We start from the raw sequence: 43,620 nt of genomic DNA, 5'->3' as shown, positions 1-43,620 counted from the left end.
AGTAAAAAGCCCATCCTGCCGGATGGGCTTTTTGCGTTTCAGTGGTCCGGCAACCGTGCCGGCATGTCTCCCCGGTGGCGCTGCGCTTACCGGGGCTACGGATTCGCACCCGCCCTGCACGACCTGTTGCCCGGACAAGGTGCGCAGCACCGCCTCCGGGGAGGCCCCTGTCTGCCGATGCCATTCATTAACGTCTGTGTTAAGAAGCAATCCCTACCGATAAACTGCTAATGCCTCTCTAACCAATTCGCAATAAATGTCGCGATCTGTTGAATATTATTTAAATCCAACTGCGGAAGCGAGGTCGCGATGGGCATATCGCTGGCCACGGCGATGGTATGTTCATCAATTATCAGCTCTTCTACACGATGGCCGCTGTTTTGCCGAAAAAGTAGGATCTTCGGCACGGGTTCATGTTTGAACCCCTCCACTAAAACCAGGTCCAGTTTGCTGGCATCCATTCGACTGACAAGCCACGTGAGATCTAATTCCGGCGTCTCTGGCGTCTCCGTCATCAACGCCCAGCGCTGTTCGCTGGCGACAATAGTCTGCGCAGCGCCCGCCTTACGTAATTCATAGCTATCTTTGCCGGGTTTATCGACGTCCATATCATGATGGGTATGTTTTATCAGCCCGGGACGCAGACCTCTGACACAAAGCTCAGGGATAAGACGCTTTAATAATGTTGTTTTTCCGGTACCGCTCCATGCGGCGATCGCCAGTAATGGGGTCATGATGGCTCCTGCATCTGCTGCAAATCTTCAAGCGTATTTACATTGATGAACGCTGATTTCACATCGCTGAAATTCACCGGGCGCCCACCCACTTGTCGCATAAAGACCATCACCCTGCGCTCTCCATGAGCCAGATAAGCCTCCAGTTCCGGAATGATTTGACGATGAACTAATGCAACGGCGGGATGATCCCGTTCGCCGTCATGGGCCCAAACGACCGGTGCGGCCTCTCTCTGCTGGATAAAGCGCTCCACCAAAAAGGACGGAATGAACGGCGTGTCGCAGGGGCAAAAAACAAACCATGGGCTCGCGACCTGCTGCATCACAGCAAGCATTCCGGCCAGCGGCCCCTGATAACCCTCCTGTATGTCTCGAAAGACCGGATATCCGCTGGCACGCCACTGTTCAAGATGACGATTGGCGCTAATGACTAACTCATCTACCTGCGGGGCTAGTGTCTCCGCGACGTGACGCCAGAGAGGGCGACCATTTAGCGCCTGTAATCCTTTATCAATGCCGCCCATTCGCGTGGCTTTGCCGCCTGCCAGCACGACGCCGGTTATCGCCTCGCTTTGCATCTGAATATCGCCTCTTTCATTGTGGGATTGACCCTGTTAACTTGTCCCTATCAAGAGTAAGGAGCATGACCATGAAATGTAAACGTCTGAATGAAGTAATTGAACTCCTCCAGCCTGCCTGGCAGAAAGAGCCTGAACTGAATCTGATGCAATTTTTGCAGAAACTGGCGAAAGAGGCTGGCTATGATGGCGAACTGAGCGATCTTTCCGACGATATTCTGATCTATCACCTGAAGATGCGTGACTCTTCTAAAGATGCCGTCATTCCTGGTATTCAGAAGGATTATGAAGAGGACTTTAAAACCGCGCTGCTGCGCGCCCGCGGGGTAATAAAAGAGTAAAAGGTTGTAAGCGCTGCCGCGTAAAGTGCAATGAGATGATATCCTGAACTATTCGTACGATTATCGGAAGTCAGGATGCACGATAAGGCTTTTACTTTTCAGACGCTTCGCCCGGATACCATTATCGATGGGTTATTCGATCTGGGTATGCGGGTGGACTCCGGTCTCACCCCGCTAAACAGCTATGAGAACCGCGTTTATCAGTTCCAGGACGAAGAGCGCCATCGCTATGTGGTAAAGTTCTATCGTCCTGAGCGCTGGTCCGCAGAACAGATCCTTGAAGAACACCAGTTTGCGCTTCAGCTTGTAGAAGATGAAGTGCCCGTTGCTGCGCCGCTCTTCTTTAACGACAGCACGCTTCATCAGCATCAGGGATTCTACTTTGCCGTTTTCCCAAGCCTTGGCGGTCGTCAGTTCGAAGCGGATAACCTTGATCAGATGGAATGGGTTGGCCGCTATCTGGGGCGCCTGCACCAGACGGGCCGCAAACAGCGCTTTACTGCCCGCCCGGAAATTGGCGTCCAGGAGTACCTGCTGGAACCGCGCCAGGTGTTTGAACAGGCGACGCTGATCCCCTCTGGCCTGAAGGCCGATTTCCTGAAGGCGACCGATAAACTCATTGCTGCCGTCATGGAGCAATGGCACGGCCGCGGGAACACGTTACGCCTGCACGGTGACTGCCATGCCGGTAATATCCTCTGGCGCGACGGGCCACTGTTTGTCGACTTAGACGATGCGCGAACCGGCCCGGCGATTCAGGATCTGTGGATGCTGCTCAACGGTGATAAGGCTGAACAGCGTATGCAGCTGGAGACCATTGTCGAGGCCTATGAGGAATTCAGCCCCTTTAACAGCGATGAAATCGCGCTAATTGAACCTTTACGCGCTATGCGACTGGTTTATTATCTGGCGTGGTTGCTCAGACGCTGGGACGATCCCGCTTTCCCGGTCAATTTCCCCTGGTTAACCGGGGAGGATTACTGGCGGGGGCAGACGTCGACTTTTCTTGAGCAGGTGAAGGTTCTACAGGAACCCCCGCTTCAGTTAACGCCAATGTATTAATGTGATATATCCAGGAGAGAGTAAATCATGAAAAAAGTTTGGCTGGCGCTGGCTGGTATGATTCTGGCTTTTAGTGCATCCGCTGCCCAGATCACCGATGGCAAGCAGTACATTACCCTTGATAAGCCGATTGCTGGCGAGCCGCAGGTGCTCGAGTTCTTCTCATTCTACTGCCCGCACTGCTACCAGTTTGAAGAAGTGCTGCATGTTTCTGACAATGTGCGTCAGAAACTGCCGGAAGGCACCAAAATGACCAAATACCACGTTGAGTTCCTGGGCCCTCTGGGCAAGGATCTGACGCAGGCGTGGGCGGTGGCCATCGCGCTGGGTGTTGAAGATAAAATTACTGCGCCGATGTTCGAAGCCGTGCAGAAAACCCAGACCGTGCAGAGCGTGGCTGACATTCGTAAAGTGTTTGTCGACGCTGGCGTGAAAGAGGAAGACTACGATGCCGCATGGAATAGCTTCGTGGTGAAATCTCTGGTCGCTCAGCAAGAGAAAGCGGCAGCCGATCTGCAGCTGCAGGGGGTACCGGCTATGTATGTTAATGGTAAATACCAGCTGAACCCACAGGGGATGGACACCAGCAATATGGATGTCTTCGTCGCTCAGTATGCGGATACCGTGAAGCAACTGGTAGAGAAGAAATAAAAAAAACGCCGGTCACTGACCGGCGTTACCTTAGCTATTCTGGCAGTGACTACCTTTCTTTGTCCCGCATGATGTCAGTCAACTGACGGTCTTTCTCTTCCCATAGCCCATTGAGCCAGCGCTGGAAGCCGCGCTTAAAGTTCTTATCGTTAACGTAATCGCCGTGCAGCTCTTCACCAATAGGAACCAGATTGATACGTACTACAATGCGCGTCAGGCGGCCGCTTAACATATCGTAAAACGGCTTTGTATTATTCTCCGGGTAGCACAGCGTGACATTCAGTAGTTTATCGAACTGCGAACCGAGCACGTTTAACGCCATGGCGATGCCTGCCGCTTTAGGCGGTAGCAGGTTATCGTAAGGCGAGCGCGTCTCGTGCTTTTTGGCTTCGGTAAAACGCGAGCCTTCCACAAAATTGACGATAGTCGTCGGATGCGCGCGAAATTTTTCACATGAACGGCGGGTGGTTTCGACATCTTTACCGCGGCGTTCCGGGTGTCTAATAAGGTAACTGCGTGAATAGCGGCGCATAAAGGGCATATCCAACGCCCAGCAGGCGAGGCCGATGAAGGGTACCCACGCCAGCTGTTGTTTAAGGAAGTACTTATTCATCGGAATATGCTTGCGGAACAGCACGCACAGCACCACGATATCTGCCCAGCTATGGTGGTTACTGATCAGCAGATACCAGTTCTTTTTATTTAAGCCTTCCAGACCCTCGACGTCCCATTTAAGCCAGGGATTGAGATGCAACAGCAGCGCCAGCCCTTCGCACCAGCAATACATCATAAAATTGCAAAAAACAGATATAGAGCGCCATACCGCTGGAATGGGGACCAGCAGTTTAATCAGCCCGGCGACGATGATCGGTACAGAGCAGATAATGGTGACTAAGATGGTTAAGGCGATACTCAGCGGAAGTGTTATCGCAGCGAGTAATCTCGACATAGTTAGTTTATTCAGAAAGTTAGGCTGACAAAGAGCGCCTTTAAGCTGCGCAAGGGGCTGATTTTACCAGAAAACGCGGCAAATGACGGGTCTTACGAGAACAGAAAAAAACAAGGATCTTCTATCCACATGGAACATTGGGTCATCAAATTGATGCCAGGATCGTCGATCTGTTTTTAATTAACTGATATATAAAGAGTAATAGTATTTGTTCATTTATTTTCAGGGGCGGTAAAGCTGACGCTGTAAAACTATACACAAAGTTATCCACAAGCAAAGTTCTTATGCGATCGCGACGATCGTTGAATCTTTTCCGCGAAATGCGGGAAAAATTCAGGATTTCATGCCCGTCTGTGGCATCCTTTACCCATAATCTGATAAACAGGCACGGAAATTATGGTTCAGATCCCAGAAAACCCTCTCATCCTCGTTGACGGCTCATCCTATCTTTATCGGGCGTATCATGCGTTTCCGCCGCTGACTAACAGCGCAGGGGAGCCGACCGGGGCTATGTACGGCGTACTGAATATGCTGCGCAGTTTGATCCTGCAGTATCAACCGACTCACGCCGTCGTGGTCTTTGATGCGAAAGGGAAAACCTTCCGTGATGAATTGTTCGAACATTACAAGTCCCACCGCCCGCCGATGCCGGACGATCTGCGCGCGCAGATTGAGCCGTTGCATAAGATGGTGAAAGCGATGGGGCTGCCGCTAATGGCAGTTCCGGGTGTTGAAGCCGACGATGTGATTGGCACCCTGGCGCGGGAAGCGGAAAGGGCGGGTCGTCCGGTGCTGATCAGCACCGGTGATAAAGACATGGCTCAGCTGGTGACGCCGGGGATCACCCTAATCAATACCATGACTAACACCATCCTTGGACCGGATGAGGTGGTCTCCAAGTATGGCGTCCCGCCGGAGCTGATTATCGATTTCCTGGCACTGATGGGCGACTCTTCGGATAACATTCCTGGCGTGCCGGGCGTGGGCGAGAAGACCGCCCAGGCGCTGCTGCAAGGCCTTGGCGGCCTTGATACGCTGTATGCGGAACCGGAGAAAATTGCTGCACTGAGCTTCCGCGGCGCGAAAACGATGGCGGCGAAGCTGGAGCAGAACAAGGACGTGGCTTATCTCTCTTATCAGCTGGCGACCATTAAAACCGACGTCGAGCTGGAGCTCACGTGCGAAGAGCTGGAGGTGCAGCCTCCGGCGGCTGACGATCTGCTGGCGCTGTTCAGGCAGTATGAGTTTAAGCGCTGGACAACCGACGTCGAGGCCGGGAAATGGCTGCAAGCGAAGGGCGGCAAACCGGCCGCTAAACCTGCAGAGCCTGCGGCAGCGGCACAGGCAGAAGCAGAGGATGAACCGGCCTCCGCCCTTTCAGCAGAGCACTACGTCACTATCCTTGATGAGGCCACGCTGGTCACCTGGATCGATAAGCTGAAGCAAGCGCCGCTCTTTGCCTTTGATACGGAAACTGACAGCCTGGATAATATCTCTGCCAATATGGTCGGTCTTTCATTCGCGGTTGAGCCTGGCGTGGCCGCCTATGTCCCTGTGGCGCATGATTATCTTGATGCACCGGATCAGATCCCCCGCGAGCGCGTACTGGCGTTGCTTAAACCGCTGCTGGAGGATGAGAAGCTGCTCAAGGTCGGGCAAAATCTCAAATACGATCGCGGTATTTTGGCCAACTATGACATTGAGCTGCGCGGGATTGCATTCGATACCATGCTGGAATCCTACATTCTCGACAGCGTGGCGGGCCGCCACGATATGGACAGTCTTTCCGACCGCTGGCTGAAGCATAAAACCATTACCTTTGAAGAGATCGCTGGTAAAGGTAAGAACCAGCTCACCTTTAACCAGATTGCACTGGAGGAGGCTGGCCGCTACGCGGCGGAAGATGCCGACGTCACGCTCCAGCTGCATCTGAAGATGTGGCCGAAGCTGCAGCAGCATGAAGGTCCGCTGAATATCTTTAAGCATATCGAAATGCCGCTGGTGCCGGTGCTGTCTCGGGTTGAGCGCAATGGTGTGAAAATCGACCCTGCCGTGCTGCATGCGCATTCCCAGGAGATCGCCCAGCGTCTGGTTGAGCTGGAGCAGCGCGCACATGAGATTGCCGGGGAAGCGTTTAATCTCTCCTCCACTAAACAGCTGCAAACGATCCTGTTTGAGAAACAGGGTATCAAGCCGCTGAAGAAAACGCCGGGTGGCGCGCCATCCACGTCTGAAGAGGTCCTGGAGGAGCTGGCGCTGGATTATCCGTTGCCAAAAGTGATTCTGGAGTATCGCGGGCTGGCGAAACTGAAGTCGACCTATACCGATAAACTGCCGCTGATGATTAACCCTAAAACGGGGCGCGTGCATACCTCCTATCATCAGGCGGTCACTGCCACTGGCCGTTTGTCGTCTACCGATCCAAACCTGCAAAATATTCCAGTGCGTAACGAAGAAGGACGGCGCATTCGCCAGGCGTTTATCGCGCCGGAAGATTACGTCATTGTCTCAGCGGACTACTCGCAAATCGAACTGCGTATTATGGCGCACCTGTCGCGGGATAAAGGCCTGCTGACCGCCTTCGCTGAAGGGAAAGATATTCACCGGGCGACGGCGGCTGAAGTGTTTGGCTTACCACTGGACAGCGTCAGCAGCGAACAGCGCCGCAGTGCGAAAGCCATCAACTTCGGTCTGATCTACGGCATGAGCGCCTTCGGCCTGGCCCGCCAGCTGAACATCCCGCGTAAAGAAGCACAGAAGTATATGGATCTTTATTTCGAGCGTTACCCGGGCGTCCTGGAGTATATGGAGCGCACCCGTGCTCAGGCGAAAGAGCAAGGGTATGTTGAAACGCTGGATGGCCGTCGACTCTATCTGCCGGATATTAAATCCAGCAATGGTGCCCGTCGCGCCGGCGCGGAACGTGCGGCGATCAACGCCCCGATGCAGGGGACAGCGGCAGACATTATCAAGCGGGCGATGATTGCTGTTGATGAATGGCTGCGGAAGGAGCAACCTCGCGTGCGGATGATCATGCAGGTTCACGATGAACTGGTCTTTGAAGTGCATAAAGATGAGCTCGATGCCGTGTCGAAAAAAATCCATGAACTGATGGAGAACAGCACTACGCTGGCGGTGCCGCTGCTGGTGGAAGTCGGTAGTGGCGAAAACTGGGATCAAGCGCACTAAGTATACAAAGCGCAAAGCGATTTTCTGTAAGTAAGCAACATAACTTATAGCGTTTTGTGAGGATCATTTGAATTTGCTATGTAAATAGTGAAAAAAAACTACAAAAAATGCTTTATCCGTGAGCGAAAGAAGAGTAGAGTTAATCGCGTAGGGTACAGAGGTAAGATGTTCTATCTTTCAGACCTTTTACTTCACGTAATCGGATTTGGCTGAATATTTTAGCCGCCCCGGTCATTTATGACCGGGGCGTTTTTTATTGCGCGAAAGAAAAGTTTGATGCAGTTAAAAGCGCGTAATATGAACGTCCGGATAGGGCGCTACGCGCCGTTATCCGGAAAAAGCGGGGGTTACTCGGCGTCTTCAACGGCTTCTTGCGGCGGGATTTCGTTAAACCAGCTATCCAGCTTCTGTCGCAGCTTATCCACGCCAGATTTTTTCAGCGAAGAGAAAGGTTCAACCTGAATATCGCCATTGAAGGCCAGTACCGCTTCACGCACCATATTCACTTGCGCTTTACGCGCGCCGCTGGCGAGCTTATCGGCTTTGGTCAACAGCACCAGCACCTGAATATCGCTTTCTACCGCCCACTCGATCATTTGCTGATCGAGATCTTTAAGCGGGTGGCGAATATCCATTAGCACCACCAGGCCCTTCAGGCACAGACGTTTCTCCAGGTACTCTCCCAGCGCGCGCTGCCACTTGATCTTCATCTCTTCAGGTACTTGCGCATAACCATAGCCGGGCAGGTCAACCAGGCGTTTGCCCTCGGCGACTTCGAACAGGTTAATCAGCTGCGTACGTCCAGGAGTTTTGGAGGTACGCGCCAGGCTCTTCTGGTTGGTCAGCGTATTTAGCGCGCTGGATTTTCCCGCGTTGGAGCGGCCGGCGAACGCCACTTCAATGCCGGTATCGGCAGGAAGATGGCGGATATCTGGCGCGCTAGTGACAAAGTGCGTCAGTTGATAATTCCAGTTGGTCAAGACGGTCGTCTCCGTTAAAACAGGCTATGGCAGGGATTATACCTGAACAGCAGAAAAAGGCTGTTTTTACCGCACGCCGTTCCTGTAAGTAAAAACCATATGGTTTGTGAGACATTGACTATTCTTCGTATAGGACATACCTGAGAAAAATAAGACGATACAGATGTAATTAACTGAAAAAAAACAAGTTATAAAAATAGAGAAATCTGAAAATGTTTTTTTAACGGCCTGGCTGGTTGTCGATTTTTGTCAACAGGGTAAAGTAATACACAACGGCGGGGATGCTGAAAGGATTAAGACTCAGGACGAGGGGTCAGGAGGCGAAGACCACAGGATAGTCAGGATGACGCGCGTCTTGGAGACGTTTCAAAGGGAAAAGGAAGAAACAGGGACCGTTGGACGCTAAGGGAAAGACAGGGTAAGTCGTTAGCGAACAGGGAAAGAAGAAGCCCGTTAAGGGTGGTCAGTGAGGAAAAAGGCGACAGAGTAATCTGTCGCCTTTTTTCTTTGCTTGCTTTCTGCTAGATTCCGCCTCAATTCTATACTGAATAATACTGTCTGAAGATTACACACCATGAAAAAACCGACATCCGCCACCCGTGGCAAATCCGGCCGCAAGTCGCGTGAAGAGTTAAATCAGGAAGCTCGCGATCGCAAACGGCAGAAGAAACATCGTGGCCACGCGGCAGGCAGTCGCGCGAACGGCGGCGATGCGGCTTCAGCGGGCAAAAAACAGAGCCAGACGCAAGACCCGCGCGTCGGCAGTAAAAAACCGATCCCGCTGGGCGTGAGCGAAAGCAGCACCCCAGCCCCCAAGCAGCATAAACCAAAGAGCGAGAAACCTATGCTTTCACCGCAGGCTGAGCTGGAATTGCTGGAGAATGATGAGCGCCTGGACGCGCTGCTGGAACGTCTGGAAGAGGGGGGCACCCTGAATGCTGAAGAGCAGAGCTGGGTGGACGCCAAACTGGATCGCATTGATGAGCTGATGCAGCAGCTCGGCCTCTCTTACGATGACGAAGATGAAGAAGAGGAAGAGCGTCAGGAAGATATGATGCGTCTGCTGAAGGGTGGAAACTAACATTTGCATCCCATCGGATTCCCGGTACTGCTTATAACCCTTCTGGTTATATGTTATCTGCTGTGGTTATTCGTTAAACTACGACGGTTGTCGCGGCGTCAGAAATGGCTGCGCAACCGGCTCATGACCCGCGGTGCGGTGGGGCCGGGACGGCGTACCCGTCGGCGGCACCATCGGAAGGAGTGAGCATGTCTGAGCAGATAATCGACTGGGATCTGGCCCTGATCCAGAAATATAACTATTCCGGGCCGCGCTATACCTCGTATCCCACCGCGCTGGAGTTTTCACCGCAATTTGGCGCGGCGGAATTCGATGCCGCTGTGGCCCGTTACCCACAGCGTCCCCTGTCGCTGTACGTGCACATCCCGTTTTGCCATAAGCTGTGTTATTTCTGCGGCTGCAATAAGATAGTCACCCGCCAGCAGCATAAGGCCGATCAATATCTCGATGTCCTTGAACAGGAGATCATCCACCGCGCGCCGCTGTTTGCCAGTCGCCAGGTTAAGCAACTGCACTGGGGTGGCGGTACGCCAACCTATCTCAATAAGGCGCAAATCAGTCGCCTGATGGCTCTGTTGCGCAGCCACTTCCATTTCAGCGCGGAAGCCGAGATCTCCATTGAGGTCGATCCACGTGAGATCGAGCTGGATGTCCTCGATCATTTACGCACCGAGGGGTTCAACCGCCTGAGTATGGGCGTGCAGGACTTCAATAAAGAGGTTCAGCGCCTGGTTAACCGTGAGCAGGACGAAGCGTTCATCTTTGATTTGCTCCACCATGCGCGGGAGATTGGTTTTACCTCGACCAATATCGACCTCATCTACGGCCTGCCGAAGCAAACGCCGGAGAGCTTCGCCTTTACCCTGCAAAAGGTCGCCGAGCTCAATCCTGACCGCCTGAGCGTGTTTAACTATGCGCATCTGCCCACGCTCTTTGCCGCACAGCGCAAAATTAAAGATGCCGATCTCCCCTCCGCTGAACAGAAGCTGGAGATCCTCCAGGAGACCATCGGCTCGCTGACGGCGGCAGGCTATCAGTTTATCGGCATGGACCACTTTGCTCGCCCAGACGATGAATTAGCGGTCGCGCAACGTCATGGCATACTGCACCGCAATTTCCAGGGTTACACCACCCAGGGGGATACCGATCTGCTGGGGATGGGCGTGTCCGCGATCAGCATGATTGGCGACAGCTACGCCCAGAACCAAAAAGAGCTGAAGCTGTACTACCAGCAGGTGGCAGAGCAAGGGGACGCTCTATGGCGCGGGATCGCGTTAACCCGCGATGACTGTTTACGTCGCGACGTGATTAAGGCGTTGATCTGTAATTTCCGTCTGGATATTGAGGCTGTAGAGGCGCAGTGGGATGTGGATTTTCAGTCTTATTTTGCCGAAGACCTGAAGCTGCTGGCGCCGCTGGCGCATGACGGGCTGGTGGCTGTGGATGATAAGGCCATTCAGGTGACGGCGAAAGGCCGACTGCTGATCCGCAATATCTGCATGTGCTTTGATGCCTATCTACGGCAAAAAGCTCGGATGCAACAGTTCTCCCGGGTCATTTAATGTTTTCCCCTCTCCCGCGGCCGCAGGAGAGGGGAACCATTAGCTGAACAGCCCGACCAGCGCAGCGCACAGCACGGCAGCGACTGCCGTTTGTGGCGTGTGACTGGCTGCGGCGCCGCTCGATATCATACTCACCAGTGATTCAAACATGATGCTCTCCCCTAATGCCGGGCACGATCATACTCAACTCATCGGAACAGTAAAGTACAAAATAGCAGCACTTTGCGCTGAACGGCTAATTTTCATCATGCCGTTAATCACTACTCCATTCCCAGCTCTTTTAGCTTACGCGTCAGGGTATTACGACCCCATCCCAGCAGACGCGCAGCCTCCTGCTTGTGCCCCTGGGTATGGCGCAGGGCGGTCGTCAGCAGCGTGCGCTCCATTTCGGGTTGCGCTTCTGAGAGCAGGTTTTGATGACCGGATCGCAACGCCCGATCGGCCCACTGACCCAGCAGCGTCGCCCAGCTGTCGGGCTGCATCTGCGTCGGGCTGTCCGGAACCGTGGTCTCAAACAGTTCGCTCGGCAGATCCTGCGTCAGTACCTCCTGGCCGGCGGCCATGACGGTGAGCCAGCGACAGGTGTTTTCCAGCTGACGGACGTTGCCAGGCCACGCCAGGCGTGTCAGCGCTGTCTCCGTTTCCGGATGCAACTGTTTGGCTTCAACACCGAGCTCGCGGGCGGCTATCTGCAGAAAATGGCGGGCCAGGCGTGGAATATCTTCCCGGCGCTCGCGCAGCGGCGGTAAATGCACTCGGATCACGTTCAGGCGGTGGAACAAATCTTCACGGAATTTCCCCTCCTGCACGCGCTGTTCCAGGTTCTGGTGGGTGGCGGCGATGATCCGCACATCGACCTTCACCGGCGCGTAACCGCCCACGCGATAAAACTGGCCATCCGCCAGCACGCGCAGCAGACGAGTCTGGACATCAAGCGGCATATCGCCAATTTCATCCAGGAATAGCGTGCCGCCGTCAGCCTGTTCGAAGCGTCCCTGGCGGACGGTATTGGCGCCGGTAAAGGCCCCTTTTTCATGCCCGAACAGCTCGGACTCAATCAGGTCTTTGGGTATTGCCGCCATATTCAGTGCGATAAACGGCGCTTTTGAACGTGGGCTATGACGATGCAGGGCGTGAGCGACGAGCTCTTTACCGGTACCGGATTCGCCATTAATCAGCACGCTGATGGATGATCGCGACAAACGGCCAATAATGCGAAAGACATCCTGCATTGCCGGCGCTTCGCCGATGATGTCGGCAGTTGGGCTGCTTATTGGCGCATTTCGCGGCTGTTGCTGCTCCTGATAGTGGCTTATCGCCCGGTCGACCAGGGCGACGGCTTCATCAATATCAAAAGGTTTGGGCAGATAATCAAACGCGCCTTGCTGATAAGCGCTAACCGCAGCGTCCAGATCGGAATGCGCGGTCATTATGATGACCGGAAGCATTGGATGACGCTGCTTAATCTGTTTGAGCAGCGCCAGACCATCCATTCCCGGCATACGGATATCTGACAGCAGTACATCCGGGGTTTTGGTGGTGAGGGCATCTAGCACCTCATTGCCGCTTTCGAACGTTGTGCAGCTCAAGCCGGCTCCGGTGAGCGCGCGTTCAAGCACCCAGCGGATGGAGCTATCGTCATCAACGATCCAGGCTATCCCTCGTTGCATAAACACCTCTACTTCCGAATAGGCAGGTATACCGAAAATTCGGTATGACCCGGCCAGCTGGTGAATTCAATTTTGCCGGAGTGCTGATCGATAAGGCTGCGGGCGATAGATAAGCCCAGGCCGGTACCACCTTCGCGGCCGCTGACCATCGGATAAAACAGCGTATCCTGGAGATGGGGCGGAATACCCGGGCCATTATCTTCAACGTCAATACGTGCGGCGAGGCGATAACGCACCCCGTGCAGCGTCAGCTGGAAAGCGGTGCGGGTGCGGAGAACAATTTCGCCCCCTTCCGGCCCCAGCGCCTGCAGCGCATTACGGACGATGTTCAGCAACACCTGTTCAATTTGATCCGGGTCGTGGGGCAGCTCTGGTAGGCTGGGGTCGTAATCACGGATTAACTTCACGTTGTCCGGTAACTCCATGGAGACCAGTTTCACTACCCGCTCGGCGACTTTATGGATACTTTCAGTAACGTGCATGCCCGGATGCTGTGGCCCAAGCAGGCGATCGACCAGATTTCTCAGCCGGTCAGCCTGCTCGATGATCACTTTGGTATATTCCGTTAGCGCCGGGTCGGGCAGGGCTTTGCTGAGCAGCTGTGCCGCGCCGCGCAGGCCGCCTAACGGATTTTTTATCTCATGTGCCAGGCCGCGGACCAGATCGCGGGCGGCGACCTGCTGCGCGTGCTGCAGCTGCTCCTGGCTCAGGCGGCGCTGGTTATCCATCGGCGCCATTTCCAGCAGAATAAAGCCTTCCGGCAGCCGCTGGGCGGTCAGCGACAGGATGTGCGAGCGGCCATCAATAACCAGCGTCACTTCGTTATCGGTAAACCCCTGGCCCGCCTGCAGGCTCTCCTGCATCAGCCCGATATTCAACGAAAAATAGCTCAACAGCTCAGGTAACGGGGTGCCAAACAGCTTGCGTGAACTTTGCGCCAGCAGCTGCTGCGCCGCAGGATTGGCAAAGTGCACCGCCAGGTCATCATCGACCAGTAAGATACTGTTGATAAGAGAGTTGAGGATCTGCCCAGCATCGGGCAGTGTGCCTGTTGCCATTCGACAGTCTCCTGAAAAAGAGTGCACCAATTTAGTGCAGTATAGCTTTTTATCGGTAAAAAGCTCGCGAGATCAGCGTGTTGGTGGAGAAAAAAGCCCATCCTGAGATGGGCTGAAAGTTTCCACGGCAACAAAATATCCCGGGCATCCCGCGCCACAACACGACATACCCTGGATTTACAGCAAAATTAGACGCTGTAGTACAGTTCGAACTCAACCGGATGCGGAGTCATGCGTACGCGGTCGTTCTCTTCCAGACGCAGGGCGATATAAGCATCGATAGCGTCATTGGTGAACACGCCGCCAGCCGTCAGGAACTCACGGTCAGCATCCAGAGCCTGCAGGGCTTCTTCCAGAGAGCCTGCAACCTGCGGGATCTCTTTCGCTTCTTCCGGCGGCAGGTCATACAGGTTTTTGTCCATTGCTTCGCCCGGATGGATTTTGTTCTTGATACCATCAAGGCCAGCCATCAGCAGCGCCGCAAAGCACAGGTACGGGTTGGCAGCCGGGTCCGGGAAGCGCACTTCGATACGACGCGCTTTCGGAGAGGTCACCACCGGAATACGGATGGAGGCAGAGCGGTTACGCGCAGAGTAAGCCAGCATAACCGGCGCTTCGTAACCCGGGACCAGACGCTTGTAGGAGTTGGTGGTCGGGTTCGCCAGGGCGTTGATAGCTTTAGCGTGTTTGATTACGCCGCCGATGTAGAACAGCGCCTGCTCAGACAGACCTGCGTATTTGTCGCCGGAGAACAGGTTAGTCCCGTTTTTCGCCAGAGACATATGGCAGTGCATGCCGGAGCCGTTATCGCCGAACATTGGTTTCGGCATAAAGGTCGCGGTTTTACCGAAGCGGTGAGCGACGTTGTGAACAACGTATTTGTAAATCTGAATTTCGTCCGCTTTTTTGGTCATGGTGTTGAAGCGGGTTGCCACTTCGTTCTGACCTGCGGTAGCCACTTCGTGGTGGTGAGCTTCAACAACCAGGCCCATCTCTTCCATGATCATACACATGGTGGAACGGATATCCTGAGAAGAGTCTACTGGCGGAACCGGGAAGTAACCCCCTTTCACGCCCGGACGGTGACCTTTGTTACCGCCTTCGTATTTGGTGGAGGAGTTCCACGCACCTTCGATGTCATCGATCGCGACATGGGAGCCGGAGATAGAGGCGCCAAAACGGATGTCGTCGAACAGGAAGAATTCTGGTTCTGGCCCGAACAGGACGGTGTCAGCGATGCCGGTGGCGCGCAGGTACTCTTCAGCGCGTTTCGCGATGGAGCGCGGGTCACGGTCATAGCCCTGCAGGGTGCCTGGCTCGAGGATATCGCAGCGGATGATCAGGGTCGGTTCTTCGTAGAACGGGTCAATGACCGCGGTGGAAGCGTCCGGCATCAGGACCATGTCAGATTCGTTGATACCTTTCCAGCCACCGATCGAGGAGCCATCAAACATTTTGCCTTCTTCGAAGAATTCGGCATTTACCTGATGAGACGGAATCGTGACGTGCTGTTCTTTACCTTTGGTATCGGTGAAGCGCAGATCGACAAACTTCACTTCGTGCTCGTTCAGCATCGTCAAAACGTGTTCAGCGGACATACTTAAACTCTCCCGGATTGGTCATTGTCGTCGTGGTAACGAAAACTTCATACTGCTTAAAAGTGGCGTTGTTGCCTTAAAAAATATAAAGCGAAATCTGTGCCAACTTTTAAATGCCCTATAAAACGCTGTATCATGCGCACCATAGTGCAAAAGGACTGCACCATGATGGAGATAATGCACCAAAATAGTGCCTCAGTGTGAACATTGAGCACCATTTTGGTGCAATTTTTGTTACGGTGCCCTTTTATCGCTCCGTGAAAGCGGTCACAAAGAAACTCTGCAATACTTGTTTGCGGAGGATGTTTGTGATCCTGTTCAGTCCTTCGCTTAATACGTGTACAATAACGCGCTATTTCTAATGCCTGAGGCAAAGTTGTGATCGAAAATCTGCGTAATATCGCCATCATCGCGCACGTTGACCATGGTAAAACTACCCTGGTTGACAAGCTGCTACAGCAATCCGGTACGTTCGACGCACGTACTGAAGCACAAGAACGTGTGATGGACTCCAACGATTTGGAGAAAGAGCGTGGGATTACCATCCTCGCGAAAAACACCGCAATCAAATGGAATGATTACCGTATCAACATCGTTGATACCCCAGGGCACGCCGACTTCGGAGGTGAGGTTGAGCGTGTTATGTCCATGGTTGACTCTGTGCTGCTGGTGGTCGATGCCTTTGATGGCCCGATGCCGCAAACGCGCTTCGTGACCAAAAAAGCTTTTGCCCACGGCCTGAAGCCGATCGTGGTCATCAACAAAGTTGACCGCCCGGGCGCCCGTCCGGACTGGGTTGTCGATCAGGTCTTCGACCTGTTCGTTAACCTTGATGCGACCGACGAACAGCTGGACTTCCCGATCGTTTACGCGTCCGCGCTGAACGGTATCGCGGGCCTGGACCACGAAGACATGGCTGACGACATGACCCCGCTGTACCAGGCGATTGTTGATCGCGTGCCGGCGCCGGACGTTGACCTTGACGGTCCGCTGCAGATGCAGATCTCCCAGCTGGACTACAACAACTACGTTGGCGTCATCGGTATCGGCCGCATCAAACGCGGTAAAGTGAAGCCGAACCAGCAGGTCACTATCATCGATAGCGAAGGCAAAACCCGTAACGGTAAAGTCGGTAAAGTGCTGACTCACCTGGGTCTGGAGCGTATCGAGAGTGACGTAGCCGAAGCTGGCGACATCATCGCGATCACCGGTCTGGGCGAGCTGAACATCTCCGACACCATCTGCGATCCGCAGAATGTCGAAGCGCTGCCGGCACTGTCCGTTGATGAGCCGACCGTAACCATGTTCTTCAACGTCAACACCTCGCCGTTCTGCGGTAAAGAAGGTAAGTTCGTTACCTCTCGCCAGATCCTGGACCGTCTGAACAAAGAGCTGGTGCACAACGTGGCGCTGCGCGTTGAAGAAACCGAAGACGCTGATGCGTTCCGCGTTTCCGGCCGTGGTGAACTGCACCTGTCCGTTCTGATTGAAAACATGCGTCGTGAAGGTTTCGAGATGGCGGTTTCCCGTCCGAAAGTTATCTTCCGCGAAATCGATGGCCGTAAACAAGAGCCGTTCGAAAACGTGACGCTGGACGTCGAAGAGCAGCACCAGGGTTCTGTCATGCAGGCGCTGGGCGAGCGTAAAGGCGACCTGAAAAACATGAATCCAGACGGTAAAGGCCGCGTACGTCTCGACTACGTGATCCCAAGCCGTGGTCTGATCGGCTTCCGTTCAGAGTTCATGACCATGACTTCTGGTACCGGTCTGCTGTACTCCACCTTCAGCCACTACGACGACGTTCGTCCGGGCGAAGTGGGTCAGCGTAACAACGGCGTACTGATCTCTAACGGTCAGGGTAAAGCGGTTGCGTTCGCCCTGTTCGGTCTGCAGGATCGCGGTAAGCTGTTCCTCGGCCACGGCGCTGAAGTTTACGAAGGCCAGATCATCGGTATTCACAGTCGCTCTAACGACCTGACGGTAAACTGCCTGACCGGTAAGAAACTGACCAACATGCGTGCGTCCGGTACTGACGAAGCAACGGTTCTGGTTCCGCCGATTAAGATGACCCTGGAGCAGGCTCTGGAGTTCATCGATGACGACGAACTGGTAGAAGTGACCCCTACGTCTATCCGTATCCGTAAACGTCACCTGACTGAGAACGACCGTAAACGCGCAATGCGCGGTGCAAAAGAAGAGTAATTTTTCTTCTTGTTGTTCGCTAAACCCCGCCTCTCCGGCGGGGTTTCTTTTTTTCATTCCTGCATCATACGCCAATAGTCAAATCCTGCCTTTCCCGCTAAAGTTAATTTTCCACGGCGCGGAAGGAGACAAAAATGCTCTATATCTTTGATTTAGGTAATGTGATTGTCGACATTGACTTCAACCGGGTATTGGGAGCCTGGAGTGATTTAACCCGCATCCCGCTGGCGACGCTGAAGCAGCATTTCACCATGGGAGAGGCTTTCCACCAGCATGAGCGTGGCGAGATTAGCGATGAAGACTTTGCCGCCGCCATGTGTCATGAAATGAATATGTCCCTCAGCTATGAGCAGTTTGCTCACGGCTGGCAGGCGGTATTTGTCGCGCTGCGCCCGGAGGTAATTACCATCATGCATAAACTTCGTGCCCAGGGGCATCGGGTGGTGGTGCTCTCCAATACCAATCGTCTTCACACCACATTCTGGCCCGATGAATACCCGGAAGTGCGCGCTGCCGCCGATCGCATTTATCTGTCACAGGAGATGGGATTGCGTAAGCCTGAAGCGGAAATTTATCTGCGAGTACTGGAAGAAGAGGGATTTTCCGCCGCAGATACGGTCTTTTTTGATGATAACGTCGATAATATAGCAGGGGCCAACCGGTTAGGGATCACCAGTATTCTGGTGACCGGGAAGAAGACCATCCCTGACTATTTCGCGAATCAGTTATGCTAAAAACCGTTCAGCAAAAATTACACCACCATACCCGGCCGCTGCTGGCGTGGCTTAAGCTGCTGTGGCGGCGCATTGATGAAGACCATATGACGACCCTGGCGGGGAACCTCGCCTATGTGTCATTACTTTCCCTGGTGCCGCTGATAGCCGTCGTGTTCGCGCTGTTTGCGGCCTTTCCCATGTTTTCCGAAGTCAGCGTGCAGATTCGCCATTTTATCTTCGCCAATTTTATTCCGGCGACCGGGGATGTGATTCAGGGGTATATCGAACAGTTCGTGGCTAACTCCAGCCGTATGACCGCCGTAGGCGCGTTTGGCCTGATCGTCACCTCGCTGCTGCTGATGTACTCGATCGACAGCGCGCTAAACACCATCTGGCGCAGCACGCGCAGCCGTCCCAAAGTTTACTCCTTTGCCGTTTACTGGATGATCCTGACTCTTGGCCCGCTGCTGGCAGGCGCCAGCCTGGCGATCAGTTCGTATCTGCTGTCGCTGCGCTGGGCGAGCGATCTGGACGGCGTGATTGATAATCTACTCCGCCTCTTCCCGCTGATCCTTTCATGGGCGGCATTCTGGCTGCTCTACAGTATTGTACCGACCACCCAGGTGCGTAACCGCGATGCAGTGATCGGGGCGCTAGTGGCGGCGCTGCTGTTCGAGGCAGGTAAAAAAGCGTTTGCCCTCTATATCACCACCTTTCCGTCCTATCAGTTAATTTATGGCGTGATTTCGGTGGTGCCGATTTTGTTCGTCTGGGTGTACTGGACCTGGTGTATCGTCTTGCTTGGCGCTGAAATTACTGTCACTCTCGGTGAATACCGCAAACTTAAAACAGAAGAAACAGAACAACCATGATTGCATTAATTCAACGCGTATCCCGTGCAAGCGTTACCGTGGAGGATGAAGTGACGGGCGAAATTGGTCCGGGGCTTCTGGTGCTGCTGGGCGTCGAGAAAGACGATGATGAACAAAAGGCGAATCGCCTTTGTGAACGGGTGCTGGGCTACCGCATCTTCAGCGATGCGGAAGGGAAAATGAACCTGAATGTCCAGCAGGCGGGCGGCAGCGTGCTGGTGGTTTCGCAATTTACGCTGGCGGCGGATACCGAGCGGGGGATGCGACCGAGTTTCTCGAAAGGCGCTGCCCCTGACCGCGCCGAGGCGCTATATGAGTATTTCGTCGCCCGCTGTCGCCAGCAGGAAATGAACACCCAGACCGGAAGATTCGCTGCGGATATGCAGGTTTCTTTGGTCAATGATGGTCCCGTGACCTTTTGGTTGCAGGTATGACCCAGCTTCCGGGCAGGCTGCGGGTAACAAAAGAGAGTACGACTATGTATCACCTTCGTGTACCGCAAACAGCAGAAGAGTTAGAGAGCTACTACCAGTTCCGCTGGGAGATGCTGCGTAAGCCGCTGCATCAGCCAAAAGGATCGGAACGCGACGCCTGGGATGCGATGGCGCATCATCAGATGGTGGTGGATGAAGAGGGCAATCTGGTTGCCGTCGGCCGACTGTATATCAATGCGGAAAATGAAGCCTCCATTCGCTTTATGGCCGTTCATCCCTCCGTACAGGATAAAGGGCTGGGGACGCTGATGGCGATGACCCTGGAGTCGGTAGCGCGTCAGGAAGGGGTGAAGCGGGTCACCTGTAGCGCCCGCGAAGATGCGGTGGAGTTTTTCGCCAAGCTTGGCTTTGTCAATCAGGGGGAGATCACTACCCCGACCACCACGCCGATCCGTCATTTTCTGATGATTAAACCGATCGCGTCGCTGGACGATATTTTGCACCGTGGCGACTGGTGCGCGCAGCTCCAGCAGGCGTGGTATCAGCATATCCCGCTGAGTGAAAAAATGGGCGTACGCATTCAGCAGTACACCGGGCAGAAATTTATAACCACCATGCCGGAAGCGGGGAACCAGAATCCGCACCATACGCTGTTTGCCGGTAGCCTGTTTTCGTTAGCGACCCTGACCGGATGGGGACTTATCTGGCTGATGCTGCGCGAGCGGCATCTGGGGGGCACCATCATTTTGGCGGATGCGCATATTCGATACAGTCAGCCCATTAGCGGCCGCCCCAGCGCCATCGCCGACCTGGGATCGCTGAGCGGCGACCTCGACCGCCTGGCGCGTGGGCGTAAAGCCCGCGTGCAAATGCAGGTGGAGCTTTTTGGCGATGATAAACAGGGTGCGGTTTTCGAGGGGATCTACATCGTGCTGCCGGCGAAGCCTTTTGGTTCGTACGAAGAGGGCGGCAACGAGGAAGAGTAAGTGCCCTCTGGCCGTTATCGTCCTGGCGATGCCACACGCCAGGCGATATCCCGCATAGCATCACGCGCGGCGTGGCTGACGCCACCCAGCTGAAAGAAGCCGTGGATCACCCCCAGATAACGCTGACAGGAACTCTCCACCCCTTGCTCCGTCAGCCTTCGGTACAGCACTTCGCCCTCATCGCGTAAAGGATCGAACTCCGCCGTCAGAATATGCACCGGTGGCAGCCCGTTAAAATCTTCGCGCCAGAGCGGACTGGCATCCGGATGGTTTGCCGGCGTCGAGGCGAGGTACATTTCGTAGCCGCTCAGTAGCGTGTCCCGGGTAATCACATAGTCATCGCCATTGCTGAGGTAGCTCGCCATGCTGGCGGTGGGGTCAAGCATCGGATAAATCAGAATCAGTTGTGCAGGATGCCACGCCGCTTTCGCTTTCAGGCGCAGGGCCGTGACCAGGGCGAGGTGCCCGCCGGCGCTGTCGCCAGCCAGGGTGATACGTGATGCGTCAACGCCAAGCTGCTCCGCGTGCCGGTGGATAATCATGACACCTTGTTCTGCGTCATCGTGCGCCGCCGGAAAGGTATGCTCCGGCGCCAGGCGGTACTGTACAGCGATCACCCGGCAACCGCTGAACATGGCTAACTGACGGAGTTGGTTATCGTGGGTGGTAAAGCCGCCACTGACAAAACAGCCGCCGTGGTAGTAGATAAGCGTGGGTAGCAGGCCGTCGGCAGTGGGCGGTGAAACGACGCGGAAGTGCATCCCCTCCAGGGTGATATCCTCCACCCGCACTCGCGTTTCCGTCTCCCCGGCGAGTACTGTACTGGCGATATAGCCGGCCCTCCGATCATCAATATGTTGATCGCGCGATGACGGACGACCTGCCGCAATAAATGCCTCAACCAGCGAAGCAATCCCTTTCTCCAGCGCCATATGTAGTTCCTTGTACTGTTTTAATATCCAGTGTTATAGCCTGGATTATGGCGAAAAGACAGGCCTGTTGAGGTCGCTTGTGCATTATGGAAAGCGGCTCGCAAAAATGCGTTTACCTGGCAAAATCCTTTTTGTTTCCGATTTCAAAAGCTGTAGATTGCTCATAACTTCATCACTGGTGATATACTTGAGGTATATATGAGCATGATGGCTGAAAGGGATATGGGCAGAATTCTTCTCGATTTATCAGACGATGTCATTCAACGTCTCGATGACCTCAAAGTGCAGCGTAACATTCCGCGAGCGGAACTGTTACGTGAAGCGGTTGAACAATATCTGGAGAAACAAGATCGAGCTAAAGATACCATCTCCAGTGCGCTGGGTCTGTGGCAAGACTGCGAAGAAGACGGCATGGAATATCAACGTCAGCTACGCAAGGAGTGGTAATGACCTCCGGATCTGCGCTTTTTGATACCAATATTCTTATTGATTTATTTAGCGGGCGTCGCGAAGCCAAACAGGCGCTGGAGGCCTGGCCACCGCAGAATGCGATCAGTCTGATTACCTGGATGGAGGTGATGGTTGGCGCTAAAAAATATCACCAGGAGCAGCGCACGCGAATGGCGCTAAGCACCTTTAATATCATTAACATCTCACAGGATATTGCAGAGCGAAGCGTTGCGCTGCGGCAGGAGTATAAGCTTAAGCTGCCGGATGCCATCATTCTGGCGACGGCGCAACTCCATCGTCTGGAACTGATTACGCGGAATACGAAGGATTTTGCCGGTATTCCTGGCGTAGTCACGCCGTACGAACTACACCCTGAATAATTCGAGTGGCAGGAGGACGACAAGTGAGCGACAAACTCGTCTGAAACGAGTGTGTCCAGCCAAAGGCTGACCTCTGATGACAGTCAGTGGCTCGGGTAGTCATCCTTGCCTACGCTCGTGTCGCAAGAAGGAAAGCGGGCGGCAAGAGCCGCCCGAAATCACACCGCAGAACTTACTCCCCTTCGCCGGGGAACATGAACGGGTTAATTGAGCTCCTGGCGAAGCCTTCCTGTTCCATACGGGCGTCGAGCACCAGGGACGCCAAATCGTCGGCGACGGCTTCGACTTTCGGATCCTTCTCCTGATACATAATCTTCAGGTAGGTTCCGCAGTCGCCACAGCTTTCGGCTTTCACCGCTGCCTGCTCGTTGTCCAGCGACCAGTAGTGCAGGTCGCGGCTCTGTTCACAGTTGCTGCACTTGACGCGCACCACGTGCCACTCGGTTTCGCACAGGTTGCAGTGCAGATAGCGCAGCCCCTGAGTGGTGCCGATCTGCACGATGCTGGAGACCGGCATCGAGCCGCATACCGGGCAGAACTGACGCTGTTCGCCGTATTCGGCGCGCGCTTTCCCCGGGATCAGGCTGGCCATCTGCGCCCAGTAGAGCGACAACGCGGCCCAGATGAACGGCGCTTTATCACTGCTGACGGAGGCGAAGTCGGAAACAAACAGCGCGCTGGCCATCTGCTCCAGCTCCTGCTCAGAGGCTTTTTCCAGATTCTCAATGACCGCCAGCGCCGGGCCGCTCATTTCCGGCTTCAGCTCGGCAATCAGCGAGTGCAACAGCTTGTGCCAGTGCTTGTCGCGCGGCAGAACGTGGATATCCAGCGGCGGTTTACCCTGTTCGCTGGCCGCTTTAATGCGAGCCGTCAGATCCATCTGCAGCGGATGGTCGTACAGCACCACTTCCTGGGCATGGGCGATCAGCGCGGCAAAGCGCAGGTAATCGCCCAGCGGGTTGTTGGCGGCCAGCTCACGCAGGCGTTCAGCGCGGCGGTTATAAAGATTTTTCAGCCTGGGGAACAGTAACGGCGGAATTGCTTCCGCCGTGCGTTTCTCGCTCGAACCCAGCTCGTCTTGCGGGATTATGCGAATACTCATTCAGATGACTTTTCCTGTTTCTGGCGGACCTCTCGGTACCAGCGCGGGTGATGTTTCTTCGCCCACGTTTTGGTAACCCAGCCTTCCACCATCGCGGTAATGGTGCCTTTCACCCAGAGGGCGGCGTAGATATGCACCATGATAACCACAATTAACGCCACTGCGGCAAATGAATGCAGCATCAGCGCAAATCGGATCACCGGGATTGAGAAAGCCGGCGCAAAATACGGACGCCAGATGATCACACCGCTCACCAGCAGCAGTACCAGCAAAATAATCGCCGCCCAGAACACGCATTTCTGGCCGAAGTTATAGCGCCCGGTATCGCCCACCTCCTCGTTGACGACGATCTTACGAATATTCTTCGCCCAAAAGATATCATCCCGATTGATTAGGTTGTGGTGCCAGTAACGGAAAAACATGATGATAAACGACGCGAACATCACCACCCCGACGAACGGGTGGAGAATACGCGCCAGCTGCGGCGTACCGAGAATATGCATCAGCCAGTTAAAGGACGGGAAGAAAAAGCCTAACCCGCTCACTGCCGCCAGGACGAAGCAGAAGGCGGTGACCCAGTGGTTGATGCGTTCCGGCGCCGTGTAGCGCACGATGGTGTCACGTCTTTTCATTTGCGCACCTCGTCTTTCTCTTCATGCAGGTTGTCCTCTTCCTCTTCCGCGCGGTTCGGACCGACGCCGACGTAGTGGAAGATACTGGCTGCGAAGGTCGCGGCGAAGCCGACGGCCGCCAGCGGTTTCCAGATGCCTTTCCAGAACTTCACGGTCTGGCTGATCTCCGGGTTTTCCGGCAGGCCATGGTACAGATTCGGCTTGTCGGCATGGTGCAGCACGTACATGACGTGGGTGCCGCCGACGCCGGCCGGATCGTACAGGCCCGCATTGTCATAACCGCGGGTTTTCAGCTCAGCCACGCGTTCACCGGCCAGCGTTTTCATATCCTCTTTGGAGCCAAAGTGGATTGCGCCGGTCGGACAGGTTTTCACGCAGGCAGGCTCCTGGCCGACGGTCACGCGGTCTACGCACAGGGTACATTTGTAGACGCGGTTGTCTTCCGGGTTCAGACGCGGTACATCGAACGGACAGCCGGCGATACAGTAGCCGCAGCCGATGCACTGCTCGGACTGGAAGTCGACGATACCGTTGGCGTACTGAATGATCGCGCCTTCTGACGGGCAGGCCTTCAGGCAGCCCGGGTCCGCGCAATGCATGCAGCCATCCTTGCGAATGAGCCATTCCAGCTTGTCGTTTTGTTCCACTTCCGAGAAGCGCATGACCGTCCATGACTTGGCGGTCAGGTCCGCCGGGTTGTCATACACCCCGACGTTGTGACCGACTTCATCACGAATATCGTTCCATTCGGAGCAGGCCACCTGACAGGCTTTGCAGCCGATACAGGTGGTGACGTCGATAAGCTTCGCCACCTCCTGCTGGTGGTCCCGCGCCTGAGGCGCGGGGGTGAAACCGTTAGTCGCGGAACGACGAATAATATCTTGCGATTGATAAGCCATAAGTCGTCTCCGTTACACCTTTTCCACGTTCACGAGGAAAGCTTTGAACTCCGGTGTCTGCGTATTTGCATCACCGACGAACGGCGTCAGGGTATTAGCAATAAAGCCTTTTTTCGCTACGCCCTCATAGCCCCAGTGAATAGGAATGCCGATGGTATCGATATCCTTACCGTCAACTTTCAGCGTGCGAATACGCTTGGTCACCACTGCCTTGGCTTTGATATAGCCGCGGTTAGAGGAAACTTTCACGGTATCGCCGTGGCCGATGCCAAGCTTATTCGCCAGTTTTTCACCAATCTCCACAAACTGCTCCGGCTGCGCGATGGCGTTAAGTAGCGCGTGTTTGGTCCAGTAGTGGAAGTGCTCGGTCAGGCGGTAAGTTGTGCCGACGTAAGGGAACTTATCGGCCTTACCCATCTGCTCGAGATCGCCTTTGAAGACGCGAGCGGCCGGGTTAGAGACCACGTCTGGATGCAGCGGGTTAGTCCCCAGCGGCGTTTCAAACGGTTCGTAGTGTTCCGGGAACGGCCCTTCCGCCATTTTATCAATAGCGAACAGACGGCCCATCCCTTCCGGCTGCATGATAAACGGACCGACGTCGCTGCCAGGGGCGGCGGCGCTGTAGTCCGGAATATCCACGCCGCCCCATTTCGCGCCGTCCCACTTCAGCAACTGACGCTTCGCATCCCACGGTTTACCCTGCGGGTCCGCGGAGGCGCGGTTATACAGGATGCGGCGGTTGAGCGGCCAGGCCCAGGCCCAGCCCAGCGTGTTGCCGAGGCCTGACGGGTCGGCGTTATCGCGGCGCGCCATCTGGTTGCCGTCCGGCGTCCAGCTACCGGCGAAGATCCAGCAGCCGCTGGAGGTGGTGCCGTCGTCGCGCAGCTGTGCGAAGGAGCTCAGCTGCTGCCCTTTCTTAACGATTACCGCGCCGGTTGCCGGATCGGTAATATCCGCCAGCGCTTTACCGTTGCTTTCCATCGCCACTTCTTCAGATGCCGGCTCGTGCGGAGTGGAGTAGTTCCACGTCATGTTGAGCACCGGCTCCGGCGCTGGTCCGCCCTCTTCGGCATACATCTTACGCAGGCGAGTGAAGATACCGGCGAGGATTTCGCCATCGGTCACGGCGATCCCCGGGGCGTCCGCGCCTTTCCAGTGCCACTGCAACCAGCGGCCGGAGTTGACGATAGAACCGTTTTCTTCGGCGAAGCAGGTGGACGGCAGACGGAATACTTCGGTCTGGATTTTCGACGGGTCAACATCGTTGGACTCACCGTGGTTTTGCCAGAAGGTGGACGTTTCGGTGTTGAGCGGGTCGATGGTTACAAGGAACTTCAGCTTCGACAGGGAAGCCACTACCTTGTTTTTGTTCGGGAACGAGGCGACCGGGTTAAAGCCCTGGCAAATATAGCCATTCACTTTGCCCTGATTCATCATCTCGAAATACTGCAGGACGTCGTAGCTCTTATCCCATTTCGGCAGCCAGTCAAAGCCCCAGCTGTTTTCTGCCGTAGCTTTGTCGCCGAAGAAGGCTTTCATCATGGAGACGAAGAACTTCGGATAGTTGCCCCAGTAGTTAACCTGATCTTTCAGCAGCGGCTTCGGCGTGTTAGCCGTCAGGTAGGTCTGCAGGTCGGCCTGTTTTTCATTCGGCAGCGACATGTAGCCCGGCAGGCTGGTGGAGAGCAGGCCGAGGTCGGTCAGACCCTGGATATTGGAGTGACCGCGCAGGGCGTTGACACCGCCGCCGGCCATCCCCATGTTGCCGAGCAGCAGCTGGATCATCGCCATGGTGCGGATGTTCTGTGCGCCGATGGAGTGCTGGGTCCAGCCGAGAGCATACAGGAACGACGCGGTCTTATCCGGCGCGCTGGTTTCGGCAATGTATTCGCAAACTTTAAGGAAGTCGGCCTTCGGCGTACCGCAGATGTTTTCGACTACATCCGGGGTATAACGAGAAACGTGCTGCTTCAGCAGGTTCCAGACGCAGCGCGGATGTTGCAGCGTGGTATCGCGTTTGGCGAAGCCGTTCTCATCCAGCTCATAGTTCCAGCTGGTTTTGTCGTACTGGCGTTTTTCTGCGTTATAGCCGCTGAACAGCCCGTCGTCGAAGCTGTAGTCCTCACGCACGATCAGGCTGGCGTTGGTGTAGGCTTCGGTGTATTCGCGGTTGAATTTTTCGTTATTCAGCAGGTACAGGATCACGCCCGACAGGAAGGTTATGTCGGTACCGGAACGAATTGGGGTATAGAAGTCAGCCACCGACGCCGTACGCGTAAAGCGCGGATCGATAACGATGAGCTTGGCGCCATTATGAATTTTGGCTTCCATCGCCCAGCGGAACCCCACCGGATGCGCTTCTGCGGCGTTACCGCCCATCACCACGATCAGGTTGGCGTTCTTAATATCCACCCAGTGGTTGGTCATCGCACCGCGACCAAATGTTGGAGCAAGACTTGCTACCGTTGGTCCGTGTCAGACACGCGCCTGGTTATCCACCGCCAGCATCCCGAGGGCGCGGGTGAATTTTTGCGTTAAATAACCGGTTTCGTTACTGGAGGCGGAGGCGCACAGCATCCCGGTGGTCAACCAGCGGTTGACGGTGGTGCCGGCGTCGTTTTGCGCGATAAAGTTGGCGTCGCGGTCCTCTTTCATCAGCTTGGCGATGCGATCAAACGCTTCGTCCCAGCTGATTTGCTGCCATTTATCGGAACCTGGCGCGCGATATTCCGGGAATTTCAGGCGGCTTTCAGAATGGATAAAGTCCACCAGACCGGCCCCTTTCGGGCAGAGCGCACCACGGTTAACCGGATGATCCGGATCGCCTTCGATATGGAAAATGGATGCTTTGGCGTTTTTTGCGCCGTCGCCGAGGCTATACATCAACAGCCCACAGCCGACAGAACAGTATGTACAGGTGTTACGGGTTTCTCGCGTGCGCAGCAATTTGTACTGCCGTGTCTCCGCGAGCGCAGTTGCCGGGGCAAAGCCCAGCGCTGCTGCCGTGGTTCCCGCCATACCGCCAGCGCAGATCTTAAAGAACTGCCTTCTGCTGACCTGCATGGTTCGCTCCTTGTTTCGACATTGTCACATGTAGTTATTTGCTTTGCGGTGAAGGCCGCAAAGGTTCAGAATTAGGGCTAATTTCCCTCATTCCTGAAGGGATAAAAACAGAATACCACATTGTGTGTATGCCTGTTCCAATACGGTTAAAGCAAAGTGAACAAGAAGCCTCTCGAACAAATCAAAAATGTGACGAATGTCACAGGATATCGCCAGGTCTCCCTCTGGAAACGCGAGGATCTGCAACACCCTCAGCCAGACGAGTTAGCCGAAGAAATTCCCGTCGCTCTGGTCTACAACGGTATCTCCCATGTGGTGATGATGGCCACGCCGAAAGACCTGGAGCAATTCGCCGTCGGCTTTTCCTTATCCGAAGGGATTATCGAGCATCGGCGGGAGATTTTCGGCATGGACGTGGTGTCGGTGTGCAATGGCCTTGAGGTACAGATTGAGCTCTCCAGCCGACGTTTTATGGGGCTCAAAGCCCGGCGTCGCGCGCTGGCCGGGCGCACCGGCTGCGGGGTATGCGGCGTCGAGCAGCTCAATGATATTGGTAAGCCAGTTCAGCCGCTACCGTTCACTCAGACGTTCGATCTAGCCAACCTCGACCACGCCCTGGCGCATCTTAACGACTTTCAACCGGTCGGCCGGCTCACCGGCTGTACCCATGCGGCTGCCTGGGTCAGGACGACTGGCGAGCTGGCGGGCGGTTTTGAAGACGTTGGCCGGCATGTCGCCCTGGATAAACTGCTGGGCCAGCGCGCGGAAATTGGCGAGGACTGGCAGCATGGCGCCGCGCTGGTCTCCAGCCGCGCCAGCTATGAAATGGTGCAGAAGGCCGCGATGTGCGGCGTCGAGATCCTGTTCGCGGTCTCGGCGGCCACCACCTTAGCGGTGGAAGTGGCCGAGCGATGCAATCTGACGCTGGTGGGCTTTTGCAAGCCGGGCAGGGCGACAGTTTACACCCATCCGCAGCGTTTAATTGCGGGTTAAATATCGATCAATAAATTTGAACAATGACAGCAAATCCTTCCGCTTTTTGTTTAGCGATGTGCGGGCTACTATTTAACACATCAAGGCACGGCGCCTTATCTAAACAACTAAATGAAAGGGTTTATATCATGAAAAGCATCAAAACTTTTGTCGCAGTAATCGCACTGGCCGCTTCTTTTGGTTCATTCGCTGCTGAAACCGTGACCGCCACCGCTGCCACGATGGATGGTGCGGAAGCGAAAATCGCTGCTCAGGCGCAGGCTGCTGGCGCTTCGTCTTACAAAATTACCGAAGCCTTTACCGGCAACCGCGTGCATATGACTGCGGAACTGAACAAATAAGCATAAAGTTACTGTCGAAAGAGCGCCTTAGGGCGCTTTTTTTGTTTCGCTTCCCGCATCGGCGAAATTACCCGATATTCCCCTCTGCTACGAAAAAAATGTGGCAGTAATCACGTTTCCGTTCTTTTCTTAAATCCCTATATTAACGGCAAAGGAAAGGTCTGCACGCCTGAATATCTCGATATTTTAACGCTATGAAATATAAAGATATTAAAAACAGAAAGCGATGGCGATCACCCTCTTTAAATGAGATGTTTATCACATAAATAAGCATGTCACTGCTACTGTCAACCATTCACTGACGTAATTTAATACGCATTATGTGATCTTTATTGCAAATAGAAGGCTTGTACTCAGGGAAAAATGTTGTCAGGCAAATGAGCGAGGAAGCGTCATGAAAATTGGCATCGTTATTAGCGGCGGGGATGTTTCGGGAATGAATAATTTTATATTCCAGGTAGCCAGGCAGGCTAATGCCGATATCACGCTGTTTAATGGCGGTATTCCAGGGCTACTGGAGAAAAGTCATCAGGATATGGCGTGGCGCGATCTGGTTGATTTCTCCATTACCGCGGTGCCGATCATTACCTCGGGGCGAACCAGTCGCAAACTGCAGCGCAGTGAATATGAAAGCATTGCTAAAAAACTTAAATCTCTGCGTATTGATGTGCTCATTATGGCCGGGGGGGATGGCAGCCTGCAGTTTCTGAATACCCTTAGTGAATTTGAGATTAATTGCTTTGGTGTCGGGATGACTATCGATAATGATGTGTATGGCAGTGATTATACGATTGGTTTTTCCACGGCCTGTGAGCAAATTATTAAAGAAGTCTCCCGTTTAAGAAATACCGGAAGAGCGCTGCCGGGTCGGGTTTTTATGGTTGAGATATTAGGAGGCTATTGTGGAGAACTAACGTTACAGTCCGCCATTAAATGTAATGCTGATATTGCCCTGATCCCGGAGGCACAGATGCCGCTGACCATGCTTGCGGAACGGATTACCCGGAAGCTGAGCATGCAAAATAGCGTCGTGATCCTCTGCTCAGAAGGCTATACCAAAGAGTACTCTCCCGGCTTTCAGGGGGCGATTGATACCATGATTAAACAGCTGGAACCACAAATAGGTGTCCGTATCCGTAAAACGATCGTCGGCTATGGTTTACGCAGCGGTGATCCAACCTGTGAAGAGATTTATCAGGGTACCATTATGGCCAGTGAAGTGGTTCGCTGTATTCAGTCAGGTATGAAAAATAAAGCCATAATAATTAATTCCAGTAACAAACCTATTCCGATTGATCTAGTCAGTATGAAAAAACGTCTGGTCGATACTGAAGGACATCATTATAAACTTGCCAAGCAACTCAATATTATTTGAGGAGACCCTCCATGCTGAAAATTTTATGCGTATGTGGCTGCGGCCTCGGTTCAAGCTTTGCCATTGAAATGACGGCGAAGGCAGTTTTAAAGAAGCTGGAAATTCCCGCTCATATTGAACACACCACCGTTTCCGAAGCTGGGGCCTTTAAATCGGATATGATTCTGACGCAAAAAACCTTTGCCGACATCTTAACCGCCGATGCCAGTGAAGAAGAAATTAAACGTGTCGTGGTATTGAATAAACTTACTGATAAAGAGGAGATTGAAACCAAGATCGTCGCATTCTTAAAAGAACGTCATCTGAAGGTGGCTGATTATGAATAGCTTCGTTGCGTTTATCGTTAAGGATTTACTCGGCCAGGCATCCATCCTTATTGCTTTTATTGCCATGCTTGGCCTGATCCTGCAAAAGAAATCGCCAGGCAAAACCGCGGAAGGGACATTTAAAACGCTGCTCGGTTTCTTAATTATGATGGCCGGGATAAACATCATTGTCGCCACCCTGACCTTCCTGAATGATATCTTCACCCAGGGGTTTGGCATGAAAGGCTATATTACCGATGTGGCCGCCATCGCCGGGTTAGCGAATCGGGAATTAGGTTCGGAAGTGGCGCTGACGCTGCTGGTGATCTTTGCTGTCAACATTATTATCGCCCGTCTGACGCCGCTAAAATATATTTTCCTGACCGGCCAGGCGCTGCTGTGGATGGCGACAATTGGGGCTGTGATTGGCTATAAGTCCGGGCTCACTGGCGTACCGCTGATTTTAACCGGGGGTATCTTCGGCGGTGTGATGGCGGTCTTAATGCCGGCCCTGGCTCAGCCGGTGGTCAGGCGCATTACCGGGTCTGACGATGTGGCCCTGGGGCACTTCTGTACCATCGGCTATCTGGTGCAGGCTGCGGTCGCTAAAGTTGTCGGAAAAGGCTCTCGCTCCACGGAAGATCTCGAACTGCCTGATAACTTTAAGTTTCTGCAGGATACCTATCTGGCCATGGCGGTGGTGATGGTGCCGATGTATCTCATCCCGGCTATTGCGGCGGGGCCGCAGTACATCGCGCAATTCTCCGGCGGCATTAATTACCTGATGTATGCCTTCATGCAGTCCATTCAGTTTGTCGCCGGGGTCTTTGTCCTCTATAGCGGTGTGCGTTTATTACTCAATGAGCTGGTGCCGGCTTTTCGCGGTATCGCGATGCGTATTGTCCCGGATGCAAAGCCTGCTCTCGATTGCCCGGTGCTGTTTCCCTATGCGCCAAATGCGGTGATTGTCGGATTTCTGGCGACGACTGTCGGCTCGATTATCGGCATGCTGGTTTTCCCGATGTTCGGTCTGGCGATGATCCTCCCCGGGCTGTTAACCAACTTTTTCGCCGGCGGTACGGCAGGGGTATTTGGTAATGCGCTGGGCGGACGTCGCGGGGCGATGATCGGCGGGGTTATCCACGGTCTGTTTATCACTTTTCTGCCGGCTATTCTGGTGCCCATGCTGGAGAGCTACGGCTTTACGGGCGTCACCTTCAGCGATTCTGACGTCATCAGCTCCGGTCTGGTATTAGGCCACGCCTTCCAGAATAACTGGCTCTTTGTCGCCTTGTTTATTGTGTTTGTCGCCGCACTGGCATGGTTTGTAAACGGTAAATCCGCTAAGCCGAAAGGGGAAAATGTTCATGAGTCTGTATAATTTTAATGAGATTTTAAACATCGCTCAGGAAAGAAATTTTAAAGCGATTGGCTCGTTTAACTTGCACTGTATTGAGATGTTACCGGCTTTTTTCAAAGCCGCGCAAAACAGCCACAGCCCATTAATGATCCAAATATCAACCGGTACCGCAGAGTATCTGGGGTATCGGTTACTGGTCGATGCCGTGCGTTCATTAGCAGACAGTGAAAATATCCCGACCTGCCTGCACCTCGATCACTGCTCCGATATTAAAGCCATCGAGACGGCAATGAATGCGGGCTTTTCTTCGGTGATGTACGACGGGTCTCACTTAAGCCTCGAGGAAAATATCGGTAACACGCGGATTGTGGTGGAAATGGCCCGGCCGCGGAATATTACGGTAGAAGGTGAGCTGGGGGCGATCGGCGGGTCAGAGGATGGAAAAGCGGTGGCTGCCGAAGATATCTGTTTTACTACCGTCGACGACGCGAAACGTTTTGTGGAGGAGACGCAGGTCGATATGCTGGCCGTCTCGGTGGGCACTGTGCATGGCCTGTACACCGGTAAAGCGCAGATACAGCATGCGCGGCTGAAGGCGATAAGCGAAGCGACTGGCGTGCCGCTGGTGCTGCATGGCGGCACAGGCGTTAGTGACGACGATATGCGGCTGGCCGTCACTGAAGGGATTAATAAAGTGAACGTCGGAACGGAAATGAACGTGCAGTGGGTCGACCGCTGTAAATCAACGTTCGAGAAAGGAAAAGTAAATGACAGCGTACGGAAATTTTTAATTCCCGCCAACCAGGCAGTGACTGCCGTATTAATGGAAAAAATGGCGCTATTTAAATAGCGTTTTTACCGACACATATCTTTTGTTGCCCTGTCTTCCGCCAGGGAGGGAGCTTGCTATGTTTGAATCATTGAAAACGCTGTGGAAAAAAGAGCAAAACCCGCTGCAGGATTATGATCAACAGTCCCGTCAGCTGGCGGAAGAGATCGCCAGACTGGAAGGCGAATTACAGCGCCAGCCCGATAATAGCGACGTGCAAAAAACATTGATGTTGACTTACAACCGGGCATTATCGGTATATGCCAAGAGTAAGAGCCACCGGCAGGATATCGATGCGCTGTTTCTGCAGATTGATAATTTACGCAATATTATTCGTCGCAATATCTAGGAACAGAGAATGACCATAAAAGAACTGCTTATTGAGGCCGATGCCATTCAGGTTGGCGTTGTGGAATCCGACTGGCAGCGGGTAATAAAGTTGGCTGCCCGCCCGCTGGAGGCGAAAGGCTTTATTTCGGCGGAATATAGCCAGGCGGTGATCGATAATACCTTGAATCATGGCGCTTATTACGTTTTTGATGAAGGGATTGCCATCCCCCATGCCCGCCCCGAGTGCGGCGTCAGACGCAACTGCTTTAGCCTGGTGGTGCTGAAAAAGCCCATCCCGTTTGCGGACAGTGAAAAGGCGGACATTGTTATTATGTTTGGTGCCCGGGACAGCAATGCGCATATCGAGGAGGGCATCCGTTCCATCGTCGCGCTGCTGGATAACAATGACACCATGGCCAAACTGCGGACGGCCCGCAGCCGGGAGGAGGTCGTCGCATTACTATGAACAGACATCTGACCCCAGGCTGCAAAACGGCCATATTAATCAACGGCATTCCGGCGTCGGGGAAGAGCACCATCACCCGTTTGCTGGCGGAGACCTTTAGCCTGCCAGTGTTGACGATCGACGGCATCAAAGAGCCGTTTATGGCGCGCCTGGCCCCTGTCGACCGGCCGATGAATCGCCAGCTGGGCTGTGCGGCGTATGAGGTGATTTGGTCGATTGTCGGCGCGTCGCCTGCCAGCATGGTTTGGTTGATCGACGCCTGGTTCGGTTTTCAGCCGCGGGAGACCTTGCAGCGACTGCTACAGCAGGCGGGCGTGGAGCAGGTAATTGAGATCTGGAACCATATCACCCCGGAGCTGGCCGTCGCACGCTATGCCTCGCGGCTGGCGACGCGGCCGCCGGGCCACCCCGGCGAGGAGTATCTGCCGGAGCTGGCCCAGCTGGCCGGGCGGGCGCAGCCCATGTCTTTAGGGCCCGTATTGACGATAGACCAGCGGTATCCGCTGGAGATAAAACCGATTATTCACTGGCTTGAAGGCACGATCGCTGGAAAGCACGCCGGTTTGGCGGATTACGCTTACCCGCCCTAAGGCATACCCGCCAGGCGCAGCAGCGCGGTCACCACGGCGGCGGCGATAATCACGCCGATCAGCGGGACCTTGCGCCAGGCGAGGAACACGGCGGCAGCCACACCCAGAACGCGCGCCATGCCGGCGAAATGCGCCCCTTCATAGAAGGTGGTGGCCAGGGCGACGGAAAAAAGCAGCACCGTCGCCGCATCGGAAAGCAGCGCCTGCGAGCGCTCGGAAAATGCCAGCCGATTGCCGAGCTTCGCGCCGCCGAAGCGCATCAGATAGGTTCCCAGCGACAGGATGGCGATACCGGCGATAAACAGCGTCATATTGCCCATTATTTTTTCCTCGACAGTAAACCAAACAGCGAAAGCAGCACCGGCAGCCCGGTGGGCACAAACGGTACGGCGGCAAGCGCCAGTGCGGCGCCGCTGGCGGCGCGGATCAGCGTAGTGCGGTTTTTAAAGGCCGGGATCACCAGCGCCAGCAGGATCGCCGGGAAGACCGCATCAAGCCCGATGGTTTCCGGCGCTGGCAGCAGTTTGCCGACGGCCGCGCCGGTTAGCGTGCCGAGGGGCCAGATCAGCGCGACGCCGGCGCCGCACAGCCAGTAGGCCGCTTTGCGCTGCGCAGGGGTGGGCTGCGACAAGCCAAAGACCACGCTCTCGTCGTTCATAATGTGGCACCCGATAAAGCTTAAGGCGCGCCGACCAACCAGTTCGCGCACGGTCACCCCGAACGGGATATGGCGCGCGTTGACTAACAGGCCAGCGGCAGCGGCGGCCAGTGGGCTACCGCCGCTGGCGATAATGCCGATAAACATGAATTCAGAAGCGCCTGCCAGCACGGACACCGAAAGCAAGAGCGGCACCCATAAGGGGAAGCCGTAAGCCACCGCCAGCGACCCATAGGACATACCCACCACCCCGACGGCAAGGCAGACCAAAACGATCGCTTTTATCGTGTCTCCGCTGAGACTGGAGAGAGTTTGTTTCATATCATTTAGCCATATCGAACGAATTTCCATTATAATGAACACATAATAATCGTTTTTCAAGGCGAACGAATCGTTCGATATAAAAAACAAAGGGGCGGGTATGACACAGCCAATCAGCGTTATTGCCAAAAGCCTGGTGCGGGAGCGGGCGCGGACCGGTCTCTCGCTGGCGGAAGTCGCGCGTCGGGCGGGTATCGCAAAATCCACGCTATCGCAACTGGAGTCCGGCAACGGCAATCCGAGTCTGGAAACGCTGTGGTCGCTCTGCGTGGCGCTGGATATCCCGTTTGCCCGCCTGCTTGAGCCGCAGGTGAACAAAACGCAGGTGATCCGCCGCGGAGAGGGGACAAAGGTGGTGGCGGAGCAGGCGAACTATCAGGCCATTTTGCTGGCCGCTTGTCCGCCAGGCGCGCGTCGGGACATCTATTTACTGTTAACCCAGCCCGGCGCCGATCGTATTTCGCATCCGCATCCGCCAGGCTCGGTGGAACATATTATCGTCACCCAGGGGCGGGCGCGGGTAGGGCTGACGTCGGCGCCGGAAGAGCTCGGCGAGGGCGACTATATCTGCTACCCGGCGGATCAGGAGCATGTTTTTCAGGCGCTGGAGCCGGATACGCAGGCTCTGCTGATCGCTGAGCAAAACTGACATCGCGTCGGCGGGGGACGCGCGCTCGCTGGACGTCATAGCCATATTGCGGGAAACTAGCTTTCCTATGCGAAAACAGGGATTTTTATGTCGCTGAAAGCCATTGCCAAACAACTTGGGATCTCCGTCACGACCGTCAGCCGGGCGTTGAACGGCTATGACGATGTGTCACAGGAGACCCGCGCCCGGGTTGAGGCTGAAGCGCAGCGCCGGGGCTATCGCCCCAACACTTTCGCCCGCCGTCTGAAAATGGGCACCATTGATGCCGTTGGTCTCGTCTTTCCTGTCCGCCCCGCGCCGCTCAACAATAACGTTTTTCTTGAGATGGTTGGGGAGATCAGCCATGAGCTGGCGCGCCATGACATTGATTTGTTGCTGATCGCCGATGATGAACAGGCGGATAAACATGGCTATATGCGCATGGTGCAGGGCCGTCGCGTCGACGCTTTAATCGTGGCCCATACCCTGGATGACGATCCGCGGCTGGCGCAGCTGCAGGCCTCTGGCTTTCCGTTTCTGGCGCTCGGCCGTAGCCGCCTGGCGCAGCCCTACGCCTGGTTTGATTTCGATAACTATGCCGGCACCTGCCGCGCCACCCGCCATCTGATTCAACAGGGCCACCAGCGTATCGCTCTGCTGGGTGAGAACAACAATCAGGCGTTTATTTTGCAACGGCGTAACGGCTATCTCGATGCTCTGCGCGAGGCGGGGTTATCCGATGCATGGCTGCGTAGCGTGCCGGCGACGCGCCGAGGCGGCTATCAGGCCACGCTGGAGTTGCTGCGCCTGCCGGAGCCGCCCACCGCGATCATTACCGACTGCAATACTCATGGCGATGGCGCCGCCATGGCGCTCGCCCATCTGGGCCGTTTGACCGGTGACAACCGCGTCGCCTTAGTAGTGTATGACGGCTTGCCGCAGGACAGCATCATTGAGACCGACGTTGCCGCGGTGATCCAGTCCACGCGCCAGGGTGTGGGACGGCAGATTGCCGATATGGTCCGCCGCTTAATTGCTGGCGAGGATCTGGCCTCGCTGCAGGTGCTCTGGCAGCCCGAATTCATCCCCGGCGAAACTGCCTGACCTGACCCCTTTTTAACCCGTAATTCTGAAGCCGATCACGAATCCGAAACGTTTTGGTTGGCATCCGAAACGTTTCGGATCAACAGTAAGACATTCCTTGTTATGGAGATGTCTGATGTCTGATTCGCTGATTCACCTGCAAAGCGCCGGTGCCGATGTTGTCATTAAAACTCGCCCTTTCGCCGAAATTGTCTACTGGGGGCCACATTTAAGCCACTTTTCACCGCAGGATGCCGACAGCCTGACGCGCCCGGTCGCCAACGGCAGACTGGATGTCGATTCGCCAGTGACCTTAATGGCGGAGCTGGGCCATGGCCTGTTTGGTGCGCCGGGCATTGAAGGCCATCGTCAGGGTCTGGATGCCTCTCCGCTGTTCACCACCAGCGAAGTGCGGCACGAGGGCCAGACGCTGACCCTGGTCAGCGAAGATCCACAGGCCGGCCTGCGTCTGCACAGCGAGATCGCGCTGGATGCCAGCGGCGTGCTGAGCGTGCGCCATGGCGTGACCAATCTGCGCGCCAGCCCATGGCAGGTGGATCGCCTGGCGGTCACATTGCCGGTCGCCGAACGCGCTCGCGAGGTGATGGCTTTCCATGGCCGCTGGATCCGCGAGTTTCAGCCTCACCGCCTGACGCTGGAGCACGACAGCTTTGTGCTGGAGAACCGCCGCGGGCGCACCTCTCACGAACATTTCCCGGCCCTGATCACCGGCAGCCGCGCCTTTAGCGAGATGCAGGGTGAAGTCTGGGGTGTACATCTGGCCTGGAGCGGTAACCATCGCCTGCGGGCGGAGGTGAAAACCGATGGCCGTCGCTATCTGCAGGCCGAGGCGCTCTATCTGCCGGGCGAAATGGCGCTGGCGGAAGGGGAAACCTTGTGGACGCCGTACCTGTATGCCAGCTACTCGGCGAACGGGCTGAACGGCATGAGCCAGCAGTTCCATCGTTATCTGCGCGAACGGATTATTCGCTTCCCGGGTAACAAGCCGCGCCCGGTGCATCTCAACACCTGGGAGGGGATCTATTTCGACCACGACCCGGACTACATCATGCGTATGGCTGACGAGGCGGCGGCGCTGGGCGTCGAGCGCTTTATTATCGATGACGGCTGGTTTAAAGGGCGCAACGACGACTGGGCGGCGCTTGGGGACTGGTATCTTGATGAGAAAAAATACCCCTACGGCCTGACGCCGGTTATCGATCATGTGAAATCGCTGGGGATGGAATTCGGTATCTGGGTGGAGCCGGAAATGATTAACCCGGATTCCGATCTGTACCGGGCGCACCCGGACTGGGTGCTGGCGCTGCCGGGCTATACCCCGCTGACCGGCCGCCATCAGTTTGTCCTGAACCTCAACATTCCGGAAGCGTTTGATTATCTGCTGGAGCGGATGAGCTGGCTGCTGGGCGAGCACGCGGTGGACTACGTGAAGTGGGATATGAACCGCGAGCTGGTGCAGCCTGGGCATCAGGGACGCGCCGCCGCGGACGCGCAAACGCGCCAGTTCTACCGCCTGCTGGATACACTGGTGGCCCGTTTCCCGCACATTGAATTTGAATCCTGCTCCTCCGGGGGCGGACGCATCGATTATGAAGTCCTCAAGCGCAGCCATCGCTTCTGGGCGTCTGACAACAATGACGCCCTTGAGCGCAACACTATCCAGCGCGGCATGAGCTACTTCTTCCCGCCGGAGGTGATGGGCGCGCACATCGGTAATCGCCACTGTCATGCCACCTTCCGCCAGCACAGTATTGCCTTCCGCGGCCTGACGGCGCTGTTTGGTCATATGGGACTTGAGCTGGACCCGGTGAGCGCTGATGAAGAAGAGCGCGCCGGATACCGGAAATATGCGGCCTTGCATAAACAGTGGCGCGACGTGATCCATCACGGCGTGCAGTGGCGGATGGATATGCCGGACGCTACCACCCTTGCCCATGGCGTCGTCAGTCCGGATAAAGCGCAGGCAATTTTCCTCGTCAGCCAGCTGGCGATGCCGGACTACACCCTGATGGCGCCGCTGCGCCTGGCGGGGCTGGAGGCGAACGCCCGCTATCAGGTGACGCTCCTCGATCATCCGAACATTCAGATCACCGGCGAGGGCGGCCACACCATGCGGAAGCTGCCGGCATGGATGACGACGCCGCAGACGGTGAGCGGTGAGTGGCTACAGCAGGCGGGGCTGGCGCTGCCCATCCTCGACCCGGAAAGCGCCATTCTGATTGGCCTGCAACGCGTGTGATGGTATCGGGCCGCGTCGCGGCCCTTCTTGAGGAAAATATAATGAACCCGACCGTCTGTACCCACAAAAACAACCCCAACTTCTGGATTTTCGGGCTGTTCTTCTTTCTCTACTTCTTCATCATGGCCACCTGCTTTCCGTTTCTGCCGATCTGGCTGTCGGACGTCATCGGCCTGAATAAAACCGAAACCGGCCTCGTTTTCTCCAGCCTGTCGCTGTTTGCCATCTGTTTCCAGCCGGTCCTCGGGGTGATCTCTGACAAGCTGGGGCTGAAAAAACACCTGATGTGGATCGTGACCGTTCTGCTGGTGCTGATTGCTCCCTTCTTCCTCTATGTTTTCGCTCCGCTGCTGAAAACCAACATCTGGCTCGGGGCGCTGAGCGGCGGCGCCTATATCGGCTTTGTATTCTCCGCAGGCGCCGGCGCGATGGAGGCCTATATCGAACGGGTAAGCCGCAACAGCGGTTTTGAATACGGCAAGGCGCGCACCTTTGGCTGTCTGGGATGGGCGCTGTGCGCGACTACTGCCGGAATGCTGTTCAGCATTAATCCCGAATGGGTGTTCTGGATGGGGTCAGCCGCCGCGCTGCTGTTGGTGGTGCTGGTGGCCATCGCCAAACCGCAGGCCAGTCAGTCCGCGCAGGTGATGGATTCGCTCGGCGCCAATCGCCCGGCGATCGATTTAAAAACGGCGGTGCGCATGTTCCGCCAGCGTAAGATGTGGATGTTTATTCTGTATGTTATCGGCGTGGCCTGCGTGTATGACGTTTTCGATCAGCAGTTCGCCACCTTCTTCAAATCGTTCTTTGCGACCCCGGAAGCGGGCACCCGCGCCTTTGGTTTCGCCACCACTGCGGGAGAAATATGTAACGCCATCATTATGTTCAGCTCGCCGTGGATTATTAACCGCATCGGGGCGAAGAATACCCTGCTGATCGCCGGGATGGTCATGGCGGCAAGAATGATTGGCTCTTCCTTCGCCACTACGGCCGCGGAAGTCGTAGCGTTGAAAATGCTCCATGCGCTGGAGGTGCCGTTCCTGCTGGTGGGCGCCTTTAAATACATTACCGGCGTGTTTGATGTCCGGCTGTCGGCGACCATTTACCTGGTGGGCTTCCAGTTCGCCAAGCAGGTGGCGGCGATCTTCCTCTCCGCCTTCGCCGGCAATATGTACGATCGGATCGGCTTTCAGGATACCTATATGATCCTCGGCGGTATTGCCCTGACGGTTACCTTAATCTCAGCGTTTACGTTAGCGGGTAAGGCGAAAACCGAGCCGCTTCGGGATAATGCGATGATTGTTTAATTATCAACATTCCGTGGCACAGGGAGGTGCCTGACAGAGAAGGAAGATGTCATGATGGATATGAAAAAACGTATGAACAGCGGCGAGCTTTACCTGGATGCAGGATATGGCTTGCCGGAGCAGCGACTGATGGGTAAAGCGCGAGCCTATGAATATAATCATTCGCATCCGTTTAATCAGGAATTGCGCAACGATATTATTCAGCGCATGTTCGCTAAAGTCGGCGAACAATGCTGGATAGAACCGCCGATCAATATTGCCTATGGGATCCATACGACGATTGGTGACAATTTTTACGCCAATTTTAACCTCACGTTGGTCGACGATGCGGACATTATCATCGGCAATAACGTCATGTTTGCACCAAATGTCACCATCTCCACCGCCGGACATCCCATCCACCCCGCGCTGCGCCATACGCATCAACAATTTTCTTTACCGGTGGTGATTGAAGATGGGGTCTGGTTAGGCACGGGGGTGATTATTAATCCAGGGGTAACGATTGGTGAGAATTCGGTCATTGGCGCGGGCAGTGTGGTGAATCGTTCCATACCGGCGAATGTGGTTGCCGCAGGCGTACCTTGCCGGGTATTAAGAGAAATTACCGATGCGGATAAAGACAAATACGCTCTTTTCCCCGGATGATGGGCGATAGAGACAGGGTGGCATGAGGGATCGTGTTATCTGTTTTGCATCGCCGCCGTTGAACCGGCCTCCAGCCCGGATGGGGTGGAGGCCGGGGAAGGTACTACCCGGCATCGCGGTGTTTCACGCCAGATAAAACACTTCTTTGAGCTCCGCGCTCAGCGGGCTGTTATCCGGGTTGCTGGGCATCACCTCGCGCATGTATTTCCACCAGCGCTGGCACACTTCCGTGCTGGCGACCGCCTCCCAGCGGGCTTCCGACTCAATCTCCACCGTCGCGAACAGCAGATGGCGTTCTTTATCGAGATAAATGGCGTAATGGTGCGCGCCGTGGTCCTTCAGCACAGCCTCCAGTTCTGGCCAGATGGGGTTATGGCGGCGCTGGTACTCCTCGTGCGCGTCGGGGTTCACCTGCATGACAAAGGCTTTACGGATCATAATGCCTCCAGATAGAGCTCGCGAACCTCATCGCGGCTGGCGGGGCGCGGGTTACACGGCGCGCAAGGGTCGGCCAGCGCTTTATCCAGCCAGCCTTCGATATCGGCTTTGCTGACGCCAAGCTGGCTGAAGCCCTGGGGGATCCCCACGCGTTTGCTCAGCGCGCGGATGGCGTTGATGGCCTCCATGCTGGCAGCCTCATCGCTCATGCCGCGGGTATCGACGCCCATCGCCTGCGCCACGCGGGCAAAGCGCGCCACCGCGTTCGGGCGGTTAAAGTTTTCGATGATCGGCAGCAGGATGGCGTTGCACACCCCGTGCGGCAGGTTGTGGGTGGCGCCAGGCTGATGGGCCAGGGCGTGTACCAGCCCGAGACCGGCGCTATTGAACGCCATGCCCGCCAGGTATTGGCCAAACGCCATCTGCTCGCGGGCCTGCAGATCGTGACCATCGTCTACCGCTTTCGGCAGCCACAGGTTGATCAGGCGAATGGCCTCGAGGGCGTTGGCGTCGGTCAGGGGATGGGCGCCAACGGAGACAAAGGCCTCGATGGCGTGGGTCAGGGCATCCATGCCGGTGGCGGCGGTAACGGCTGGCGGGATGTCGAGCATCACGCTGGCGTCGTCGACGGCGATATCCGGGATCAGGTTGGGGTCGATAATCACCTCTTTCACCTGCCGCTCGCTATCGATAATCACTGCGTTGCTGGTCATCTCCGCCGCTGTGCCGGCGGTGGTGTTGATGGCCACCAGCGGCACGCCAGCGTTTTTCACTTTGCCGACGCCGGAGTAGGCTGTGGAGGGGCCAGGGTTGGTGGTGAGGATTTTTATCGCCTTGGCGGTATCAATCGGGCTGCCGCCGCCGAAGGCGATCAGGTAATCGCAGTGTGCCGCCTGGTACGCCGCGTAGCCTTGCTGCACCAGCGCTTCGGTGGGGTTGGGGAACACGTCGTCAAACAGCTGGTAAGCCATCTGCTGTTTATCCAGCGCGGAAAACAGACTGTCCAGCAGGCCCAGCTTCACCAGTTGACCGTCGGTGACGATCAGCGCCTTGCCCCACTGCTTACCGGCCACCAGTTTAACCATATCACCGATAGCGCCTGCGCCGTGGAGGCTGATTTTAGGTAGTGCCAACATAAAACTCATGATAATTCTCCTTAATGTTGATTTTGGAAAATCCGTTTCCCCTCACCCCAGCCCTCTCCCGCAGGGAGAGGGGGAAAACCGGTCCCGGACTACAGGCTGCCTGCGTGCGCCGGGCAGTCCCCTCTCCCTTGGGGAGAGGGCCAGGGTGAGGGGGAAATTAACATCGTCTTCGCTGCATCATCCGCCGGGTCATAATCGGCAGGGAGATCACCACGATCAGCATGGCGCCGATAATCACCGACATCACGATGCCGGGGACGTTCAGCAGGCTCAGGCCGAAGGTCACCAGCCCCATCAGAAAGGCGGCAATGATCACCCCGGGCATGCTGCCGGAGCCGCCGAGAATATTGACGCCGCCGAGCACCGCCATGGTGACAACCGCCAGCTCCCAACCCATCGCCAGGGTAGGGCGGGTACTGCCGAGC

Annotated in this window: 45 protein-coding genes (1 of these 45 running past the window's edge); 27 read left to right on the top strand and 18 right to left on the bottom strand. The window is 55.4% G+C overall.

Going from position 1 to position 43,620, the window contains the following annotated elements; all coding sequences use genetic code 11:
* Nucleotides 1–227 precede the first annotated feature (227 nt).
* Together mobB and mobA are read right to left on the bottom strand one after the other, a co-directional pair.
* Entirely contained in the window at nt 228–734 is a 507-nt protein-coding gene (gene mobB / locus DTA24_RS27825; RefSeq protein ID WP_032733985.1) for a molybdopterin-guanine dinucleotide biosynthesis protein MobB, read from the bottom strand.
* Nucleotides 731–1,312, bottom strand: coding sequence for a molybdenum cofactor guanylyltransferase MobA (gene mobA / locus DTA24_RS27820; protein WP_023340865.1), 582 nt, complete (start codon nt 1,310–1,312; stop codon nt 731–733). The genes mobB and mobA overlap by 4 nt, the downstream gene beginning before the upstream one ends.
* A gap of 71 nt (nt 1,313–1,383) precedes the next feature.
* On the opposite strand from mobA, the gene DTA24_RS27815 reads away from it, so the two are divergent.
* The 3 genes from DTA24_RS27815 to dsbA all read left to right on the top strand — a co-directional run bounded on the left by DTA24_RS27815 (nt 1,384) and on the right by dsbA (nt 3,366).
* Nucleotides 1,384–1,653, top strand: a complete 270-nt coding sequence (locus DTA24_RS27815; protein ID WP_002882612.1) for a YihD family protein — start codon at nt 1,384–1,386, stop codon at nt 1,651–1,653.
* Nucleotides 1,654–1,728: 75 nt separating this feature from the next.
* Nucleotides 1,729–2,715, top strand: coding sequence for a serine/threonine protein kinase (locus tag DTA24_RS27810; RefSeq protein WP_008807918.1), 987 nt, complete (start codon nt 1,729–1,731; stop codon nt 2,713–2,715).
* Nucleotides 2,716–2,742: 27 nt separating this feature from the next.
* Entirely contained in the window at nt 2,743–3,366 is a 624-nt protein-coding gene (dsbA, locus tag DTA24_RS27805) for a thiol:disulfide interchange protein DsbA (RefSeq protein ID WP_123837157.1), read from the top strand.
* A gap of 49 nt (nt 3,367–3,415) precedes the next feature.
* On the opposite strand, the gene DTA24_RS27800 is transcribed toward dsbA, so the two are convergent.
* A complete protein-coding gene (locus DTA24_RS27800; protein ID WP_008807916.1) occupies nt 3,416–4,315 on the bottom strand; it encodes an acyltransferase in 900 nt (299 codons plus the stop codon).
* A gap of 396 nt (nt 4,316–4,711) precedes the next feature.
* Between DTA24_RS27800 and polA the strand changes: the two genes are divergently transcribed.
* Nucleotides 4,712–7,504, top strand: coding sequence for a DNA polymerase I (gene polA, locus DTA24_RS27795; protein ID WP_012543290.1), 2,793 nt, complete (start codon nt 4,712–4,714; stop codon nt 7,502–7,504).
* 347 nt (nt 7,505–7,851) lie between these two features.
* On the opposite strand, the gene yihA is transcribed toward polA, so the two are convergent.
* Entirely contained in the window at nt 7,852–8,484 is a 633-nt protein-coding gene (yihA, locus tag DTA24_RS27790) for a ribosome biogenesis GTP-binding protein YihA/YsxC (protein ID WP_008807914.1), read from the bottom strand.
* Nucleotides 8,485–9,058: 574 nt separating this feature from the next.
* Here yihA and yihI point away from each other — a divergent pair.
* Entirely contained in the window at nt 9,059–9,565 is a 507-nt protein-coding gene (yihI, locus tag DTA24_RS27785) for a Der GTPase-activating protein YihI (RefSeq protein WP_008807913.1), read from the top strand.
* A gap of 188 nt (nt 9,566–9,753) precedes the next feature.
* Nucleotides 9,754–11,127: an oxygen-independent coproporphyrinogen III oxidase gene (gene hemN, locus DTA24_RS27775; protein WP_123837156.1), complete on the top strand. Its 1,374-nt coding sequence runs from the start codon at nt 9,754–9,756 to the stop codon at nt 11,125–11,127.
* 39 nt (nt 11,128–11,166) lie between these two features.
* Here hemN and DTA24_RS28590 read toward each other — a convergent pair whose 3' ends face one another.
* The 4 genes from DTA24_RS28590 to glnA form a co-directional block, all read right to left on the bottom strand.
* The gene (locus tag DTA24_RS28590; RefSeq protein WP_004152951.1) at nt 11,167–11,277 is read right to left on the bottom strand and encodes a YshB family small membrane protein; all 111 of its coding nucleotides are present in this window, start codon (nt 11,275–11,277) and stop codon (nt 11,167–11,169) included.
* Between the two features lie 110 nt (nt 11,278–11,387).
* On the bottom strand, nt 11,388–12,797 hold the full coding sequence (gene glnG / locus DTA24_RS27770; RefSeq protein ID WP_008807911.1) for a nitrogen regulation protein NR(I): 1,410 nt from the start codon (nt 12,795–12,797) through the stop codon (nt 11,388–11,390).
* Between the two features lie 8 nt (nt 12,798–12,805).
* A complete protein-coding gene (glnL, locus tag DTA24_RS27765) occupies nt 12,806–13,855 on the bottom strand; it encodes a nitrogen regulation protein NR(II) (RefSeq protein WP_008807910.1) in 1,050 nt (349 codons plus the stop codon).
* A gap of 188 nt (nt 13,856–14,043) precedes the next feature.
* Entirely contained in the window at nt 14,044–15,453 is a 1,410-nt protein-coding gene (gene glnA / locus DTA24_RS27760; protein ID WP_004203622.1) for a glutamate--ammonia ligase, read from the bottom strand.
* A 378-nt stretch (nt 15,454–15,831) separates the two neighbouring features.
* On the opposite strand from glnA, the gene typA reads away from it, so the two are divergent.
* The 5 genes from typA to fabY all read left to right on the top strand — a co-directional run bounded on the left by typA (nt 15,832) and on the right by fabY (nt 20,663).
* A complete protein-coding gene (gene typA, locus DTA24_RS27755) occupies nt 15,832–17,655 on the top strand; it encodes a ribosome-dependent GTPase TypA (protein WP_008807909.1) in 1,824 nt (607 codons plus the stop codon).
* Between the two features lie 134 nt (nt 17,656–17,789).
* Complete coding sequence (yihX, locus tag DTA24_RS27750; RefSeq protein ID WP_008807908.1) at nt 17,790–18,389, top strand: glucose-1-phosphatase; 600 nt, start codon at nt 17,790–17,792, stop codon at nt 18,387–18,389.
* Nucleotides 18,383–19,243: a virulence factor BrkB family protein gene (locus DTA24_RS27745; RefSeq protein ID WP_008807907.1), complete on the top strand. Its 861-nt coding sequence runs from the start codon at nt 18,383–18,385 to the stop codon at nt 19,241–19,243. The genes yihX and DTA24_RS27745 overlap by 7 nt, the downstream gene beginning before the upstream one ends.
* Nucleotides 19,240–19,677: a D-aminoacyl-tRNA deacylase gene (gene dtd, locus DTA24_RS27740; protein ID WP_012543288.1), complete on the top strand. Its 438-nt coding sequence runs from the start codon at nt 19,240–19,242 to the stop codon at nt 19,675–19,677. The genes DTA24_RS27745 and dtd overlap by 4 nt, the downstream gene beginning before the upstream one ends.
* A gap of 44 nt (nt 19,678–19,721) precedes the next feature.
* Nucleotides 19,722–20,663: a fatty acid biosynthesis protein FabY gene (fabY, locus tag DTA24_RS27735; protein ID WP_012543287.1), complete on the top strand. Its 942-nt coding sequence runs from the start codon at nt 19,722–19,724 to the stop codon at nt 20,661–20,663.
* 14 nt (nt 20,664–20,677) lie between these two features.
* Here the strand turns inward: fabY and DTA24_RS27730 are convergent, their stop codons facing one another.
* Nucleotides 20,678–21,595: an alpha/beta hydrolase gene (locus tag DTA24_RS27730; protein ID WP_110196585.1), complete on the bottom strand. Its 918-nt coding sequence runs from the start codon at nt 21,593–21,595 to the stop codon at nt 20,678–20,680.
* A gap of 204 nt (nt 21,596–21,799) precedes the next feature.
* On the opposite strand from DTA24_RS27730, the gene DTA24_RS27725 reads away from it, so the two are divergent.
* A complete protein-coding gene (locus DTA24_RS27725; protein ID WP_004150355.1) occupies nt 21,800–22,042 on the top strand; it encodes a CopG family transcriptional regulator in 243 nt (80 codons plus the stop codon).
* Nucleotides 22,042–22,425 carry a type II toxin-antitoxin system VapC family toxin gene (locus tag DTA24_RS27720; protein WP_008807903.1) on the top strand — a complete coding sequence of 128 codons (384 nt, stop codon included), beginning with the start codon at nt 22,042–22,044 and terminating at the stop codon, nt 22,423–22,425. Before DTA24_RS27725 ends, DTA24_RS27720 begins: the two co-directional genes overlap by 1 nt.
* A 172-nt stretch (nt 22,426–22,597) precedes the next feature.
* Here DTA24_RS27720 and fdhE read toward each other — a convergent pair whose 3' ends face one another.
* From fdhE to fdnG, 4 genes are read right to left on the bottom strand one after another with little or no spacing between them, the layout of a single operon-like run.
* Nucleotides 22,598–23,527: a formate dehydrogenase accessory protein FdhE gene (gene fdhE, locus DTA24_RS27715; RefSeq protein ID WP_004150358.1), complete on the bottom strand. Its 930-nt coding sequence runs from the start codon at nt 23,525–23,527 to the stop codon at nt 22,598–22,600.
* Nucleotides 23,524–24,159: a formate dehydrogenase cytochrome b556 subunit gene (gene fdoI, locus DTA24_RS27710; RefSeq protein WP_008807902.1), complete on the bottom strand. Its 636-nt coding sequence runs from the start codon at nt 24,157–24,159 to the stop codon at nt 23,524–23,526. Before fdoI ends, fdhE begins: the two co-directional genes overlap by 4 nt.
* Nucleotides 24,156–25,058 carry a formate dehydrogenase subunit beta gene (fdxH, locus tag DTA24_RS27705; RefSeq protein ID WP_002882822.1) on the bottom strand — a complete coding sequence of 301 codons (903 nt, stop codon included), beginning with the start codon at nt 25,056–25,058 and terminating at the stop codon, nt 24,156–24,158. Before fdxH ends, fdoI begins: the two co-directional genes overlap by 4 nt.
* A 12-nt stretch (nt 25,059–25,070) precedes the next feature.
* A complete protein-coding gene (fdnG, locus tag DTA24_RS27700; protein ID WP_164481359.1) occupies nt 25,071–28,121 on the bottom strand; it encodes a formate dehydrogenase-N subunit alpha in 3,051 nt (1,016 codons plus the stop codon).
* A 156-nt stretch (nt 28,122–28,277) separates the two neighbouring features.
* Between fdnG and fdhD the strand changes: the two genes are divergently transcribed.
* From fdhD to DTA24_RS27650, 9 genes are all read left to right on the top strand, one after another.
* Nucleotides 28,278–29,114, top strand: a complete 837-nt coding sequence (fdhD, locus tag DTA24_RS27690; protein ID WP_012969233.1) for a formate dehydrogenase accessory sulfurtransferase FdhD — start codon at nt 28,278–28,280, stop codon at nt 29,112–29,114.
* 128 nt (nt 29,115–29,242) lie between these two features.
* Nucleotides 29,243–29,455 carry a YdgH/BhsA/McbA-like domain containing protein gene (locus tag DTA24_RS27685; protein ID WP_004127125.1) on the top strand — a complete coding sequence of 71 codons (213 nt, stop codon included), beginning with the start codon at nt 29,243–29,245 and terminating at the stop codon, nt 29,453–29,455.
* 394 nt (nt 29,456–29,849) lie between these two features.
* On the top strand, nt 29,850–30,830 hold the full coding sequence (locus DTA24_RS27680) for a 6-phosphofructokinase (RefSeq protein ID WP_008807898.1): 981 nt from the start codon (nt 29,850–29,852) through the stop codon (nt 30,828–30,830).
* A gap of 11 nt (nt 30,831–30,841) precedes the next feature.
* Entirely contained in the window at nt 30,842–31,156 is a 315-nt protein-coding gene (locus DTA24_RS27675) for a PTS sugar transporter subunit IIB (RefSeq protein ID WP_004151864.1), read from the top strand.
* Nucleotides 31,149–32,516: a PTS sugar transporter subunit IIC gene (locus DTA24_RS27670; RefSeq protein WP_004203642.1), complete on the top strand. Its 1,368-nt coding sequence runs from the start codon at nt 31,149–31,151 to the stop codon at nt 32,514–32,516. Before DTA24_RS27675 ends, DTA24_RS27670 begins: the two co-directional genes overlap by 8 nt.
* Complete coding sequence (locus DTA24_RS27665) at nt 32,503–33,345, top strand: class II fructose-bisphosphate aldolase (protein WP_008807896.1); 843 nt, start codon at nt 32,503–32,505, stop codon at nt 33,343–33,345. The genes DTA24_RS27670 and DTA24_RS27665 overlap by 14 nt, the downstream gene beginning before the upstream one ends.
* A 58-nt stretch (nt 33,346–33,403) precedes the next feature.
* Nucleotides 33,404–33,673, top strand: a complete 270-nt coding sequence (locus DTA24_RS27660; RefSeq protein ID WP_002882858.1) for a hypothetical protein — start codon at nt 33,404–33,406, stop codon at nt 33,671–33,673.
* Between the two features lie 9 nt (nt 33,674–33,682).
* Nucleotides 33,683–34,120, top strand: a complete 438-nt coding sequence (locus DTA24_RS27655) for a PTS sugar transporter subunit IIA (protein WP_008807895.1) — start codon at nt 33,683–33,685, stop codon at nt 34,118–34,120.
* On the top strand, nt 34,117–34,710 hold the full coding sequence (locus tag DTA24_RS27650) for an AAA family ATPase (protein ID WP_008807894.1): 594 nt from the start codon (nt 34,117–34,119) through the stop codon (nt 34,708–34,710). Before DTA24_RS27655 ends, DTA24_RS27650 begins: the two co-directional genes overlap by 4 nt.
* On the opposite strand, the gene DTA24_RS27645 is transcribed toward DTA24_RS27650, so the two are convergent.
* Nucleotides 34,707–35,030 (bottom strand): AzlD domain-containing protein, encoded by a 324-nt coding sequence (locus DTA24_RS27645; protein WP_123837154.1) that lies wholly within the window; start codon nt 35,028–35,030, stop codon nt 34,707–34,709. The two genes, DTA24_RS27650 and DTA24_RS27645, sit on opposite strands and share 4 nt — an antisense overlap.
* Nucleotides 35,030–35,689 carry an AzlC family ABC transporter permease gene (locus DTA24_RS27640; protein ID WP_008807892.1) on the bottom strand — a complete coding sequence of 220 codons (660 nt, stop codon included), beginning with the start codon at nt 35,687–35,689 and terminating at the stop codon, nt 35,030–35,032. Before DTA24_RS27640 ends, DTA24_RS27645 begins: the two co-directional genes overlap by 1 nt.
* A 100-nt stretch (nt 35,690–35,789) precedes the next feature.
* Between DTA24_RS27640 and DTA24_RS27635 the strand changes: the two genes are divergently transcribed.
* The 5 genes from DTA24_RS27635 to DTA24_RS27615 all read left to right on the top strand — a co-directional run bounded on the left by DTA24_RS27635 (nt 35,790) and on the right by DTA24_RS27615 (nt 41,612).
* Nucleotides 35,790–36,338, top strand: coding sequence for a helix-turn-helix domain-containing protein (locus DTA24_RS27635; protein ID WP_002882865.1), 549 nt, complete (start codon nt 35,790–35,792; stop codon nt 36,336–36,338).
* 87 nt (nt 36,339–36,425) lie between these two features.
* Nucleotides 36,426–37,421, top strand: a complete 996-nt coding sequence (locus DTA24_RS27630; RefSeq protein WP_008807891.1) for a substrate-binding domain-containing protein — start codon at nt 36,426–36,428, stop codon at nt 37,419–37,421.
* A gap of 115 nt (nt 37,422–37,536) precedes the next feature.
* Complete coding sequence (locus DTA24_RS27625; protein ID WP_008807890.1) at nt 37,537–39,660, top strand: alpha-galactosidase; 2,124 nt, start codon at nt 37,537–37,539, stop codon at nt 39,658–39,660.
* Nucleotides 39,661–39,701: 41 nt separating this feature from the next.
* Nucleotides 39,702–40,967 (top strand): MFS transporter, encoded by a 1,266-nt coding sequence (locus tag DTA24_RS27620; protein ID WP_012969227.1) that lies wholly within the window; start codon nt 39,702–39,704, stop codon nt 40,965–40,967.
* Nucleotides 40,968–41,018: 51 nt separating this feature from the next.
* Nucleotides 41,019–41,612, top strand: a complete 594-nt coding sequence (locus tag DTA24_RS27615; protein WP_023296853.1) for a maltose acetyltransferase domain-containing protein — start codon at nt 41,019–41,021, stop codon at nt 41,610–41,612.
* Between the two features lie 123 nt (nt 41,613–41,735).
* Here DTA24_RS27615 and rhaM read toward each other — a convergent pair whose 3' ends face one another.
* From rhaM to DTA24_RS27600, 3 genes are all read right to left on the bottom strand, one after another.
* Nucleotides 41,736–42,050 carry an L-rhamnose mutarotase gene (rhaM, locus tag DTA24_RS27610; protein WP_002882870.1) on the bottom strand — a complete coding sequence of 105 codons (315 nt, stop codon included), beginning with the start codon at nt 42,048–42,050 and terminating at the stop codon, nt 41,736–41,738.
* A complete protein-coding gene (gene fucO, locus DTA24_RS27605) occupies nt 42,047–43,195 on the bottom strand; it encodes a lactaldehyde reductase (RefSeq protein ID WP_012969224.1) in 1,149 nt (382 codons plus the stop codon). Before fucO ends, rhaM begins: the two co-directional genes overlap by 4 nt.
* A 157-nt stretch (nt 43,196–43,352) precedes the next feature.
* Nucleotides 43,353–43,620, bottom strand: partial view of an ABC transporter permease gene (locus DTA24_RS27600; RefSeq protein WP_022064611.1) — the 3' portion only. The gene runs 737 nt beyond the window's last position; the window shows 268 of its 1,005 coding nt (coding positions 738–1,005); its start codon lies beyond the right edge, outside the window; its stop codon occupies nt 43,353–43,355.

This window comes from Klebsiella sp. P1CD1 (assembly GCF_003790505.1).
Taxonomy (GTDB): Bacteria; Pseudomonadota; Gammaproteobacteria; order Enterobacterales; family Enterobacteriaceae; genus Klebsiella; species Klebsiella variicola.
Note: the sequence above shows the minus strand (reverse complement) of the source record. Positions and strands in the feature narration are given on the sequence as shown.

Coding starts and splice junctions, on each gene's coding strand:
- mobB (WP_032733985.1), bottom strand. CDS start 734: ATGACCCCATTACTGGCGATCGCCGCATGGAGCGGTACCGGAAAAACA.
- mobA (WP_023340865.1), bottom strand. CDS start 1,312: ATGCAAAGCGAGGCGATAACCGGCGTCGTGCTGGCAGGCGGCAAAGCC.
- DTA24_RS27815 (WP_002882612.1), top strand. CDS start 1,384: ATGAAATGTAAACGTCTGAATGAAGTAATTGAACTCCTCCAGCCTGCC.
- DTA24_RS27810 (WP_008807918.1), top strand. CDS start 1,729: ATGCACGATAAGGCTTTTACTTTTCAGACGCTTCGCCCGGATACCATT.
- dsbA (WP_123837157.1), top strand. CDS start 2,743: ATGAAAAAAGTTTGGCTGGCGCTGGCTGGTATGATTCTGGCTTTTAGT.
- DTA24_RS27800 (WP_008807916.1), bottom strand. CDS start 4,315: ATGTCGAGATTACTCGCTGCGATAACACTTCCGCTGAGTATCGCCTTA.
- polA (WP_012543290.1), top strand. CDS start 4,712: ATGGTTCAGATCCCAGAAAACCCTCTCATCCTCGTTGACGGCTCATCC.
- yihI (WP_008807913.1), top strand. CDS start 9,059: ATGAAAAAACCGACATCCGCCACCCGTGGCAAATCCGGCCGCAAGTCG.
- hemN (WP_123837156.1), top strand. CDS start 9,754: ATGTCTGAGCAGATAATCGACTGGGATCTGGCCCTGATCCAGAAATAT.
- DTA24_RS28590 (WP_004152951.1), bottom strand. CDS start 11,277: ATGTTTGAATCACTGGTGAGTATGATATCGAGCGGCGCCGCAGCCAGT.
- glnG (WP_008807911.1), bottom strand. CDS start 12,797: ATGCAACGAGGGATAGCCTGGATCGTTGATGACGATAGCTCCATCCGC.
- glnL (WP_008807910.1), bottom strand. CDS start 13,855: ATGGCAACAGGCACACTGCCCGATGCTGGGCAGATCCTCAACTCTCTT.
- glnA (WP_004203622.1), bottom strand. CDS start 15,453: ATGTCCGCTGAACACGTTTTGACGATGCTGAACGAGCACGAAGTGAAG.
- yihX (WP_008807908.1), top strand. CDS start 17,790: ATGCTCTATATCTTTGATTTAGGTAATGTGATTGTCGACATTGACTTC.
- DTA24_RS27745 (WP_008807907.1), top strand. CDS start 18,383: ATGCTAAAAACCGTTCAGCAAAAATTACACCACCATACCCGGCCGCTG.
- dtd (WP_012543288.1), top strand. CDS start 19,240: ATGATTGCATTAATTCAACGCGTATCCCGTGCAAGCGTTACCGTGGAG.
- fabY (WP_012543287.1), top strand. CDS start 19,722: ATGTATCACCTTCGTGTACCGCAAACAGCAGAAGAGTTAGAGAGCTAC.
- DTA24_RS27730 (WP_110196585.1), bottom strand. CDS start 21,595: ATGGCGCTGGAGAAAGGGATTGCTTCGCTGGTTGAGGCATTTATTGCG.
- DTA24_RS27725 (WP_004150355.1), top strand. CDS start 21,800: ATGATGGCTGAAAGGGATATGGGCAGAATTCTTCTCGATTTATCAGAC.
- DTA24_RS27720 (WP_008807903.1), top strand. CDS start 22,042: ATGACCTCCGGATCTGCGCTTTTTGATACCAATATTCTTATTGATTTA.
- fdhE (WP_004150358.1), bottom strand. CDS start 23,527: ATGAGTATTCGCATAATCCCGCAAGACGAGCTGGGTTCGAGCGAGAAA.
- fdoI (WP_008807902.1), bottom strand. CDS start 24,159: ATGAAAAGACGTGACACCATCGTGCGCTACACGGCGCCGGAACGCATC.
- fdxH (WP_002882822.1), bottom strand. CDS start 25,058: ATGGCTTATCAATCGCAAGATATTATTCGTCGTTCCGCGACTAACGGT.
- DTA24_RS27685 (WP_004127125.1), top strand. CDS start 29,243: ATGAAAAGCATCAAAACTTTTGTCGCAGTAATCGCACTGGCCGCTTCT.
- DTA24_RS27680 (WP_008807898.1), top strand. CDS start 29,850: ATGAAAATTGGCATCGTTATTAGCGGCGGGGATGTTTCGGGAATGAAT.
- DTA24_RS27675 (WP_004151864.1), top strand. CDS start 30,842: ATGCTGAAAATTTTATGCGTATGTGGCTGCGGCCTCGGTTCAAGCTTT.
- DTA24_RS27670 (WP_004203642.1), top strand. CDS start 31,149: ATGAATAGCTTCGTTGCGTTTATCGTTAAGGATTTACTCGGCCAGGCA.
- DTA24_RS27665 (WP_008807896.1), top strand. CDS start 32,503: ATGAGTCTGTATAATTTTAATGAGATTTTAAACATCGCTCAGGAAAGA.
- DTA24_RS27660 (WP_002882858.1), top strand. CDS start 33,404: ATGTTTGAATCATTGAAAACGCTGTGGAAAAAAGAGCAAAACCCGCTG.
- DTA24_RS27655 (WP_008807895.1), top strand. CDS start 33,683: ATGACCATAAAAGAACTGCTTATTGAGGCCGATGCCATTCAGGTTGGC.
- DTA24_RS27650 (WP_008807894.1), top strand. CDS start 34,117: ATGAACAGACATCTGACCCCAGGCTGCAAAACGGCCATATTAATCAAC.
- DTA24_RS27645 (WP_123837154.1), bottom strand. CDS start 35,030: ATGGGCAATATGACGCTGTTTATCGCCGGTATCGCCATCCTGTCGCTG.
- DTA24_RS27640 (WP_008807892.1), bottom strand. CDS start 35,689: ATGAAACAAACTCTCTCCAGTCTCAGCGGAGACACGATAAAAGCGATC.
- DTA24_RS27635 (WP_002882865.1), top strand. CDS start 35,790: ATGACACAGCCAATCAGCGTTATTGCCAAAAGCCTGGTGCGGGAGCGG.
- DTA24_RS27630 (WP_008807891.1), top strand. CDS start 36,426: ATGTCGCTGAAAGCCATTGCCAAACAACTTGGGATCTCCGTCACGACC.
- DTA24_RS27625 (WP_008807890.1), top strand. CDS start 37,537: ATGTCTGATTCGCTGATTCACCTGCAAAGCGCCGGTGCCGATGTTGTC.
- DTA24_RS27620 (WP_012969227.1), top strand. CDS start 39,702: ATGAACCCGACCGTCTGTACCCACAAAAACAACCCCAACTTCTGGATT.
- DTA24_RS27615 (WP_023296853.1), top strand. CDS start 41,019: ATGATGGATATGAAAAAACGTATGAACAGCGGCGAGCTTTACCTGGAT.
- rhaM (WP_002882870.1), bottom strand. CDS start 42,050: ATGATCCGTAAAGCCTTTGTCATGCAGGTGAACCCCGACGCGCACGAG.
- fucO (WP_012969224.1), bottom strand. CDS start 43,195: ATGAGTTTTATGTTGGCACTACCTAAAATCAGCCTCCACGGCGCAGGC.